This is a genomic window from Winogradskyella ouciana (genome assembly GCF_965284585.1).
Taxonomy (GTDB): Bacteria; Bacteroidota; Bacteroidia; order Flavobacteriales; family Flavobacteriaceae; genus Winogradskyella; species Winogradskyella ouciana.
The window spans coordinates 2,306,858-2,364,528 of record NZ_OZ260095.1 but is presented as its reverse complement, the minus strand read 5'-3'; the positions used below and the strand labels follow the sequence as shown (position 1 = coordinate 2,364,528).

Annotated in this window: 49 protein-coding genes (2 of these 49 running past the window's edge); 14 read left to right on the top strand and 35 right to left on the bottom strand. The window is 35.7% G+C overall.

The genetic code is table 11. The features are described from left to right. The 9 genes from ACQ65V_RS10480 to ACQ65V_RS10440 all read right to left on the bottom strand — a co-directional run. Positions 1-155, bottom strand: partial view of a TlpA family protein disulfide reductase gene (locus ACQ65V_RS10480; protein ID WP_430467856.1) — the beginning only. It extends 415 nt beyond the left edge of the window; only the first 155 of its 570 coding nucleotides appear in the window; its start codon is at positions 153-155; the stop codon falls past the left edge of the window. Between the two features lie 77 nt (positions 156-232). Continuing rightward, the gene (locus ACQ65V_RS10475; protein WP_430467855.1) at positions 233-1,099 is read right to left on the bottom strand and encodes an anti-sigma factor; all 867 of its coding nucleotides are present in this window, start codon (positions 1,097-1,099) and stop codon (positions 233-235) included. A gap of 72 nt (positions 1,100-1,171) precedes the next feature. Next, a complete protein-coding gene (locus tag ACQ65V_RS10470) occupies positions 1,172-1,843 on the bottom strand; it encodes a Crp/Fnr family transcriptional regulator (RefSeq protein ID WP_155089808.1) in 672 nt (223 codons plus the stop codon). Positions 1,844-1,959: 116 nt separating this feature from the next. Continuing rightward, a complete protein-coding gene (locus ACQ65V_RS10465; RefSeq protein ID WP_430467854.1) occupies positions 1,960-4,227 on the bottom strand; it encodes an aconitate hydratase in 2,268 nt (755 codons plus the stop codon). Positions 4,228-4,438: 211 nt separating this feature from the next. Then, positions 4,439-4,639 (bottom strand): GldL-related protein, encoded by a 201-nt coding sequence (locus ACQ65V_RS10460; protein WP_430467853.1) that lies wholly within the window; start codon positions 4,637-4,639, stop codon positions 4,439-4,441. 5 nt (positions 4,640-4,644) lie between these two features. Next, complete coding sequence (locus ACQ65V_RS10455; protein ID WP_430467852.1) at positions 4,645-5,598, bottom strand: AAA family ATPase; 954 nt, start codon at positions 5,596-5,598, stop codon at positions 4,645-4,647. Between the two features lie 3 nt (positions 5,599-5,601). Continuing rightward, positions 5,602-7,062: a peptidylprolyl isomerase gene (locus tag ACQ65V_RS10450; RefSeq protein ID WP_430467851.1), complete on the bottom strand. Its 1,461-nt coding sequence runs from the start codon at positions 7,060-7,062 to the stop codon at positions 5,602-5,604. Then, positions 7,010-7,861 carry a peptidyl-prolyl cis-trans isomerase gene (locus tag ACQ65V_RS10445; RefSeq protein WP_273291231.1) on the bottom strand — a complete coding sequence of 284 codons (852 nt, stop codon included), beginning with the start codon at positions 7,859-7,861 and terminating at the stop codon, positions 7,010-7,012. The genes ACQ65V_RS10450 and ACQ65V_RS10445 overlap by 53 nt, the downstream gene beginning before the upstream one ends. Positions 7,862-7,866: 5 nt before the next feature. Further along, on the bottom strand, positions 7,867-9,813 hold the full coding sequence (locus ACQ65V_RS10440; RefSeq protein ID WP_430467850.1) for a peptidylprolyl isomerase: 1,947 nt from the start codon (positions 9,811-9,813) through the stop codon (positions 7,867-7,869). 228 nt (positions 9,814-10,041) lie between these two features. Here ACQ65V_RS10440 and ACQ65V_RS10435 point away from each other — a divergent pair, with 228 nt between their 5' ends. Further along, complete coding sequence (locus ACQ65V_RS10435) at positions 10,042-10,497, top strand: SRPBCC family protein (RefSeq protein WP_155089801.1); 456 nt, start codon at positions 10,042-10,044, stop codon at positions 10,495-10,497. After that, positions 10,490-10,729 (top strand): hypothetical protein, encoded by a 240-nt coding sequence (locus ACQ65V_RS10430; RefSeq protein WP_430467849.1) that lies wholly within the window; start codon positions 10,490-10,492, stop codon positions 10,727-10,729. Before ACQ65V_RS10435 ends, ACQ65V_RS10430 begins: the two co-directional genes overlap by 8 nt. Before the next feature lie 5 nt (positions 10,730-10,734). Here the strand turns inward: ACQ65V_RS10430 and ACQ65V_RS10425 are convergent, their stop codons facing one another. Next, positions 10,735-11,865, bottom strand: a complete 1,131-nt coding sequence (locus tag ACQ65V_RS10425) for a lycopene cyclase family protein (protein ID WP_430467848.1) — start codon at positions 11,863-11,865, stop codon at positions 10,735-10,737. A gap of 158 nt (positions 11,866-12,023) precedes the next feature. Between ACQ65V_RS10425 and ACQ65V_RS10420 the strand changes: the two genes are divergently transcribed. Further along, the gene (locus ACQ65V_RS10420; RefSeq protein ID WP_430467847.1) at positions 12,024-12,479 is read left to right on the top strand and encodes a protease complex subunit PrcB family protein; all 456 of its coding nucleotides are present in this window, start codon (positions 12,024-12,026) and stop codon (positions 12,477-12,479) included. A gap of 15 nt (positions 12,480-12,494) precedes the next feature. Here the strand turns inward: ACQ65V_RS10420 and guaB are convergent, their stop codons facing one another. The 11 genes from guaB to ACQ65V_RS10365 all read right to left on the bottom strand — a co-directional run bounded on the left by guaB (position 12,495) and on the right by ACQ65V_RS10365 (position 26,523). Next, entirely contained in the window at positions 12,495-13,964 is a 1,470-nt protein-coding gene (gene guaB / locus ACQ65V_RS10415; protein ID WP_430467846.1) for an IMP dehydrogenase, read from the bottom strand. A gap of 147 nt (positions 13,965-14,111) precedes the next feature. Beyond that, positions 14,112-16,535: a TonB-dependent receptor domain-containing protein gene (locus ACQ65V_RS10410; protein ID WP_430467845.1), complete on the bottom strand. Its 2,424-nt coding sequence runs from the start codon at positions 16,533-16,535 to the stop codon at positions 14,112-14,114. After that, positions 16,516-17,880, bottom strand: coding sequence for an HTTM domain-containing protein (locus ACQ65V_RS10405; RefSeq protein ID WP_430467844.1), 1,365 nt, complete (start codon positions 17,878-17,880; stop codon positions 16,516-16,518). Before ACQ65V_RS10405 ends, ACQ65V_RS10410 begins: the two co-directional genes overlap by 20 nt. Before the next feature lie 54 nt (positions 17,881-17,934). Next, complete coding sequence (locus tag ACQ65V_RS10400; RefSeq protein ID WP_430467843.1) at positions 17,935-19,059, bottom strand: imelysin family protein; 1,125 nt, start codon at positions 19,057-19,059, stop codon at positions 17,935-17,937. A 153-nt stretch (positions 19,060-19,212) separates the two neighbouring features. Beyond that, on the bottom strand, positions 19,213-20,400 hold the full coding sequence (locus ACQ65V_RS10395; RefSeq protein ID WP_430467842.1) for a DUF4856 domain-containing protein: 1,188 nt from the start codon (positions 20,398-20,400) through the stop codon (positions 19,213-19,215). A 344-nt stretch (positions 20,401-20,744) separates the two neighbouring features. After that, entirely contained in the window at positions 20,745-21,935 is a 1,191-nt protein-coding gene (locus tag ACQ65V_RS10390) for a DUF4856 domain-containing protein (RefSeq protein WP_430467841.1), read from the bottom strand. 281 nt (positions 21,936-22,216) lie between these two features. Beyond that, on the bottom strand, positions 22,217-23,368 hold the full coding sequence (locus ACQ65V_RS10385; RefSeq protein WP_430467840.1) for an ATP-grasp domain-containing protein: 1,152 nt from the start codon (positions 23,366-23,368) through the stop codon (positions 22,217-22,219). Next, entirely contained in the window at positions 23,358-24,212 is an 855-nt protein-coding gene (locus ACQ65V_RS10380; RefSeq protein ID WP_430467839.1) for an HTTM domain-containing protein, read from the bottom strand. The genes ACQ65V_RS10385 and ACQ65V_RS10380 overlap by 11 nt, the downstream gene beginning before the upstream one ends. 257 nt (positions 24,213-24,469) lie before the next feature. Beyond that, positions 24,470-24,811, bottom strand: a complete 342-nt coding sequence (locus ACQ65V_RS10375) for a hypothetical protein (RefSeq protein ID WP_430467838.1) — start codon at positions 24,809-24,811, stop codon at positions 24,470-24,472. Positions 24,812-25,004: 193 nt separating this feature from the next. Further along, the gene (locus tag ACQ65V_RS10370; RefSeq protein ID WP_412561223.1) at positions 25,005-25,868 is read right to left on the bottom strand and encodes a hydroxymethylglutaryl-CoA lyase; all 864 of its coding nucleotides are present in this window, start codon (positions 25,866-25,868) and stop codon (positions 25,005-25,007) included. A 37-nt stretch (positions 25,869-25,905) separates the two neighbouring features. Beyond that, a complete protein-coding gene (locus ACQ65V_RS10365) occupies positions 25,906-26,523 on the bottom strand; it encodes a LysE family translocator (protein WP_430467837.1) in 618 nt (205 codons plus the stop codon). Between the two features lie 253 nt (positions 26,524-26,776). Between ACQ65V_RS10365 and ACQ65V_RS10360 the strand changes: the two genes are divergently transcribed. Continuing rightward, positions 26,777-28,510, top strand: a complete 1,734-nt coding sequence (locus ACQ65V_RS10360) for a T9SS type A sorting domain-containing protein (RefSeq protein WP_430467836.1) — start codon at positions 26,777-26,779, stop codon at positions 28,508-28,510. Between the two features lie 35 nt (positions 28,511-28,545). On the opposite strand, the gene ACQ65V_RS10355 is transcribed toward ACQ65V_RS10360, so the two are convergent. Then, positions 28,546-29,568, bottom strand: a complete 1,023-nt coding sequence (locus ACQ65V_RS10355) for a quinone-dependent dihydroorotate dehydrogenase (RefSeq protein WP_430467835.1) — start codon at positions 29,566-29,568, stop codon at positions 28,546-28,548. A gap of 112 nt (positions 29,569-29,680) precedes the next feature. Between ACQ65V_RS10355 and pepT the strand changes: the two genes are divergently transcribed. Further along, entirely contained in the window at positions 29,681-30,922 is a 1,242-nt protein-coding gene (gene pepT, locus ACQ65V_RS10350) for a peptidase T (RefSeq protein ID WP_430467834.1), read from the top strand. An 89-nt stretch (positions 30,923-31,011) separates the two neighbouring features. Here pepT and ACQ65V_RS10345 read toward each other — a convergent pair whose 3' ends face one another. Genes ACQ65V_RS10345 through ACQ65V_RS10330 form a run of 4 tightly spaced genes read right to left on the bottom strand, consistent with a single transcriptional unit; the run spans position 31,012 to position 39,520 of the window. Then, positions 31,012-31,431 (bottom strand): hypothetical protein, encoded by a 420-nt coding sequence (locus tag ACQ65V_RS10345; RefSeq protein ID WP_155089783.1) that lies wholly within the window; start codon positions 31,429-31,431, stop codon positions 31,012-31,014. Next, positions 31,409-32,005 (bottom strand): archaeosortase/exosortase family protein, encoded by a 597-nt coding sequence (locus tag ACQ65V_RS10340; RefSeq protein ID WP_155089782.1) that lies wholly within the window; start codon positions 32,003-32,005, stop codon positions 31,409-31,411. Before ACQ65V_RS10340 ends, ACQ65V_RS10345 begins: the two co-directional genes overlap by 23 nt. Beyond that, complete coding sequence (locus ACQ65V_RS10335; protein ID WP_155089781.1) at positions 32,002-32,211, bottom strand: PID-CTERM protein-sorting domain-containing protein; 210 nt, start codon at positions 32,209-32,211, stop codon at positions 32,002-32,004. The genes ACQ65V_RS10340 and ACQ65V_RS10335 overlap by 4 nt, the downstream gene beginning before the upstream one ends. A gap of 13 nt (positions 32,212-32,224) precedes the next feature. Beyond that, entirely contained in the window at positions 32,225-39,520 is a 7,296-nt protein-coding gene (locus tag ACQ65V_RS10330) for a T9SS type A sorting domain-containing protein (RefSeq protein WP_430467833.1), read from the bottom strand. A 499-nt stretch (positions 39,521-40,019) separates the two neighbouring features. Here ACQ65V_RS10330 and ACQ65V_RS10325 point away from each other — a divergent pair, with 499 nt between their 5' ends. Together ACQ65V_RS10325 and ACQ65V_RS10320 are read left to right on the top strand one after the other, a co-directional pair. Continuing rightward, positions 40,020-40,946, top strand: coding sequence for a hypothetical protein (locus ACQ65V_RS10325; protein WP_430467832.1), 927 nt, complete (start codon positions 40,020-40,022; stop codon positions 40,944-40,946). A gap of 94 nt (positions 40,947-41,040) precedes the next feature. Next, on the top strand, positions 41,041-41,640 hold the full coding sequence (locus tag ACQ65V_RS10320) for a YdeI/OmpD-associated family protein (RefSeq protein ID WP_430467831.1): 600 nt from the start codon (positions 41,041-41,043) through the stop codon (positions 41,638-41,640). A gap of 84 nt (positions 41,641-41,724) precedes the next feature. On the opposite strand, the gene ACQ65V_RS10315 is transcribed toward ACQ65V_RS10320, so the two are convergent. The 5 genes from ACQ65V_RS10315 to ACQ65V_RS10295 all read right to left on the bottom strand — a co-directional run bounded on the left by ACQ65V_RS10315 (position 41,725) and on the right by ACQ65V_RS10295 (position 45,454). After that, complete coding sequence (locus ACQ65V_RS10315; RefSeq protein WP_430467830.1) at positions 41,725-42,198, bottom strand: hypothetical protein; 474 nt, start codon at positions 42,196-42,198, stop codon at positions 41,725-41,727. 142 nt (positions 42,199-42,340) lie between these two features. Beyond that, a complete protein-coding gene (gene yajC, locus ACQ65V_RS10310; RefSeq protein ID WP_155089778.1) occupies positions 42,341-42,631 on the bottom strand; it encodes a preprotein translocase subunit YajC in 291 nt (96 codons plus the stop codon). 10 nt (positions 42,632-42,641) lie between these two features. Then, on the bottom strand, positions 42,642-43,190 hold the full coding sequence (locus tag ACQ65V_RS10305) for a DUF1573 domain-containing protein (RefSeq protein ID WP_155089777.1): 549 nt from the start codon (positions 43,188-43,190) through the stop codon (positions 42,642-42,644). 123 nt (positions 43,191-43,313) lie between these two features. After that, positions 43,314-44,258: a transcription antitermination factor NusB gene (nusB, locus tag ACQ65V_RS10300; RefSeq protein WP_430467829.1), complete on the bottom strand. Its 945-nt coding sequence runs from the start codon at positions 44,256-44,258 to the stop codon at positions 43,314-43,316. Positions 44,259-44,350: 92 nt separating this feature from the next. After that, positions 44,351-45,454, bottom strand: coding sequence for a Glu/Leu/Phe/Val family dehydrogenase (locus ACQ65V_RS10295; protein ID WP_430467828.1), 1,104 nt, complete (start codon positions 45,452-45,454; stop codon positions 44,351-44,353). Between the two features lie 132 nt (positions 45,455-45,586). Here ACQ65V_RS10295 and ACQ65V_RS10290 point away from each other — a divergent pair, with 132 nt between their 5' ends. From ACQ65V_RS10290 to ACQ65V_RS10280, 3 genes are all read left to right on the top strand, one after another. Further along, a complete protein-coding gene (locus ACQ65V_RS10290; RefSeq protein WP_430467827.1) occupies positions 45,587-47,344 on the top strand; it encodes an ABC transporter ATP-binding protein in 1,758 nt (585 codons plus the stop codon). A gap of 64 nt (positions 47,345-47,408) precedes the next feature. Beyond that, a complete protein-coding gene (locus ACQ65V_RS10285) occupies positions 47,409-47,798 on the top strand; it encodes a PUR family DNA/RNA-binding protein (RefSeq protein WP_273292829.1) in 390 nt (129 codons plus the stop codon). Between the two features lie 86 nt (positions 47,799-47,884). After that, positions 47,885-50,395 carry a M14 family zinc carboxypeptidase gene (locus ACQ65V_RS10280; RefSeq protein ID WP_430467826.1) on the top strand — a complete coding sequence of 837 codons (2,511 nt, stop codon included), beginning with the start codon at positions 47,885-47,887 and terminating at the stop codon, positions 50,393-50,395. A gap of 103 nt (positions 50,396-50,498) precedes the next feature. Here ACQ65V_RS10280 and ACQ65V_RS10275 read toward each other — a convergent pair whose 3' ends face one another. After that, the gene (locus ACQ65V_RS10275; RefSeq protein ID WP_430467825.1) at positions 50,499-50,834 is read right to left on the bottom strand and encodes a tRNA-binding protein; all 336 of its coding nucleotides are present in this window, start codon (positions 50,832-50,834) and stop codon (positions 50,499-50,501) included. Between the two features lie 100 nt (positions 50,835-50,934). Here ACQ65V_RS10275 and ACQ65V_RS10270 point away from each other — a divergent pair, with 100 nt between their 5' ends. Genes ACQ65V_RS10270 through ACQ65V_RS10260 form a run of 3 tightly spaced genes read left to right on the top strand, consistent with a single transcriptional unit; the run spans position 50,935 to position 52,960 of the window. Further along, positions 50,935-51,489: a thioredoxin family protein gene (locus ACQ65V_RS10270; RefSeq protein ID WP_430467824.1), complete on the top strand. Its 555-nt coding sequence runs from the start codon at positions 50,935-50,937 to the stop codon at positions 51,487-51,489. Positions 51,490-51,495: 6 nt separating this feature from the next. Next, a complete protein-coding gene (locus ACQ65V_RS10265) occupies positions 51,496-52,413 on the top strand; it encodes a PhzF family phenazine biosynthesis protein (protein ID WP_430467823.1) in 918 nt (305 codons plus the stop codon). Positions 52,414-52,432: 19 nt separating this feature from the next. After that, positions 52,433-52,960 carry a GNAT family N-acetyltransferase gene (locus ACQ65V_RS10260; protein WP_430467822.1) on the top strand — a complete coding sequence of 176 codons (528 nt, stop codon included), beginning with the start codon at positions 52,433-52,435 and terminating at the stop codon, positions 52,958-52,960. 54 nt (positions 52,961-53,014) lie between these two features. Here ACQ65V_RS10260 and ACQ65V_RS10255 read toward each other — a convergent pair whose 3' ends face one another. Together ACQ65V_RS10255 and ACQ65V_RS10250 are read right to left on the bottom strand one after the other, a co-directional pair. Beyond that, positions 53,015-53,740 (bottom strand): energy transducer TonB, encoded by a 726-nt coding sequence (locus ACQ65V_RS10255; RefSeq protein ID WP_430467821.1) that lies wholly within the window; start codon positions 53,738-53,740, stop codon positions 53,015-53,017. 92 nt (positions 53,741-53,832) lie between these two features. Then, positions 53,833-55,983, bottom strand: coding sequence for a TonB-dependent receptor (locus tag ACQ65V_RS10250; RefSeq protein WP_430467820.1), 2,151 nt, complete (start codon positions 55,981-55,983; stop codon positions 53,833-53,835). A gap of 156 nt (positions 55,984-56,139) precedes the next feature. Between ACQ65V_RS10250 and ACQ65V_RS10245 the strand changes: the two genes are divergently transcribed. Beyond that, complete coding sequence (locus ACQ65V_RS10245; RefSeq protein ID WP_430467819.1) at positions 56,140-56,844, top strand: lysoplasmalogenase; 705 nt, start codon at positions 56,140-56,142, stop codon at positions 56,842-56,844. A gap of 3 nt (positions 56,845-56,847) precedes the next feature. Here the strand turns inward: ACQ65V_RS10245 and ACQ65V_RS10240 are convergent, their stop codons facing one another. Beyond that, on the bottom strand, positions 56,848-57,671 hold the 3' portion of the coding sequence (locus ACQ65V_RS10240; protein WP_273290698.1) for an NAD(P)/FAD-dependent oxidoreductase. The gene runs 448 nt beyond the window's last position; 824 of the gene's 1,272 nt are visible here — the last part of the coding sequence; its start codon lies off the right edge, out of view — the gene reads right to left on this strand; its stop codon occupies positions 56,848-56,850.

The window sequence follows — 57,671 nt, the reverse complement described above, 5'->3', positions numbered from 1 at the left end:
CTATCACCTTCTTCAATGAGTGATGATTGATTGATATAGCTCAATCCTTTATGCAAAACCACTTGAATGTGGGTACGTGTTGCAGGAATTATCAGAAGAACAATTGCTACTACAAATATGATACTTGAAATATTTACCCGTTTGTGTTTAACCATAAAAATTAATATCAATGAAGCGTACTATTCAATAAAGAATACATACGCTTCAAATCTAACAAAATAAATGTAGTTTTTTAATTTCTGGTCACTAATCCCGTTGGAAAAGAAGTTAAATTTAAACCAAAAGCATGGGTTGCTGGTGCGGTATCATTTCCAGCAGTTCCAACTAAAGGTTTTATAGCAAAAGGAGCAGGCGAATCGTCTGGTACAGGCTCTACCGAAATCACTACTGTTCTTCCTCTAATATCCAATGGAAACGTTTCGCCTATTGGTGCATTCATAAAGAAATCTTCTCCAGGCACTGGTGGTCCCGCTTGTGCAGTGCCACTAAAAGGTGCGGCACTATCTACAGTATTGAATTGTGTAAAAGTCCCTGTCGATAAAGGCCCTGAGTCACCCACAACCCATCCTTCATAAGCCCATCCAACTGGCAAAGACGGTAAATTAAAGTTTGGAGATGGTGGCATACCTGGTGTACCGAACCAAACACCATATTGATCATTCATATTATTACCAGAAGTCTCATCCGTTGGAGTTCTTAAAAAGAAGGCTCCCGAAGCATTACTGAAATCTCCTATGAGATCCGTATTAACTGAAGCTGTACTGCCTGAAAACTCGCCACGCAATATCTTAGTGGCTGCTGGTGCTGGGTCATTATCAACAGCTGGCTCAATTGAAAGCACAAAAGCCGAGGCCTCATTTAGTTGCATAGTATTTACCGAAAAACTCTGTGGAAAAACTACGCTACTAAATGTACCGGTAGAAACCGGATTTCCATCTACAATAATCCAACCTTCATAAACATAATTTGTTCCTAAAGCTTCTAAACCACTCAGGTTTAAAGTCAACTCAGAATTTGTTGGACTGTTGTCGTCATCACTACTGCAAGACGTGGCAAAAAAACCAAATGCCAAGGCTGCAAAAAACATTTTTTTAATCATCACTTTTTTATTTTAAAATTTGTATTCCAAAATTAAAGTGTGAAGTTGTGATAAAATGTTAGCTAGCTAACACTAAGCTATATTTTTGAGTAATTTTATTTCTTTTCTATTGAAATCTATATGGTTATGGTTCTTCAACTCGTTCATTAAGATGTTGAGAGTTGGTCGTGAAGTACCGATTAAAGAGGCTATATCTTTTTGTGTATAAGGATGCTTTATGATCTTATTTCCTGTTTTTTCACAATCGTAACCGTAATCTGCACAAAGCTCATTAATGAATTCCACTAGACGGGTTTTAGTATCTTTAAACATTAATAATTGAAGTCTACGCTCTAATTTTTTAAACTTAAAACCAATAAACTTATAGACTTTAAAACTAAAGGTTTGGTTGTCTCTCATCAATTGGTGCATTGTATTTACTCCTACTGGACAAATTGACGTTTTATTGTCTATAGATTGGGCAAATTCATCTCTTTTTTGCTCTCCGAGTATGGCTTTTTCACCAAAAAGCTCTCCTTTACCTAGAATGGCCTTAATAACCTCAGAGCCATCTTCTTTGTAATAGCCTATTTTAACTTTTCCTTTTTCTATGAGGTAAATCTTATTGGCATTGTCTTCTTCAAAATAAATATAATCACTCTTTCTATAAGAATTAAAGTCGTGGCAATCCTTATATTTTTTGAACTTGTGTGGACAGAGCACCTTAAAAAGGTTAACATCGTCAAAGAACCATATTGACTGCATTTTTAGGGAAGGTTTTGTTAGATTAAGGCTTATGTCGTAAGATTTTACAAATCCTTACAATAAAAAAAGCCCTTAAATTTTAAGGGCCTTTCACAATCTATATATAAAGTACTTTATTATCTATTCTGCTCTTTAATTAAATTTAATGCAGAACCTTTATTGTACCATGCAATTTGCGCCGTATTATAAGTATGGTTTAATGCTATGGTATCTTTAGAACCATCTGCATGAACCACCTCAACATGTAGTGGCTTATCTGGTGCAAATTCATTTAAATCCAAAAAGTTGAACGTATCATCTTCTTGTATTAAATCGTAATCAGACTCATTAACAAACGTAAGTCCTAACATACCTTGTTTCTTAAGGTTAGTCTCATGAATACGCGCGAATGATTTTACAATTACAGCAGCTACTCCCAAATGTCTTGGTTGCATAGCGGCATGCTCTCTAGATGATCCTTCACCATAATTATGGTCACCGACAACTACTGACCAGATTCCATTCTTTTTATATTGACGCTGCACATCTGGTACGCCTCCATATTCTCCAGTTAATTGATTTTTAACAAAATTAGTCTTTTGGTTAAATGCATTTACAGCACCAATCAACGTATTATTAGCAATGTTATCTAAATGTCCTCTAAAGCGTAACCAAGGACCTGCCATAGAAATATGGTCAGTTGTACATTTACCAAACGCTTTAATCAATAGTCTTGCCCCTGTGATAGAGTTTCCAATAGGCTCAAAAGGCGTCAATAACTGTAAACGCTCAGATGTAGGATTTACATCAATATTTACCTTACTGCCATCTGCAACAGGCTCTAAATAACCATTTTCTTTAACGTCGAAACCTTTTGGAGGTAATTCCCATCCTGTTGGCTCGTCTAACATCACTTCTTCGCCATTTTCGTTGATTAACGTGTCCTTCATTGGATTAAAGTCCAATCTACCAGCAATAGCAATCGCAGCTGTAATTTCCGGTGAAGCGACAAAGGCGTGCGTATTTGGGTTACCATCTGCACGCTTAGCAAAGTTTCTGTTAAATGAATGTACAATACTGTTTTTAGGGGCGTTTTTAGGGTCATTATATCTTGCCCATTGCCCTATGCAAGGTCCACAAGCGTTAGTGAAAATCTTAGCATCTAATTTTTCAAACACCTGAAGGATTCCGTCCCGCTCTGCTGTGTAGCGTACCTGCTCAGACCCTGGATTAATACCAAATTCCGCTTTGGTTTTAAGTCCTTTGTCTAAGGCCTGTTGTGCGATTGATGATGCTCTCGACAAATCTTCGTAAGACGAATTGGTACAAGAACCTATCAATCCCCATTCTACCTGCATTGGCCAATCATTAGCCTGTGCTTTTTCAGTCATGTCCTTACCTACTTCTGTAGATAAATCTGGTGTAAAAGGTCCGTTTAATAAAGGGCCTAATTCTGAAAGGTTGATATCTATAACCTGATCGAAATACTGCTCAGGGTTTGCATAAACCTCGTCATCCGCAGTAAGATATTCTCTTATTTTGTTTGCTTCTGCTGCAACATCTTCTCTGTCTGTTGCTTTAAGGTAACGCTCCATAGAATCGTCATATCCAAATGTAGATGTTGTCGCGCCAATTTCAGCTCCCATATTACAGATAGTTCCTTTTCCTGTACAAGACATTGAAAGTGCTCCAGGTCCAAAGTATTCCACAATAGCACCTGTTCCACCTTTTACAGTCAGAATTTCTGCTACTTTAAGGATGACATCTTTTGGTGCTGTCCAGCCAGACAATTTACCTGTTAATCTAACACCAATTAATTTTGGAAATTTCAGCTCCCAAGCCATACCTGCCATGACATCCACAGCATCTGCACCACCTACTCCAATGGCTACCATACCTAAACCTCCTGCGTTTACAGTATGTGAATCTGTACCAATCATCATTCCTCCAGGAAAAGCGTAATTCTCTAACACTACCTGATGAATAATACCAGCTCCTGGTTTCCAAAATCCTATACCATATTTATTTGATACTGATTCTAAGAAATTAAATACCTCACTACTAGTACTATTTGCATGTTTTAAATCTGTAGCTGCACCATCCTTTGCCTGGATTAAGTGATCGCAATGTACCGTTGTTGGTACCGCAACTTTAGGTTTACCAGCTTGCATAAACTGTAAAAGTGCCATCTGTGCTGTTGCATCTTGGCACGCTACACGGTCTGGTGCAAAATCTACATAGTCTTTTCCTCTTTGAAAAGCTTTAGTAGGTTTGCCGTCCCACAGGTGAGAGTATAATATTTTTTCTGAAAGGGTTAATGGTTTTCCAACAATCTCTCTCGCAGCATCAACTCGCTCCGTCATGTTAGCGTAAACCTTTTTAATCATATCAATGTCAAATGCCATATAGTATTTTTATGAGGTTGATAATTCAATTTTTTAGCAGTACAAAATTACGAATTCCTTAGCGTTTTTAAAAATATGTAACGAAATCGCATTTTTATTGAAAATAAATCACAAACTGTTTGTATCTCTGATAATTATATGAATAATTAACAGTAAAACAGGGATTTATATATTAATTTAATAAATTCTATTATTTAGAATAATTATGAATTTAAGGCTTTGTCCTATAAATTCTCAATAATATGAGGATGGCTACAACAATTCCAGTGACCATAAATAGATTGCCAATTGTGAAAAGTTCACTTGCAAAAGTCCAATGCTGAATTTTAAAAAGTGTACCAATAATGGTAAAAGCAAGACCAATCAAAAAAATGATTATTGCAGGAATAAGTCTTCTTTTACTAGTTTTCATAAGATTTAAAATAGGTTTTCGATAATTTTTTCGTCACTTATACCTTCAGCATCTGCTTTGTAGTTTTTAATAATTCTATGTCTTAGAATTCCTGTTGCAACAGCTTGAATATTTTCTATATCTGGTGAAAACTTCCCATGTGTAGCAGCATGTGTTTTTGCCGCAAGAATTAAATTTTGAGATGCACGTGGTCCTGCTCCCCAATCTACAAACTCTCTTACAATATCTGCAGCAGAATCTGCTTTTGGTCTTGTTTTACTCACCAAAGAGACAGCATATTCAATAACATTATCTGCCACCGGAATGCGTCTAATCACATTCTGAAAATCAATGATCTCTTGTGCAGTAAACAAAGGGTTTACGGTTGCCTGAATATCTGTAGTTGTGGTTTTTACCACATCCACTTCTTCCTTAAAAGAAGGATACTCTAAATTAATCGCAAACATAAAACGGTCCAACTGTGCTTCAGGCAATGGATATGTTCCTTCTTGCTCAATTGGATTTTGGGTTGCCAATACAAAATAAGGTAAATTAAGTTTATAATTGTGACCAGCTACGGTTACAGCGCGCTCTTGCATTGCTTCCAACAACGCTGCCTGAGTTTTCGGTGGTGTTCTGTTAATCTCGTCTGCTAAAATGATATTAGCAAAAATTGGCCCTTTAATGAACTTAAAATGACGATTTTCATCAAGAATTTCGCTTCCTAAAATATCACTAGGCATTAAGTCTGGTGTAAATTGTATACGCTTAAAGTCTAAACCTAAAGCTTGGGCAATAGTATTTACCATCAAGGTTTTTGCTAAGCCTGGCACACCTATTAAAAGCGAGTGCCCACCAGAGAATATGGAGATTAAAATTTGATCTACTACATCATCTTGACCAATAATGACTTTAGCGATTTCTTGCTTTAGTGCCTTATATTTTTTTACAAAGTTTTCGATTGTGGTAACATCAGACATATTCTATTGTGTTTTTAGCCAGTTACTTTGGTAATCACAATCTCTGTATTCACCATTAATCTTTATGTAAGTCTCTGCAATGGTCTCTTTCTGCCATTTTTCTATGGCTTTTATTTGTTTATCCTGTAATGCCAATTCCTTAATCTTTAGATAGTCTCTAGAGTAATCAGCCTTATGGTCATTAATTCTGTCCGTAACCGTCATAATCTTAAACTTAATTCTATTGATTCTATCTTCATCCTGTATTACTGGGCTAACCTCACCATCTTTTAAATCTTGAATTTGAGTGTACATCTCAGTGTCCATTTTTGTAAGTTCAAAATTAAAGTCTTGTGTTGTAGGATTGGTTAATTGCCCTCCTTCATACTTGGTCTCTTTTTCATCACTAAACTCTCTAGCGGCTTCTGCAAAAGAAATACTCCCGTCGACTATTTTTTCCCTAACCATGTCTATTTCATCTTTTGCCTTCTGAATTGCTTCTGCCGTCAACTTTGGTCTCAATAAAATATGTCTTACGTCGTACTCTTGCCCTCTAATTTTTTCGAGATATATAATATGGTATCCAAAATCTGTTTCGAACGGTTCTGAAATTTCACCTTCCTGCATGTTGAAAGCCACATCTCTAAACTCTTTCACCATTCTTGGTTGCTTTCTATTCATAGTTGGCAATAAGCCTCCATTGTTTTTAGAGCCTGTATCTTCAGAATAAAATAACGCCTTAGTTGTAAAGCTGGCTCCATTTTCTTCCACATCCTTTTTATAACCTTTAAGCCTTTCAATAACTTCTTGTTTTGCTTCTTCGGTAACCTCTGGAATAACAACAATCTGAGCAACCTTTAATTCTGTACCAAACGTTGGTCTTTCATCTTCTGGAATGTCATTAAAAAACGTTCTTACTTCCTCAGGAGTTATTTCAACATCTTTAATGACCTTAGTTTGCATTTCTTGAGCCAGATAATTATTCTTATTTATCTCGTACATTTCTTCTCTAAGCGCTTCTTCAGAATCCTTCTTATAAAATTCTAACATTCCTTGCATGTCGCCATTTGTCTGCGCCATGATACCTTGTATTTGCTGCTCAACTAAAGACTGAATGTACAGTTCGTTAACTATTACACTATCTTGAACAGCTTGATGTGCATATAATTTTTTCTCCAAAAGGCTACCAAAAAGTTCGCAGCGTGTTATACCAGATAAATCCGCACCTTGGGCTTCTAACTGAGCAATTTCACGATCTAAATCAGACTCTAAAACAATGTAATCACCAACTACGGCTGCCACACCATCGGCTTTAATCCGTGTTTGGTTTACAATACTATCCTTAGCTTTTATTTTAGGTGTTTCTTCATCAGGAATAATTTCTTGTGAATGAACAAAACCAAAAAAGAACATACAGCAAAAAGCCGCTGTACTAGTTATATATCTGAAATTTATTGTTTTTAATTGCATCTTTTGTAATATCATTTTCTAGTTGCTTAATAAGCTCTAACTTCCGTTTATTTATAACAATTTGTTTTATTGAAGGCATGACGTAATCCAGAGGTGCATAATCATTCTGCAAACGTACGTCATTAACTTGCATCAAATATAGGTTTAATGAATCTTTGAGTTGTAAGAAATTAGTTTTTTTTAACAGTTGGTTTTTATTTTCTTGATTTACAACAGGAACTTTTTCTGCTACCTGATTATATTTTACCCATAGTGAATCGTTAAGTGAATAGCTCTTAAACTGCACAGACAAGGAATCTAAATAGCGTTTATCCTTTAGTTTGAAGCGCCTGAACCTATTCTTTATGGTATCTAAATTAATTGGGTTTAAGGGTAAACTTATATATCTAAACTGTAATAGATCATCATTGAGTTTAAAAGACTCTTTATTGGCCTCATAAAATACTTCAGCTTCATTTTTGTTAACAGCCGTATCTATATTTTTCTTCACCAGAGCTTCTAAATAAGCTTTTGTGTAGAGGTCGTTCTTATATTGATCAACCAGTTTAGAAAAATCTTCTTGCTTGTCTTCAGAAAGATTTAATAAAGCGCCATCCATAAGCAACAATTGTCTTGCCCAACGATTAATGTAGGCGTTGACCATAAGGAGACTGTCCTCTTTGCTTGCACCTTCGGGTACTACGTCCGCAACATCCTCTTTGTATAAATAAGAGTCGTTTACTCGTGCTATGGGTTCGCGATCATCAGTTGTTTTAAAGAAATCACAACCGTGAAGCAAAATACACGTGGTTAATATAAAGAGGGATTTTTTCAAAAAAATTATTGGTTTCTAATTTTAGATTTCACGTTCTGTAAAACGTCTTCATTGACCTCAACACTAAAACGTTTGTAAAGACCATCTATCCAGTTGGCCTCTAGTTGTTCTTGATAATCATTGATCACATTACCTTTTGCTTCTTCCAAGCTTTTGTTTCCTGCTGGTAAAACAGCTTTTACATCAAAGACATGGAATGCATCATTGTGATCATAAATTTTAGACACGCCTTCCTTTACTTCAAAGCTGGTTGGCAACTTACTATCATTTATATCGTAGGTGCCTTTGGTGAAAATGATGTTCTTTTTAGAGTCCGTATTCAACTCGGCATTAATGTCCTCCTGAGATTTACCCTTTTTCATCATTTTTAAAACCTTTTGGGCATTAGCTTCATTAGCAGAAGAAGCCATCACCACTTCTACTCTTTCATTCCATTGATATTTAGACTTATTTTTGTTGTAATATGCTTCTAATCCCACTGAGTCCTTTGAGGCTTTATTCCAGACTTCTTTTTCCATTAAATCAAACAACAATAATCCATCTCTATATTCCTTTAGGATATTAGCAAAATCTTGATTTTCTGACTCTAGGTTATCCTCTCTATATTGTAGAATCGATCTTTCAAAAAACTTATCTAATTCTTTATCTACAACCACAGAAAATGGCACGTTTTTATTTCCATAAGTACGCTGAGCAGACATGAGATGACGGCCAAATTCATTGTAGGTAAATGGTCTATCGTTGATTGTGAAAACCATCTTGTCCTTATCGAAGTCTTCTGGCAGTCTCCATGAGCGCGAGAAATAGTCGTTGGATAGTATAGACTCAAAATAGTCTTTAGCTTCAGGATTATATGAGATTTCGTAACGTTTTTTCAACTCATTTACCATCGCTGTATTTATCAACTTAGACCTAGAGTCTCTTTTAACCCTTGCTTCTAAAGTAGGTTTTAACTCTTCAAAAGTTTGAATGGGCTTAAGTTCTATTCGCTTAACAATATGCCAACCGTATTCTGTTTTAAAAGGTTGGCTTATATCTCCATCATTCTTTAATGCAAAAGCCTGGTCTTCAAACTCGGTAGAGCTCAGTTGACCACTTTTGAAAGGCGTTAATTTTCCACCGTTTTTAGCAGAGCTTTTATCATCAGAGAATTGCTTTGCCAAAGACTCAAAATTTTCGCCTTGTTGTATTTTTTTATAGATATCATTGATGCGTTGTTCAGGGTTTAAGAGTGAGTCCTTTTGCTCTAAAGCAATCATGATATGCGCAGCTGTAATCGTACCTCTTGATGGTCGCTTGTCATTAACTTTTACAACATGATAACCAAACTGGGTTCTAAACGGCATGGAAATTTCACCCTTTGGTGTGTTGAAGGCTGCCGTTTCAAAATTATATACCATCTTAAATGCAGAAAAATAACCTAAGTCTTCTAAAAAAATAGTTTGCCCATTGTGCATGTCTTTCTTTACGGCATCAAATCCTTCATTTAAAACACGCTCCCTTAACTGTAAAACTTCATTATATGCATTTAATGTGTCCTTAGCATTTTCGTCCAACCTTACCAATACATGTGACGCATTAATGTCCATATTACTTCGGTCATAAGCCTCCTTAACCAAAGCTTCAGTAACTTTGTTTTCTGAGAGGTAATTCTTGGTCAGTTGATTTTTATATCTTAGAAATTCGCGCTGGTAATTTGCATCCTCATGCAATTTTAATCGTTTGGCTTCTTTTAATTTTAACTGATATTCTGTAAACAATTTTAAGTAGCCATCGACATCCTTTTGACTTTCGTCTTTTACTAAATCTAAATTTTTGTTGTAAACCCTTAAAAATTCTGAAGTCATTATAGGTTCGCCATCTACTTTCAACAGTACTTCATCTTTCTCTTGAGAAAAAGAAACGTTCAGTGCAAGCAACGCTAAAAGCATTAATTTAAATTTCACTTTCATATCTGTTCTTCTTTAAATCTTAACAATATTTAACCTAACGCTCTTAATTGAGAGGTTCAGCAAAAATAACATAAATCACCTATTCTACAAGTTGAAGAGCACGCATAATTTAATTGATATGTGAAGATCAACAATATAGTTATTACAACTTCTAAAATGGTAGAAACGTCGATAAATTAAAGTTAGTATTAGTGCTTTTGTTTATCTTTAAATCTTTATCGTTATAACATGAAATATACGACTGAAATTATAATAAAAAAACCACTGAAAGAGGTCATAAATAAAATGAACTCTACCGAAAACATGAAGCATTGGCAAGAGGGTTTGGTTGGTGCGGAACACATTTCTGGTACACCTGGTGAATTTGGAGCCAAAATGAAGCTAAACTACGATTTCGGCAAACGCAAAATGGAACTGATCGAAACCATTACTAAACAAAATTTCCCAAATGAATTTCATGCTACATACAACACAAAAGGTGTTAGAAACATACAACAGAACTACTTTGAAAGTACTCCACAAGGTCACACCAAATGGATTTGCAAAAATGAATTTGAACCTACAAACTTTGTAATGAATACCATGTTGTTTTTAATGCCGAGGGCCTTTAAAAAACAAACCAAAAAATACATGACCAATTTTAAAAATTTTGTCGAAAACGGCAACTCAGTTGCCAATGCGTAGGCTAAAATTAATATGGGACTTTAGAGGTCCTGTCAGTCAGAAAACAGCAGAGCACCATTTGGTTCATCTAAAAGAATATATTGCTTTAAACGATTTGAATATTACTATAACAGGTGTTGAAACCTTAAGTGAAATGCACAGTATTGCTTTCTTAGTTGTTGATGAGTCTGAAATGATACCCATTAGAGATGCGTTAAAACCTCATCGAGGACAAGTTTACACCGAGGCTTAAAACAATCACTTTAGGAAAGCCTGTATAAATCGTTTTGGTGGTACCGAAAGAATGATCTTTAAATCCTCAAGTAAATTCGATTCTTCATCTAAAAATTTGAATATGGTTTTAACATCCGCCTTTTTAAACATGGAAGAAAATAATGCCGCTCCCTCATTATTATGATTCGCCAATACATCTAAGAAGATAGCATCGTAAAAGTGAAATTTTGATTTTCTATGAAATTTAGACAAGTCACTTTCCTGTTTTAAGAACCCAATTAAAGCCTTTGTTTTTTTTGTTGTATTGCTAAAGGTATAGCCTGTACTGGCTTTTGTCCATCCGCCTGCTGTGCCTATGTTTAAAATATGTTTAGAGTTCAATTCTGAAAACTTAAAAGCCGTCATTGGTATAGAGCCTTTTTCTTTCTCTATAACTTCATAATCCCCAATTCCTCGTTCTTCCAAATAATCTTTAATGGCATCCTCGTATTCTGGTTGTTCTAGTAGATCTTTTGAAAACAAGGTGTATTCAAACAGAGCTGTATTTTTATCCATTGGCAAGACATACACAAAGCGTGTATTACCGTTCTGTGGCACTGTAAAATCCATGAAGGTTGCCATTGAATCATCAAAAGTTTCCTCTTTAGTTTTTACGAACCAACCAACAAAGTGCTGTTGCAGTACAGGATACTTTTTTTGAGACTCATACACTGAAGGGTTATGCCAACTATTAAATAGTTTTGAGCCAACATAACTTCCTTTTTTGGTAATAACCTGTACTCCATCTTTAAGTTCAGTAAAGGTATCTACAGTATCATTTATAAAGGTGATGTTTGGTTTTTTAAGTATAGTTTCCAATAGTGATTTATAAAAATCTTCACTACGAATCATTTTATAATGGTATGGAGAAATATCAATCTGTTCTGAATAGGTTTTGCTTCCGAAGAAAACATTAGGCCAAGTTTTAGTGAGTAAATCGTCCCACTCACCTTCACCCTCTTCCCAAAAGCACCAGGTTCTGTCGTTACCTTTAGCCTTTGCTTTATCAATGATTAAAATAGATTTATCATCAAAATAAGTATCTTGTGCCATACGATATGCCAGCATTAATCCTGAGGCTCCTGCACCTAAAATGATATAATCGTTTTTGGTCATCCTGACTTTAAAATTGAAGTACGAAGATACGGTTTATTGTAACTTGGGATTCTAATTTTTTTGAGCTAACTTAGAGGAAATACTGCTTAAAAAGTTGCTATAGATTTGACGCAACTCATTAATAGGTAAGGCAAATTATAAATCAAATAACATAAGTCATGAAAAAAAGTCTACTGATTATACTACTCTCAACCCTTTCATTTAGTTGTGACGAAAGCGAAAATAAGACCGAATCTTCTGAGGTTGAAGCGACACTTATTGCCAAAGGAAATCTTCATGGAGCCGGAGAAGAAAATATAGATCAACAGATCCTCGTTATTACAGACCAGAATTCCTGGGATTCGTTATTAAATCAAATGAACACTGTAAATAATGTATCAGACGGTTTTACAGAGACGGATATAGACTTCTCTGAATTCACAGTTATAGCAATAATTGATGATATTAAATCAACTGGAGGACACAGTTTAGATTTAAATATTTCTATTGATTCTGAACATATTGTAGTGAACATCTCTGAATTAAGTCCTGAAGGAGTCGCAACAACCGTAATCACCCAACCTTACATTATCGTGAAAATACCTAATTCTGATTTACCTATAGTATTTCAGTAAACTACTATTAACCTATTATCTCGAATAATTTGGCGCTTCCTTAGTAATAGTCACATCATGCGGATGACTTTCATGGATTCCGCTAGAAGTAATCTTTACAAATCGACCAGTATCTTTTAAAGTGGCTATATCTTTTGCACCACAATAGCCCATACCAGCTCTAAGTCCGCCTACAAATTGATGAATACTTTCATACAGTTCTCCTTTGTATGGTACACGACCAACAATACCTTCTGGTACTAATTTTTTAATGTCGTCTTCTACATCTTGGAAATAACGGTCTTTACTACCTTGTTTCATGGCTTCCACAGAACCCATGCCTCGGTAAGACTTAAACTTTCTTCCTTCGTAAATAATGGTTTCACCAGGACTTTCCTTGGTTCCCGCTAAAAGTGAACCCAACATAACCGTATCTGCACCAGCGGCAATCGCTTTTGGAATATCTCCTGTATAGCGAATTCCACCATCAGCAATCACAGGAACTCCAGAGCCTTTAATCGCTGCAGCAACTTCTAACACAGCTGAAAATTGTGGAAACCCAACACCAGCCACAACGCGTGTGGTACAAATTGAACCAGGACCAATACCAACTTTTACTGCATCTGCACCTGCTTCCACCAAATATTTAGCGGCTTCACCTGTTGCTATGTTACCAACAATGACTTCAAGACTTGGAAATTTATTCTTTATTTCCTTAAGTATCGTTACTACACCTTTGGTATGACCATGAGCTGTATCTATAACCACAGCATCTACTCCTGCATTAACCAATGCTTCTGCCCTCTCTACGGCATCACCTGTTACGCCTATAGCAGCTGCTACGCGTAATCTTCCGTAAGTATCTTTATTTGCTATAGGTTTTTGAGTCACCTTAGTGATATCTCTAAAGGTGATTAAACCTGCAAGCTTATCACCTTCAACTATAAGTAGTTTTTCAATCTTGTTGGCTTGTAAAATTGCCTCAGCATCTTTCAATGAGGTTCCAACTGGTGCTGTCACCAGATTCTCAGAAGTCATAACGTCAGCGATGGGTTTGTCATTGGCATGCTCAAAACGTAAATCACGATTGGTAACAATACCTTTTAGAGCACCTTTATCATCCACGATGGGAATTCCTCCAATACTATGCTCTCGCATGGCATTTTTTGCGTCAGCAACAATAGCGTCCATAGGCAACGTTACTGGATCGATAATCATACCGCTTTCCGCACGTTTTACTTTACGGACTTTACTGGCTTGCTGTTCTATGGTCATATTTTTATGAAGCACACCAATACCACCTTCTTGGGCCATGGCAATGGCCATTTTACTTTCTGTAACCGTATCCATAGCTGCTGAAACCACAGGAATGTTAATCGTAATGTTTCTAGTAAATTTTGTTTGAATATTGACCTCGCGAGGCAATACTTCAGAAAATGCTGGAACTAAAAGGACGTCATCGTAGGTAAGACCTTCACCTAGGATTTTGTTTTCGTGTGCTGTCATGGCAATTAAGATTTAATTGCGTGCAAATTTACGCTTTTTATTTCACTTAACTCGCCTGAAAAAAGTTTAAGTGTAAATTCAGGAAGACCTTATTAGTCAATAAGCTTTACCTGAATAAGGACTCAACTAATATTTGCTATAATATTACTAAAATGTTACCTCTAACGTCGTAAACCAATTACGCGGAGCAGAAGGAATAATTCCTGGGCCTGGATAACCGGTTGCTCTTCTTGTGAAATAGGCATTATCAAAAACGTTATTAACACCAGTTTCTAGCTTAAACATTTTGTAAGTGTAGGATAACGAAATATCTAAAATATCGTATTCTGGGATTTCGCCTATGACTCCACTTAAGTTTGACTCCAAAGAATTGGTGGCGTCTGTAAACTGTCTCCCCAAATATGTGTATTGCGCATTAGCCATAAGGTTTTTATAGCCAAATCTTAAACCGGTTTTTAAATTAAGGTCTGGCACAAACTCTACCTCATTGCCTTCAATACCTGATTGTTCTGAACTTGTATATTCTGATTTAATTATTGAGGTATTGATAAAGTAGTTGAAACTGTAATCGTTATTCATTCTAAGGATTTTCTTCAAGTTAAAATCGAATAAGGATTCTACTCCGTACATTACAGCATTACCAATATTTCCACGTTCGCTTACCACACGACCATCATCCAAACCTTTTTGAACAAAGCCAATCCTGTCGTTGTAGACCAATGCAAAAGCACCTAAATCGTAAGAGACAAAACGTTTGTAGTTACCTCTAAACCCTAAATCTACTGTAAAACCATCCTCATCTGTGATTTCTGGGTTTATAGTAAATGCCGGATTATTTATATTAATATCCGAGAAGGTTACCGAACGGTAATTTTGGGAAATATTTCCATAGACCTCTACGTTTGAATTTGGTTTGTAACTCAAACCTAAGCCAAGTAAAATGAAATTACGCTCAAAATCGCGATTGTCTTCAACGGTTTCTTCAAAAATAACATTACCAGCAGCATCTGTATTAATCCGTTGATAAAAACCTTCGCTTTCTGTTTTTATATACTCAAATCTAAAGCCTGGTGTTATTGAAAACTTATCATTTAAATACAAAATGTTTTCACCAAAAACGGCTATATTCAGATTTGGGAAATCAAAATCGGACTGATCTGGGTAATTTGGATAGTCTTCTGTCTGTAAATTGAAATTTGGCTCAATACCAGCCGAACCTGGTCCTTGTTGCTGGCTGTTATTAGCGTTATAAAATTTTGAACCAATTAAAAACGTAGCGTCTTTATTGAAAAGTTTGTATTCACTCAATAACCGTGCTTCAAAACCATAATTATTGAAATCTCCTTTTATTAAATCACGTTCTTGACCTGGATCTACCTGATCTACACGATTGGTTCTAAATCCCAACGCATTTCTGGTAGCATTCAAACCAAAAAAGTTGAATGTAAAGTTTGTTTTTTCTGAAAACTGATGTGCTAATTTAAAGTTGTACAACAACCAATCTACTTCAAACCAGTTACGCGCTCTATTACTCTGATAGGGATCTTCATTGAACATATTGTCCGTTAAACCTCCCGCTTGCTGTGCTAAATAATCGAGATAGGTTAACTCTGCTGAAAGCTTGGTACGTTCGGAAAGCTGATAGCCAATGTGTGCAAAGATGTTTTTAGATTCAAATTCTGAATTTGGTCTAAATCCATCTCCCTTTTTATAATTAAAAAAGGTATAGTAACTCCACTTGTCCTTTGTGCCACTTACACTAGTGAAATTGGTATATAATCCAAAACTTCCCAAGGTGTTTCTTGTAACTAACTCAAAAGGCTTGTTAGGATTTGGTTCTTTCATTACAAAATTGATAAGTCCTCCAAACTGTGTTCCGTACTGCAAGGATGCAGCACCTCTAATCACCTGAATTTCCTTTAAACCTTCAGCTGCTGGCGAATAGTAACTTTCTGGATAACCCAACACATCTGCGCTGATGTCATAACCGTTTTGTCTGGTATTAAAGTTTGCCGTTCTATTTGGGTCGAGGCCTCGTCCACCAATATTCAATTGTAAACCTGCATCATCATTTTGGTAAATGTTTAATCCAGCGACTTGACTGTAAATTTGCCTTGCATTATTCGTTGCTAAATTTGCCATGGACTGCTCCACTAAAACCACTTCGGTTTTTTTACCAGCATAGATTGCAGTCTCTTCGACATCCCTTAGTCTGCTCAACTCAAAGACTTTAGTTTTTCTGGCTGTAATTTCAACAGCAGTCAATTCCTCACCCAATGGTTCTAGAGTTTGGTTTAGAACCACATCTCCATTAATGGTAATCTGCACTTCCTTAATTTGAAACTCATAGGAAAAGAACACCAAGGTTAAATCCGTTTTCTCAGTCGAGAACTCGTAATACCCTTGTGTATTGGTTGTTGCCAATCGACCTGAAACTTTATCATAAACCTCAACCTTATTGATAGGTTGACCAGCAGTGTTAGTAATTGTACCAGATACTTTTTGTTGAGCAAATGCCATGTAACCAACAATTACAAATATGAACAGTAAGCTATAATCCTTTAATTTCATCCTTTAATGGTAAAATCCAGTTTTTGGGTTTAAATGATTCTTTTTGTTTTAGCAAATCAACATCTGGATCAATAAAACGCTGACTTCGTCTTCCGTTTAAAGCCACATAGCTATCCACATAGATTTCTAAATTTTCGTGTCCTTGCGATTCAAAATGTTGTCCTAAATAATGTGCATACTCTAAAATGAAATCGGGTTGGGTACTCATTTCTTTTTGCTGCAACGGTGTTAGGAAGTCTGAATTATTCACCAAGAACGATGTTTTGGTCTTTCCGTTAACTACTTTAAATTCGGCATAGCCTGTTTTTTCTATTAACATTACGCGCCATGAAAACCGATAACCTTCTTCTTTCCAAAACAGCTCACCTGGATACAGTACATAACGAAACGGCAAGAGTAACTGAATGGTAAAGAAAACAGTTAAGACCGGAAGTATTAAGTTTTGTCTTTTGTAATGGTAGGTTTGGGGTTTGAGTTTGGTTTTACTAGCCTTAATATTTTTGAATAATGTTCTGAATACACTAATAATTCGCTCGTGAATATTAGCATCGAAAAATATCAATGCAGATACAATCATAATGTACGGAAACATCCCTATTGGGAATAACACTCTAGTAAATACATGAAAGAACACGACTAAAGCAAATGCCACCCAACGCGTTTTTCGGTACAACAATAAAAATGGAATACATAAATCATACAGCATACCAGACCAACTCATAGCGACATGAAACCAGTGTTGTTGCATAAGGGTTTCGCCAATAAAGGGTAAATCATATTTAGATGGTAACCATATTTTTAATGGCTGTGCTTTAAACAACCAGTCGCTATTAATTTTGGCCAAGCCAGCATAGACATAGACAATTCCTAACAATAATTTTATACTATCAATTGTCCATTTAGGGATTTGGTTGTATTGTTTTTTCTTGATTAAATTATCTAATGAATAGTAAGCATTGGCAGGCAAAAAACACATTAAAAAACTTAAAAGGCTTATAAAATAGTAGTGGTTGAGATACGTGGTCTTATCCATTAACTCAATGTAAGTAAAGCTTAGAAAGAAGGTAATTATAGCAATACGGTATTTTAAGCCCAATGCAACGCATAGCGCTGATAAACCGCAAACCACAAAAATAATATAGGTATAGTTACCCAAGGGTTTTACCCAATCTAACCCATAATAACTGAAGTGAAATTTTGGGTTTATATATAATGTCTCAATCCAGCCATAAGACCAAAACCTAACGATACTTAACAGCATCATAAGACCAAAACCAATCCTAAAAACAGCTAAAGGCGCTGCATTGGTTTTTGTGTTTAAATATGTGCTTATGGTCTTTGGCATAAATAAAAAAAGGATTCCCAATTAAGAGAACCCTTAGTTTCATATTATTTTGAATTAATCTCCGTCACTATCCGTAAAATCGATACTTACGTTAAACGCAGAAGCCATATCAACCTTTAGCAATACGACCGCACCTTGAAGCAAATCATACGCTTGGGTCATTTGGGTATTATCTTCCATAACCTGTTGACTAAAGCTATTGTTTAAAGATTGTATTTGTTGTCTTGCAGCTAAAAATTGGGCATTGATATCGTCCTTTAACTGTGAATTATCTAAATAATCCAAGTAAGATGCAAAACTTTGGGAAGATGCTCCTGAGCCAACTATTGCTTGCCCATTAAATACTTTCTCAATTGTTTCCAACCCAAATAATGCCAATTCTTTAGATACATCGTTTTTGTAATATGCTTCTACTTTTTCTGGCAATGGATCTACAGAAAAATTACCTGCAGGAATTCCTATTTTGTTAGCTCTCAATCCTTTTTCATAATAGTAAATAAAATCATTGACCATTTTATTGAAAGATCCTGTAGCGCTAGAAGATGTATTGTTTATAAAACTGTCTCTGTATGACCCTTGCCAATCACTTAACACAGTATTAATGATTGTTCTCATTTGAGCGATCACATCTGTGATATAATTTGCGTAACCTTCAAAATTAGGGTTGGTTGTAAACTTATCTAAAGGGGTTGTGTCTGAATCTGCTACGCCATGAATTAAAAAATCCAATGCCGGAAACCCTTGTGCATCATAATAGGAAATAGCATTTAAATCGTAATTACCCGATGCTGCACCTGCTTCAATATCTGAGACAGTAACAGGATACCTATTGAAGAATACAACAAATCCACTATTCTCATCTGCAGAAAGTGTTTCTGCAATACCAATATTAAATATCTCCACATGCTGCCATGCTTTGTAGGCCTCTAGCCAAGCATCACTCAATATATTCAAATTGGTTTGGTTAATGTCATTGATAAAGTCGCTTTTCGCGGTGTCCATATCTGCCATTTTAGACTGAAAATTAACCAATGCGGGAACGATAATATTATCCGCATAATTAGTTAACAAAGCTGTTCTATCAAAGTTATCATTACTGCCTCCATTGCTGTCATCAGAAGATGAACAGGCAACGATTACACTAACAATACTTAGAATGAAAACTATTTTCTTTATCATAGTTATATTTTTTTCATTTTTTGGTTTGCAAAAATACATTGTTTTCAACAAACCATAATCATCATTTTGAGACCAGTCGAGGAACAAATGAACTTGTTATGATATTGCTTTTCGACTGAGCTCAATATGACATTAATTATTCTTTTTTTTTAACTAATTGCTTGCTTGCTCTAACGTAAAGTTGAAACGTGCAGCTATTTCACTGGCCATGTTATCCAAGGTTGCTGATGTTACATCCCAAAATCCGTTGCTTTCCATTAATTCCGCTATATAGGCATCAACTTCTGCTTTTGTAAAGTATGGTGCATCAGTTCCTGGTTGTCTTGTAAATTGTAAGCTATAAACAAAACCAAACCCTTCAGATAAATCATGGAAAGCACTTGCGTAATCCGTTCCTAAAGTAGCTTTGCTAGACTGTAAATAGTAAACTGCTCTTATGCCAATAATTTCAGAAATTTTTTCTCTTATAATTTCGGCTTGCTCATCTCTTACTTCATAATTCTTAGCAACGATTGCTGCTCTACCCAATTTAAAGGCATCGTAAATATCTTCAGCTATACCAGTAAAATCTTCATCACTATCAACACGAGATAGATACTTATTTAAGAAATTATCCGCTCCAAGTTGTGGAGCTAAAGGATCATCTGTACCATATAAGTAACCAAACGCTTCATCCCATTTATGCTCCATATTGGTGTAGTTTTTCCCTTCTGCTAAAATTTCGGCATCGTTATCAGCTCTATTAGTACCAGCATCTAAAACCGAAGTGCTTAGGTAGTTGTTTAGTATTTGATCTACCATAAGCCCACCAATCAAAGCTTTGTTAATGGCTTGGTTATACTCAAGACCTTTTCCGTTTACATAGCGTATAGCACCACCAGCTTCCTGTATCTGACCTGCATTACCAGCAGTAGCTGTATTATCCCAATTTGGAAAAACTTCTGATACCTGACTTGCTATCCAGCTATCAAAATCTGCTTTTATGACATTAGCTTCAGTTGTATTTGCAGAAAAATAATCCATTGAAGCAGCGGTTTTACTTCTTATATTTTTGGTAGATTCGTTTAATGCTGTAGTTGAAAAATAATTTCCGGTATTGGTAAACATACCATCTAATTCAGTTTCAGTCTTGGTATTGTCATTTAAGGCAGATACAAACTCACCACCCATTTCAATACGTGTAGTTTGTCCGTTATAATCTACTGTTGTACTCCCGTTTCTTTCAAATTGAAAAGTTGCAGGTGCGACGACTTGGTTACCAGCTGAACCATTATCATCATCACTAGAGCATGATGTAAACAAAGCTCCTACTACAAATAAACTCAAGGCAATTTTCTTCATTTTTTAATCGTTTATTATTCTTATTAAGACTTATTATAAATAATTTATTGCTTTCCGAGTGCAAAAATAATACTCAAAGGGAATTCTACAAAGTTTATTTAGATTAATTTTAAATAAAATTATAAAAATTTGATTTACAAATATTTAGCTTCATAAACACGCTAACCAACTGATTATTAAGGCTTAATGATTTAACGAAGAATTCAGAAAAAATCTTTCTAATTTGCCCCTATACCTGGAAACTACTTTACATAATAAGTTTAAATTCAGAAGAAAATAGCACATACAAAAAAAAGGCTTTCACCAAAAGTGAAAGCCTTAACTTTTATACTTTTAATCTGTTTTTAATTTTCTGCCTGTTCTACGGTAAAGTTAAAACGAGCAGCTATTGCAAAAGCTATTTGGTTCAACGTATCTTCAGAAACATCCCAAAAACCATTGCCTTCCAAAAGTTGAGCTAGATACACATCTACTTCAGATTTAGTAAAGTATGGCGCTGATGATCCTGGTTTACGGGTAAATTGCAATGCATAAATAAATCCATATCCTTCAGATAAGTCATGGAATGCGTTTGCCTTGTCAGAGTCTAAGTTAGATCTGCCTTGGCGTAAATAATAAATACATCTAACACCCATAATCTCAGAAAATTTTTCTCTAAGAATATCTATTTGTTGGTCTCTAAGTTCATAGTCCTTAGCTACAATTGCAGCTCTACCCAATTTAAACGCATCATATATATCATCTGCTATTCCATTAAAATCTGGGTCTACATCTACTCTAGATATATATTTATTCATAAATAGATCTTGATTAAACTGTGGGTTTTGGGCATTATCAGATCCAAAAGCCAATCCAAATGCTGCATCCCAACTATGCTCCATAGCGGTGTAATTACTTCCACTTACTAATACCTCATTATCATTGTCAATTCTATTAGTAGAGGCATCTAATACCGAAATACTTAAATAATTGTTTAACATCTGATCTACCATTAAACCGCCAAGTAACATTTTACCTAAGGCCTGATTGTATTGCATACCTTTAGCATTAACCCGTCTGGTAGTAATGCCATCTGCTTCAACGAGCATGCCTGCAACACCTATTGATGCCGCTGAATTCCAATTAGGATACACCTCATTTGCCTGACCAGAAATCCATGCATCAAAATCTGCTTTTATGGTATTTGCCACAGTCTGATTGTTTGCATAATAATCGAAAGATGCCGCTGTATTACTTCTTAATTTAAAAGGGCTTTGATTTAATGTAGTCGTTGAAAAATAATTACCAGTATTGGTAAACATTCCATTTAATTCCGCTTCATTTGAACCATTATCACTTAGCGCAGAAATAAACTCATCTGCCATGGCAATGCCATTTGCTTGTTGGCTATAGCTTACCGTACTACTGCCATTTCTACTAAATTGGTACGTGGATGGAACTGGGAATTGATTGTTGTCAGAATTGCCGTCATCACTGCTAGAACATGATGTAAATAGTACCACTATTAACACCATCATTGGGGCTAAACATTTCATTTTTATAGGGATTAAAATTACTTACTATAGGGTGATGTCTAAGACTGAAAAGTTAGGTTTTCAACTTGGGACACTTGCGACAAATATACAATATGAAAATTAAATATTTAACTCTTTTAAATATTTCATTAACACAGATAAAAGCTTAAATAATACAAAATTGTATTAATAACTAGTTATCAGATAGTTAATCTAACAACAGTAAATTGTAGTATAAACTATCTCTTTTGAAATGAGCAATTTAACATTAGTATTTCATTACACGAAGGTAAATAAATAGATTAAAATAATTTTCTAAAGCGAGAGATAAGTATATTTTTGGTTCTCCAGATAAACTTATATGCAGTAGGTATAGGATCCGTAAAAATAAATTTCAGTGCTGTGTTGTTTCTCATAAATTTTATATTGAAAACAAATAATTTTTCTTCCTTGATTTTCTTTATTAACCCCTTTAGACTTAGATATTTCACACACTCATATTCTGGTTTATTGAACTCTTGTCCTAAACTTGATAGACAATATAAATAAGGGAAGTTGACACCTGCAAGCAACGATGCTTCAACTGACACCCAAAATCGTGTATTGACCTCTATTGCTTTAAATTGATTGGTATGATTATCATATCGCATATCTATATGGGCTACACCACTCCAATTAAGTGATTTCATTAATTTTTTAATGACCTTATAAAGTTCTTCCTCGTATAGAAACTCTAAACCAAACTGTGGAGAAAACTGGTTGGCGCCCATCATATTTCCTTTTTGGACTGTATATGCCAAAACCTCACCATTTCTGCACAACACACTACAATCTATATCGTAACCTTCAATATACTCCTGTATTATATTTTCATATTTAAATTCTGCCTTATTAAAATGTTTTTTTAAGTCTCTTACAGTATCCAATTTAAAAATACCTTGACCTCCACCAAAACCTTCAATTGGTTTTATTATTACAGGAAAATCTAGATTTTCTATTTTCTCCAAATCTTGAAACGCTGTAACAGTAACACTTTTTGCAAAAGGTAATTTATTGCCTTCTAAATGTTTAGTCAGTTGGTTTTTGTTAAACGCAGTCTTGTAATCAGTCAGGGAAGGCAAGAGCCCTATTTTATCTTGCTCTTTAATTTTTGATTGTAGTTGAATAAGTGTTTTTATTCGCGTTTCAAAAATTGGCATAATCACATCAATATTATGCTTTTCTACTTCAGTATTTATGTGCTCTATCCAATCTAAATCAGAATGGGTTTGCACATAATAAGAAAATCCCTTTATGTAACGAGAATATCGCATTGGGTTATGTTTATTGCTAGACATCACATAGATATCGATATCCTTTTCTTGAGACAAACAGTTAACAACGTAGAGTAAGAGATGACTTTCACCATCTGGAATTAAAACCGATATGTTTTTTTTCTTTGAGCTAACTCGCATCTAAAACTATTTTTTTAGTGCTTTTACGACCAAAGTTTATGGGTAGAAAGATTAGAATACAAAACCACATCAAAGAAATTTGGATACCATGCATTATTGTGCCGTTGAATACAAATCTTATCAATTGATCAAAAAGAAACAGTGACAGATAAAAGTTTGGTGTGAATTTTAGCAAGAAAATCAACGCACTCCTATCAAATAAAACTCTGTTGCCAGATTTCACTTTTAGCCAATAAGAGTCAGTATTTACTTGATTATGCTCATATTCAATATCGCTATTCAAAAAATATAATCTTATTATAAGTCTGAAGAATGGGCGTACATTTCTGTTGATATAAACCTCAGATTTAAATTTAGGCCAGATTAGGAATATGAGGAGTATGATGACAATATCCTCAAAAAAATGACCGAACCTAAAAAGTGTCATCGTGTACAATACTGCATGGAACAAAATGATCATCCAAACCGCTAACAAATGTTTTTTCCTAAACAATAAAAGAATCGCGATGCTAAACTCTATGAGCATGGAACTCCACGACAAAATCTTGGCAAACAACATCTCTGGCATTAATGCTGATACTGATAAGTAAAACTGATTTTCTTGGGAGTTTACCAACCAATTATGCATAAACTGTCCACTCCACCAGTCAGGTTCAAAAATCTTATTTGTTGCGGCTCCGAAATACACTAAACTTAATTGTAAATATAATAGCCATGGCAATTCTTTCTTTTGGGTTAGACCTGCCAATAAAAATGCACAACCACATATAAACAGATGATTTCTAAACATTGGTTTAGAAGCCATTAGCATAACAATTAATGTACTGCCTAAGATAATTGACATTGTTCGTGGCTGTAGGTTAAAAAGTAGCAACAAACCCGAAATTAGAAAAAGGCTTTTTATTGAAATCTTGAAAATATCCGGATAATTTAACACAGTATCCAAAGGCCTCAAAAAAGGCAAAAAAGGATCGCTTATATAGCCTAAAAATCCATGAACAACAAGCAACAGAAACAATAGCTTGCACATTAGCAATATATTGGGCTGCATATTTTCTACATTAAAATTTAGTGGAAAATATGGGCTACGGATTATATGTTTCATTGATTGAAATACCATATTCGTTCCTCGTTGCCATTGGTTGCGTATTTAACTTTTACAGAGGCATTATCCTCTTTTCCATATGTAGATTCGTATTGCCTAATTATGCTAAAGACATTGTTGATGCTTCTAGGTTCCCAGCCTTTGGATTTATAGCGATACCTTTTTGCTATTTCCTTTTTGGTCAGTAATTCACCGTTTACCTCTACATCAATATCTAAATAGGTGTGTTCATCAAAAGGTGCCCAACAGAAAAACCGCTCTGGGACAAACTTGGCGTATATAATCAACACAATTTGCGAAATGATAAAAAGAACCCCTATTGTTTTTCTCAGTTTCATTGATTGGTTTTAGATATAAAATTCTGCCGTAATTCTTTTGTTTACTCAATTCCATCCAAGAGTTACAAAATAAAAACAGCATGAATTTACATATCAATCTTAGCGCAAACCATTGACATAGAAAAACATAATCGTTTAAGGTGATTGTTTGCGTGTTGAAACAACTCTAGATTGCAGTAAAATAGGTTAAAAATCAGTGGTACTGAGTGAAAATCTTAGTAGCCTCGTTGTAAGCACTTTCAAAACTCATGGCATTTAAATCATGAGCCTTTTTTTGGGTAAAGTAAGACAACATTTTCTCAGTTGGCATGTTACCAGTTAGGTCGTCTTTTGCCATAGGGCAACCACCAAATCCTTGTATGGCACCATCAAAACGTCTGCAACCTGCTTTGTAGGCTGCATCAATTTTTTCGAACCAGGTGGTTGGTGTGGTATGGAGATGGGCACCAAATTCAATTTTTGGATATTTAGGAATTAAATTAGAAAAGAGATAATCAATAATCTCTGGATCAGAACTACCTATAGTATCACTCAATGATAGAATGTTCACACCCATTTTTGCCAAACGCTCAGTCCACTCACCTACTATATCAACATTCCAAGGATCTCCATAAGGATTACCAAAACCCATAGAGATATACACCACAACTTGCTTATCAGCTTTGTCTGCAATCTCTAAAATCTCGGAAAGTGTAACTACGGATTGGGCAATAGTTTTATGCGTATTACGCATTTGAAAGTTCTCTGAAATAGAAAACGGAAACCCTAAATAGTCAATTTCAGAATGTTGAGACGCGTCGTTAGCACCTCTAACATTAGCAATGATGGCAAGTAACTTACTTTTAGTAGTGCTTAAATCTAACTGAGATAACACCTCAGCGGTATCGACCATTTGCGGAATGGCTTTAGGTGAAACAAAACTACCAAAGTCTATGGTGTCAAAGCCCACACGAAGCAACGATTGAATGTACTGTATTTTCTTTTCCGTTGGAATAAATTCCTTAATGCCTTGCATGGCATCTCGAGGACATTCTATGAGTTTTACCGCTTTATTCATTGGTTCAAATATAAGGGATAAAATACGTTTTTAAATCCTACAATAAAATGAAAATTGCAATCCCAATGAACACAACAATCTGAAGCCATTTTAAAATCAAACCTGAGTTTCTATGTTTTGTTATATACTTTTTTATCTGTCCTGCAAGTAAAGCAATTGAGGAAAAAATAATAAAAGACACCAACATAAAAATACCGCCCAAAATATAGAACTGAACCACAGTACTCATACTTTCAGAGAATAGAAATCCTGGGAAAAACGCTAGAAAAAAAATAGTGACTTTTGGGTTAAGTACATTCATAAAAAAACCCTGAACAAATAAGCCTTTTAGGCTTTTCTTAGGCACGGCATTGGCATCCAAATTCAATTGTGGGCTAGACTTATATACTTTATAGGCTAAGTAGAGAAGATATATAGCTCCCAATACCTTAATTGCGAAAAATAAATCTTCATTTGCTTTAATAATCGCCGAAACACCAAAAGCCAAAAGTGTAGTATGCACTATACAACCTGTAATTAGACCACTTACAGTAGCAAGTCCATAAGACTTTCCGTTAGTAATACTTTGCACCAAGACATAAATATTGTCTGGTCCTGGCGAGATTGCTAATGCCGAGGTCGCCAAAGCAAAGGAAAAAAGTATGTTGTAGTCCAAGGGTTAAAATTTGCACTAAAATAAGTAAAATTGATACATGCCGTAAAGCTTAAAATTCAAAATGACTAAGTTATTAGACTCATAAAGAATGGTATTTATAGGGTAAAGTTTGTTAGTACCTCTAGATATTACCGAAAGTAAAAAGCTGATTCTCAATTACAAGTTCTATTCCCTATTCATCGATTAAATCATACAAAAGTTGACTAAAATTTATATTTTAGTGCACTTTTTACCTATTAACCTAATAAACGCTATGATTAAATTTACACAACTGCTACTCGCATTTACTCTTGTTTTTTGTTTTACCACAACTGCCTCAGCACAGTCAGATGAATGTGGATTCCAATTTTCCCAAGAAGTTGAAAATTATTATAATTCCATTAAGGAACAAGTTAAAGTGCTAGAGGAGCAATTTATACAAGAACAGCTTAACTCCAGATCATCTACAGTTATGACCTCTGTTCCTGTTAAAGCCCATATCATCAGAACTACTGCAGGATTTGGTGGCTTAACACCTACTGAATTAGATGATGCTATGGCTATAATGAATACATTCTATGCTAATGCTGGTTTAGAATTTTTTCTATGTGAAGGGATTAATTATATAAACAACGATACCTATTACGACTTTGAAACATTTGAAGAAGATGCTTTAACTAGTGGTAACAATGTTAACGGTGTTATAAATATTTATTTTGCAAACTCTATTGTAAGTAGTAGTTCTGGTAGTGGTCTATGTGGTTATGCTTATTACCCAGGAGGGCCAGAGACTATCTTAATGGCAAATAGCTGTACCACTAATGGCAGCACATTATCACATGAAATGGGACACTTCTTCGGACTGGCACACACCCATGGTAATAGCAATGTATATAATTCTACAGAAGAATTAGTTGATGGTTCTAACTGTGAGACCACAGGAGATTTCATTTGTGACACACCTGCAGATCCTAAACTAGGCAACAATAATGTGAATGCGGCTTGCGAATTTTTCGATTTCGCGCAAGATGGCAATGGAGAATATTACCAAGCTGATCCATTGAATGTAATGTCTTACTCTCGTAAGGTTTGTAGAACTCAATTTTCAGCGCAACAATATGCTAGAATAAATGCTATATACCAAATCTCTAGAAATAACCTTGCCTGCCCTAGCTTTAGTGCAGATTTTATAGCAGACGAAACTGAAAGCTGTTTAGGCAATTTTACGGTTAATTTCACAGATAGCAGTGTTGGTGCAACCTCTTGGTCTTGGGATGTTGATGGAGATAACATCATTGATTATACAACTCAAAACGTAACTCACACCTACACCAATTTTGGAGATTATGATGTAGCGTTAACGGTCTCAAATGGTACAAACATCCTTAATAAAGTAAAACCTCAATATATTGAAGTTGGCGCACCTTCAATCAGTACATCTACAATTACTATGAATCTTACATTAGATGATTGGCCTGCTGAGACCTCTTGGCAATTTTTAGATAGTAGCGATAATGTATTATATTCTGGTGGTCCTTACGAAGAAGGTGTTGACGATTTCACAACCAAGTCTGAAGTGTTTTCTATTAATACCAATGAGTGCTACAGTTTTATTATAAGTGATAGTTACGGAGATGGTATTTGCTGTTTCTCTGGCAATGGATTTTATGAGCTTTTAGACGAAAATAATGTCGTATTAGCAACTGGTGGTGACTTTAGCTTTGGTAAAGCGGATAATTTTTTCAACGGAACACTAAGCGTTGATGAGTTTAGTACTGAAAGTATTTCTATTTTTCCAAATCCTTCATCAAGCAGTATAACAATTAAAACCAATACTTTACCCGATGCTTACAGTATCTATAATACTTTAGGACAAGTTATAAAGCAATCATTTATTGCATCCGAAAGAGACCTTAATATTAACGTTGAGAGTCTAACTAACGGAATGTATTTTATAAAATTGAAAAAAGATAACTCTAGCCAAACATTATCGTTTATAAAAAACTAATGTTGAAGAATCTAAATATTTAAAAGGCGCAGTTTTTACTGTGCCTTTTTTAGTATTGCCTTATTAATTTCTTTTACAAGTCGAGGGCCTTCATAGATAAAGCCTGTGTATAATTGAACTAAATCGGCACCAGCTTCAAGTTTTTCTAAAGCGTCTTCTGCTGAGTGAATACCTCCTACTCCAATGATTGGGAATGCCTTATTACTTTTTTCAGCTAAAAACCTAATGACTTCAGTAGAACGTTGAGTTAATGGCTTACCACTTAATCCACCAACCTCAGTTTTATTATCACTTAGTAAACCCTTCCTAGAGATTGTTGTATTCGTAGAAATGACTCCATCAATCTTAGTAGTTTTTACAATGTCTATGATATCTAAAAGTTGATCGTCAGTTAAATCTGGAGCAATTTTTAATAGGATAGGTTTTGAATTAGGCTTCTTAAAGTTTAGAACCTGTAAAGCTTTTAAAAGTTGAGTTAAAGGCTCTTTATCTTGCAACTCTCTTAAATTTGGTGTATTTGGTGAGCTTACATTTACGACAAAGTAATCTACATAATCAAAAAGAGCATTAAAACAAATCTCATAATCATCAACTGCATTTTCGTTTGGTGTTACTTTGTTTTTCCCAATATTACCACCAATCAACACGCCTTTGTTTTTCTTTAAACGTTCAACCGCTTCTTGTACTCCACCATTATTAAATCCCATTCTATTGATAATCGCCGAATCTTCCTTTAACCTAAATAATCGCTTTTTGGGATTACCACTTTGTGGTTTTGGTGTTAAGGTTCCTATTTCAATAAATCCGAATCCAAAATTGGCGAGTTCATTATAAAGTTTAGCATCCTTATCAAAACCAGCAGCTAAACCCACTGGGTTTTTAAATTGTAATCCAAATAACTCACGCTCTAAGGCTTTATCGTTAAGTAAATACATCTTTTTAAAAAGACCCTTTACACCAGGAATTTTTGAGATATTTCGTATTAAGGAAAATGTGAAATGGTGAACTTTTTCTGGGTCGAAACAGAAGAGAATTGGTCGGATTATTGCTTTATACATGAAAGAAAATTTGCTGTGCAAAAATAAGGCAATTCCCATCAAATTAAAAGAAACATATCCCAGACTTGTGCCTTAACCTACCGTTGATTATTTTTGAAAACAATCCAACATTATGATAGAGAAACAGCATATTATAGATCGTTTTATTAGCTATGTTACCATAGATACTGAATCCGACCCAAATTCAAAGACTACTCCAAGTACCGAAAAACAATGGGATTTAGCTCATAAACTGACTAAAGAACTGATTGCCATAGGCATGAAAGATGTTTCCATAGACAATAACGCTTACATCATGGCTACTTTACCTAGTAATGTAGATTATGATGTACCAACTATTGGTTTTATATCTCATTTTGACACCTCTCCTGATTTTACAGGAAAAAATGTAAAACCTAGAGTTATTGAAAATTACGATGGCAATGATATTGCACTTAATGCTGAAAAAAACATCATTCTATCGCCTAGTTATTTTGAGGACTTATTACTCTATGTTGGGCAAACATTAATCGTTACAGATGGTACCACGCTCTTAGGTGCGGATGATAAAGCCGGAATCGCAGAAATCGTTTCAGCGATGGAATATCTCATTAACAATCCTGACATTAAACACGGTGACATAAAAGTGGGTTTTACACCAGATGAAGAAATTGGAAGAGGCGCACATAAGTTTGATGTCGAAAAATTTGGAGCCGATTGGGCTTATACCATGGATGGCAGCCAAGTTGGCGAGTTGGAATATGAAAACTTTAATGCCGCTGAGGCCAACATAAAAGTAAAGGGCAAAATTGTACATCCTGGTTATGCCAAGGATAAGATGGTGAATTCAATGTACTATGCTACCGAATTTATCAATACACTCCCAAGACTAGAAACACCAGAACATACCGAAGGCTATGAAGGCTTTTTCCACTTATATAGTATAGAAGGCAAAGTTGAAGAAACTCATCTAAAGTACATTATAAGAGATCACGATAAAGATAAATTTGAAGCTCGTAAAGCGCTGATGGATAAAATTGTTTTAGACCTTAATACAAAGTTTGAAGCTGAAATCTTTGAGATAGAAATTAAAGATCAATATTACAATATGAAAGAAAAGGTTGAACCTGTAAAACATATCGTAGATATTGCCGAAGAAGCCATGAAATCCTTAGGTATTACACCACTTATTAAACCTATACGTGGAGGAACAGATGGTTCGCAGTTGTCTTATATGGGTTTACCTTGTCCTAATATTTTTGCTGGTGGCCATAATTTTCATGGACGTTATGAGTATGTACCAGTAGAAAGTATGCAAAAGGCCGTAGAGGTAATTTGTAAGATTGCTGAGTTAACGGCTTTAAAAAATCAATAATACTAATTGTTTTAGTCTTTCAACAAAAAGATTTTCTTTATCCGATTTTTAATTTTATCGCATGGTAATTAGCTAGACTACATTCCACATCAAGACGCAACAGTGGAAGTGTTTTTTAGGGTTTTATTGAGTAAGCCCATAGCAACATATAATATTGGTGATAGCAATAGTTCTTGAATTGTTCTGGCGAACCTGCTTAATGCTACAATCGGTTCTCCTGTTAAGAATAACCAATCAAACACACCAATTGCTGTGATAATGCATAAGCCGGCAATATGTACCATATGCCATAGGGTAGACATCCATTTAACCTTCAACTTACCGAGATGATACGTACCTACAAAATAAACAGCTACAGTAAACAACAGTGCAATAACATGTCTAAGTTTTCTTGGAATTGATGCCGTAAATGTGTTTTCTGCAAAAAAGATGTGGTACACAGAATACAGCACAAAAATAATTAACAGCCCTATTATAAAACGCGCCTTATTCGACTTGTACAGATTCATTATTTAAATTTATTTTTCTAGCATATAACATCCATAATAAAAAGGTGAATGCGTAAATCGTTATTTTAAATAAATATTTATGCGCAAAATCAAAATAATATTCAAAATATTCGCGTAAATAAATTAAGCCTATACATCTACCAATATTGACAACATCTAGCAGTATGGCTCCCAATACAATATAAAGCAATTTTCTAAAAAAGCTAGATGGCATGCACACTATAAATCCTATATAAAGAACAATGAGTTCTAAACCGTTACAGACATCTGCAATATATAATACAGGTTTATTGTTGTGATAGATCATTGAGGTTTCTTCAGTAATGCGCTCACCTTCATAAATACTTGTCTTTACCTCTCTGACCGATTCAAAACCAGACATTGAACTAAATCGATTCAGTAGTTCTGCAGATGCTTCTCCAACATGTGTAGTTAGTGGGTAATCTAAAATCTTAGAGTCTAATAAAAACCCAACATACAAAATCTTCCATACAACAAAAAGCAATAAGGCCTTTCCGAGAAAAAGCCTTATTGGTTTTGGTATGTCTTGTAATAAATTTTTAATATTTATCACTTTTTATTATCGCGCAATTTTTTAACACCAAATGCTGCTGCGCCAATAACTAGGGCGATTAAGCCACCATCTAATGGGATTGCATCTACTGTGTCAGTAGCACCTCCTGGAGGGCCTTGAGCGTTTAGATCTGTTGTACTTACCATTGCAAAAACAATAGCTACGGTACTAATTACCTTAATAAAGGTGCTTTTTGAATTCTTCATTGTATTTGTTTTATTAATTAATAATTAACTTCTTGGTTACTGTTTTACCTTGAGAATTTAAGTGTACAAAATACGTACCCATGCTAAATTCTGCTCCAAGGCCTATAGTGATTTCCATACCACTGTTAAATCCGGTATTGTTATACAACTCTACACCTAACACATCGTAGATAGTAACTTCTAGATCATCCATTCCTAATGGAACATTTAAGTAGAACTTACCAAGATTAGTTGGGTTAGGATACATCAGTACATTAGCGATATTTAAATCATCAATTGATAAAACAGAATTTGAAAATACTATTTTAAATCGATTATTTGCAACAGTACCTGGTAAACTCGAATCAACTGTGTAATCGTAGTTTACTATACCTGTTGCCGGTATCTCCGTATGTACATTTAAGTACGCATCGTATAAGAACGCCGTAGCTCCCTGTATAGCTGTACCTTGTGCTACTATAGTGTAGTTGGTACTTCTATAGGTATTGATTTCTAACGGAATCTCATCCTCATCTACTGGTGTTGCTCTATTCTCAATACTCAATAAGACACCATCATTATTGGTTGCAAAATTCTCATCGAGATTTGTAATGTTAACGGCATCATAAGCATCAACGCCATTATTGCCATCACTATCAAATAACACTAATACAGCATCCGTAGCGGTCTCACCGTTGGCCAATGCACCGCTCTCGTATAGTGATAAGCGTAACTGACCTTGATCTGCTGTACTTCCATTTCTGAAAATATCAGTTTCAACCTGAGAGTTATCTTTAGCAGATTGATCAATTTCCACTTCAGAAAGACCAGCACCAGAGGTATATACCCAAGCGGCTTGTCCTGCCTGTAAAAATTGATTCGCATCCGTATCTGGTGATGACGCACCACTACCGTCTGTAAATACTGCGGTATAGGCTCCTCTAGTTCCTAATGTAGGATCCCATACCCAATAGAATACATTGTCAATATTAGTAGACAAGCTGACTACATCACTCATATCTACCTGTGACTGGAATGGATTACCAAAGGCCACAAAGCGTTGCTCTGGTACATTTACCGATACGGTGTAACCTCCGACGTTTTCAGTATCTAATGCTCCTGTTGCACGCAACGTGGTCACTGAAGGCGGTGCATCATTATTTGTTAAATCAGTATTTCTGTCACCTCTTATTAAAATATGATACATGGTACCTGGCATAAGACCTGTAGCATTGGTATTTGCCAATTCTTCATATAAATAAGAATCATTATTGAATATATACGCTGATGGGTTACCTGTCTGCGTCACATCAAAGCCATCCGTATTACCTGCAGGACCTGTAATATGCGTATCCTGTTGCCAGTTTTCTGAAATTGGCTCAGATGTAAACACTGGCGATGCCAATTGACGGTATGCTCTTTTCGCTGGTATATAACGCTCGACGGTATAATCACCGTTGAAGGTACCTATTCCCATACCTATGTAGGCAGAACCTGTTTCATCAGATTCAAATACAACAGCTCCGTTATTAAAATTATCAACAATACCATCGTTAGTCAGTTCAACGTTTGGTTTTACAGTTATTGAAGTACCTGGGTCACAAATCACATTTGAACATTCAGCTACATAGAGATTTTGAGTTAAAACAGGATAGTTTGGTGCACCTCCTATAATATACACGTTTCCGTATACTGATAAGCCTGGCGCAATACCACCAGCCCAGTTTCCTGGTTCTGTCCAATCGGTACTGACAGCTCCGGTCCAGAAATAATCTTCAAGTGGTAAATCACATGGATCTGGTGTCTCACAAGTAACACTTAACTCAAAGTTACCAACATCTCCAACATTCCATCCGCCTATAGCGATATAATATGTCGTAGATCCATCGGATTCAAACGAAGTTTCAGCAAAGAAATCTGGTGAACCACACTCATCGTATCCTTCAGCTACGCTAGTTAAAGCACCTGAAGTACCAGTGTATACAAAAATCTCTGTATCAAAATCAGAACCAGCATTACACGTAGAAAGTGTTACTATTTCTCCAGCTGTAGTTCCTGTAAATGAGTACCATACCCATGGACTATCTGGATCTGCAAATGTGTCAGCACCATCTGGAGCATCAGCTTCATCTAAAGTAGCTCCTATTGTTGTACCTAATACTGTATCACCACAAGAAACTGCAATTGCGTCTGCGAATAAATCATTGTCTGGTGCAGGTTCTGGTTCCTCACAGCTTATCGCTAAATTGTAAGCACCAGAAGCCGAAGCAAACCCTTCAACTCTTATTAAATACGTTGTTACACCATCTGATGTAAACGTCACCTCAGACTGAAGTCCACAAGAATCATCATTGAAAAATAATAGTGTTCCATCACAAGCATCCAGGATACCAATATAAGTATCGAAAGACGAGCCGCAAAGACTAACCGTTACTTCTGTACCTGCTTCAGTACCTGCAAGTTCGTAGTAAACGTCTGGTGAACCATTACCTCCTGAATTGGTAGCATTTTCTGTAGACCCAGATACTGCATCTCCACAGTCTATTGGTTCTGCATCTTCGCAGTTATCATTATCTGGTCCTGCTACAGGACATGTAAATGTAAAATCCCCTAAAGAAGCATCACATGCATCGTCTGTTGTATCTATGTTTATGGTAACATTTTGTCCACTATCATAAGGACCTAGAACATTTGTACCAAGAGTTGCAGCTGTCTGTGTTGTACCATCGTCGAACATTGGCGCTGAGTTTCCGAGATCGGATACCTCAATAACAACGTCGAAGGTTCCAGAACCATCTGAGTTACATGTTTCATCTACATCAGCACTAGTAATTGTTGGCCCTACACAAGCAGGTGGTGCCTCACAAGTAATACTTAACTCAAAGTTACCAACGTCTCCAGCATTCCATCCGCCTATAGCGATGTAATATGTCGTAGATCCATCGGATTCAAACGAAGTTTCAGCAAAGAAATCTGGTGAACCACACTCATCGTATCCTTCATCTACGCTTGTTAAAGCACCTGAAGTACCAGTGTATACAAAAATCTCCGTATCAAAATCAGAACCAGCATTACACGTAGATAGTGTTACTGTTTCTCCGGCTGTAGTTCCTGTAAATGAGTACCATACCCATGGACTATCCGGATCAGCAAATGTGTCAGGACTATCTGGAGCATCAGCTTCATCTAAAGTAGCTCCTATTGTTGTACCAAATACTGTATCATCACAAGCAACTGCTATAGCATCTGCGAATAAATCATTATCTGGTGTTGGTGTTTCATCAACATCGGTTACCAATACTGTTATATTCTGAAAATCTTCTAAACCTCCGGAATCTGTTACTATAACTCTAAGGTTATAACCGTTATTACCTCCAAAATCCATAGGGTTTTCAAAATCTGGTGGATTTATAAAGGAAACCTCTCCTGTTGTAGCGTCTATGTTGAACAAAGCTCCATCTACACCATCTGTTGTTGATATAGAATATGTTAAATCTATACCAGCCAAATCATCTTCTGCATCTACAGCATCAACATCAGTGACATCAGTTGTATTTTCTTCTACAGAAACTGTTATAGTTTGATCACCTAAAATTGTAGGTGGTGTATTAACTGGTGCCTCACAAGTAATACTTAACTCAAAGTTACCAACATCTCCAACATTCCATCCACCTATAGCGATATAATATGTCGTGGATCCATCGGATTCAAACGACGTTTCAGCAAAGAAATCTGGTGAACCACACTCATCGTAACCTTCATCTACGCTAGTTAAAGCACCTGAAGTACCAGTGTATACAAAAATCTCCGTATCAAAATCAGAACCAGCATTACACGTAGAAAGTGTTACTGTTTCTCCAGCTGTAGTTCCTGTAAATGAGTACCATACCCATGGACTATCTGGATCAGCAAATGTGTCAGCACCATCTGGAGCATCAGCTTCATCTAAAGTAGCATTAATAGTTGTACCCAATACCGTATCATCACAAGCAACTGCTATAGCGTCTGCGAAAAGATCGTTAGCTGGTGCTGGTTGAGGACATGTGAATGTGAATTCGCCTAAGCTAGAATCGCAATCGTCGTCTGCTGCGTCTATATTAATGGTAACACTTGTACCACTGTCATAAGGTCCTAAAACATTAGTTCCTAGTGCTACTGCGGTTTGTAAAGTGCCATCATCGAACATTGGTGATGAATTTCCAAGATCTGAAACCTCAACAATTACGTTGAACGATCCGCTACCGTCATCTGGGTCGCAAAAGTCTTCTGAGACAACTGCACTATCTATAGTTGGTCCAACACAGGCTGGTGGTGCCACACATGTTAAATCTAACGTAAAGTCACCGGTACCGAAGTAATCGAAAATTCTTACCGTATAAGTTCCCGCTGCTGGCGTATCTAAAGTCACTTCCTCCGGGCTACCACTGTCACTACAGCCTATACTTGTAAGGTCGTCGCATGGACCAGAGTAAACAAATAGTACTCCATCAAAAGATGAACCTCCATCTACATCGTCTAGACCAACCGTATAACTGCTCAGCCCATCTGCTTCAAATGTGTAGAACAAATCCAATGCACTTGAGGACGCGAATCCGTTACACTCAGCATCGAGACCCGAAGCTGTCGCATTTTCATTGTTACCGGTTATAGTTACACCACATTCTAATGTTAGGGCTCCTGCACAACCATCGTTATCTGGTACTGGTGGAGGACAGGTATATGTGAATTCGCCTAAGCTAGAATCGCAAGCATCATCAGCTGTATCAATATTTATTGTAACGTTTGTGCCACTGTCATAAGGACCTAAGACATTAGTTCCTAGTGCAACTGCGGTTTGTAAAGTACCATCATCGAACATTGGTGATGAATCACCAAGATCTGAAACCTCAACAATGACGTTAAACGTTCCACTACCGTCATCTGGGTCACAAAAGTCTTCTGAGACGACTGCACTGTCTATGGTTGGTGGTACACACGCTGGTGGTGCCTCACAAGTTACACTTAACTCAAAGTTACCAACATCTCCCACATTCCATCCGCCTATAGCGATATAATATGTCGTAGATCCATCGGATTCAAACGAAGTCTCAGCAAAGAAATCTGGTGAACCACACTCATCGTATCCTTCATCTACGCTTGTTAAAGCACCTGAAGTACCAGTGTATACAAAAATCTCTGTATCAAAATCAGAACCAGCATTACACGTAGATAGTGTTACTGTTTCTCCAGCTGTAGTTCCTGTAAATGAGTACCATACCCATGGACTATCTGGATCAGCAGGTGTGTCAGCACCATCTGGTGCATCAGCTTCATCTAAAGTGGCATTAATAGTTGTACCCAATACCGTGTCATTACAAGCAACTGCTATAGCATCTGCGAAAAGATCGTTAGCTGGTGCTGGTTGAGGACATGTGAATGTGAATTCGCCTAGGCTGGAATCGCAAGCGTCATCAGCTGTATCAATATTTATTGTAACACTTGTACCACTGTCATAAGGACCTAAGACATTAGTTCCTAGTGCTACTGCGGTTTGTAAAGTACCATCATCGAACATTGGTGACGAATTGCCTAGATCTGAAACCTCAACAATAACGTTGAACGATCCGCTACCGTCATCTGGGTCACAAAAGTCTTCTGAGACTACTGCACTATCTATAGTTGGGCCAACACAGGCTGGTGGTGCCACACATGTTACACTTAACTCAAAGTTACCAACATCTCCAACATTCCATCCGCCTATAGCGATGTAATATGTCGTAGATCCATCGGATTCAAACGAAGTTTCAGCAAAGAAATCTGGTGAACCACACTCATCGTATCCTTCATCTACGCTTGTTAAAGCTCCTGAAGTACCAGTGTATACAAATATCTCTGTATCAAAATCAGAACCGGCATTACACGTAGAAAGCGTTACTGTTTCTCCAGCTGTAGTTCCTGTAAATGAGTACCATACCCATGGACTATCTGGATCAGCAGGTGTGTCTGCACCATCTGGAGCATCAGCTTCATCTAAAGTAGCATTAATGGTTGTACCCAATACTGTATCATCACAAGCAACTGCTATAGCGTCTGCGAAAAGATCGTTAGCTGGTGCTGGTTGAGGACATGTGAATGTGAATTCGCCTAGACTGGAATCACAATCGTCGTCTGCTGCGTCTATATTAATGGTAACACTTGTACCACTGTCATAAGGTCCTAAAACATTAGTTCCTAGTGTTACTGCGGTTTGTAAAGTACCATCATCGAACATTGGTGACGAATTGCCTAGATCGGATACCTCAACAATAACGTTGAACGATCCGCTACCATCATCTGGGTCACAAAAGTCTTCTGAGACGACTGCACTATCTATGGTTGGTGGTGTACAAGCTGGTGGTGCCTCACAAGCAACACTTAACTCAAAGTTACCAACATCTCCAGCATTCCATCCGCCTATAGCGATGTAATATGTCGTAGATCCATCGGATTCAAACGAAGTTTCAGCAAAGAAATCTGGTGAACCACACTCATCGTATCCTTCATCTACGCTTGTTAAAGCTCCTGAAGTACCAGTGTATACAAATATCTCTGTATCAAAATCAGAACCAGCATTACACGTAGAAAGAGTTACTATTTCTCCAGGTGTAGTTCCTGTAAATGAGTACCATACCCATGGACTATCTGGATCAGCAGGTGTGTCAGCACCATCTGGAGCATCAGCTTCATCTAAAGTAGCATCAATAGTTGTACCCAATACCGTATCATTACAAGCAACTGCTATAGCGTTTGCGAAAAGATCGTTAGCTGGAGCGTTACCTGCGGGAGTAAATAAAATCTCCCAATCAAAAGGAAATCCAGCAATGCCATAAAAATCTATCCATTCGATGTAATAATCTGTACCTGCAGTGACAGGGAAAATTACTTCTGAAGCAAAATCAGCGCCAGTTCCGGTAGGACATGAATCGTCATTGAAATCTAGAAGTACCAGTGATCCACAAGTACCTGTTCCAATAGCTAATGCCGTATCCTCTCCACCAAAACACGAATTGACATTTAAGGTACCATCTGCAGTGGCTGAATAAACAAACCATGCCGAATCACTTCCGCCTCCGTCTAATTCGGAACCGCCAGAGGTTTCACTTATAATTGTACCTGTGATTGAACCTTCTGTTACAGGCTCAGCAGCATCACAAACATCACCACCATTTTGGGCAAAACCAAAGCTAAAGGAAAGCAAAAATACAAGTACCATCATCTTTATTCCTTTGGGAATTGGATGGTCATCAAACTTTTTGAAAATTGAAAAATAATTCTTTTTGGGTGGGGCCTCGAAGGTAATTTTTTCAGTCATTGAATAAAATGTTATTGGTTATAGCTAACCACAACATCATAGGACTAGAATTAAATAAATAATAAATTGCAGTATACCAGTGGTAACTGCTTTTATAGTAAAGTTGGCGCTTAATTGTTTTGCTATTAATCAATCGCCTGATTATAAAGACCTTTAAAATTAATCAAAAAATTATGTTAAAGTTTTTTCTGTAAGGTTTTTCGATGAACTACAAAAAAAATGGTATAAGTAACTTATTTTTAAAACACACGGTGTCAACGCGTATAATCAAATTAATTAACCATTGTTATATTTTTATCCCAGAAATTACTCCTTTTTATAAAAACGGTTATAAATACGTAGTCCTAACATTTAGTGTTTCCTTAACCCAGAAGCTTAAAGAAACTTCTGCATTCTTTTTGTAGGACAAAAAAAAGGGAAGTACCAGTTCCTAATTATAACCACAAAATCTGACCATAATTATTCTATACATTTGAGAGTATAACCAAATATTTTTCAAATGAATACAAAGAAACCAATACTCGTTTTGTCATATAACATTTGCTTTCAGGCTATGTGCCATGAAGCTACGGGATCTGCTTATGATCTAGGTAACTCTTGTACTTGGATTATAAAAGACCAGTTAACAATTTGTGCCCAAAACATGGCTGATTTTATGGATGGTGCACCTGCAACAGTTGGGCATTCTAATTTTGACTTTGTAGGCTTGCAAGAAGCCAATAAAGCATACTATCTACAGGCAGCTGCAAAGAATAGTTTATCAAAACTTAAAATGGTACATAGCAAAACTCACGCCACTAACGGTGGGCACAACATGCAAATGGCCAGTTTTTATGATGACACAAAATATAGTCTCATCGAAAAGGTCTGCAGTCGTTTTAACAGTTTTGAAACTGATAGACCATTTCATATTTTGATTTTAGAAGATATGAGCACAAAAGAGAAGATCTTATTTATTAATGTACATGCGCCACATGGAAGTAGTGAAAATACAAAATACCCTAACCATTACTATTCGCATCTTGATACGGTAAGTTACGACTTGAGTGAAGCAGTAAAAACCATGACACACTTTGACCCTACGGAAAAATATAAGATTATAATGACTGGTGATTTTAATGAAGCTGGCTGGGATTGGCAAAAAAACACCCTAAGATCAATGACTTGGCAACCTCTGGGACATACAGATTTAAAAACGGACGTAAATATATCTAACGTTATCTTTAGTTGTAGCCAATCTAATGGTTGTTGGACAGGTGAAACCGGACAAAGAGGTGGTGATTATATCTTTTCTTCGGGTAATGCTGCCAGAATAGTTATACCGAGTAATTATGTTTTTGCACCGAAAGGTGCTTGTAGTGATGATTCAATAATGAAAAGTATTTGGCAGTCCGATCATTTACCAGTAATGTCAGAGTTAACTTAACATCTTTTTTTGAGATAATTTTACATGAAATTTGGCGTAAGTACTCTTTAGTATTATATTGAGATACACTATATCTCAATTATACTATTGTGAAATGAAAAAAGTCCACTCCGTTGAAGAATATGTAGAGCTCAATCCTACTTGGGCAGAAGCCTTAACACTATTGCGAAATATTATACTCAAAACAGAATTAACCGAAACGGTTAAATGGAGTATGCCAACCTATTGCCTTAATGGTAAAAACGTGTTAGGCCTAGGTGCATTTAAAAATCATTTCTGCCTGTGGTTTCATAATGGAGTATTTCTAAATGATGAGCATAACTTACTTATCAATGCACAAGAAAACAAAACTAAAGCCTTAAGACAAATGCGTTTTATGTCAATAGATGATATTAATGACGCTGTGGTTTTGGCTTATGTTAAAGAGTCTATAGCAAATCAACGTGCAGGTAAGGAAATAAAACCCAAAAAAGCTACTAAGACTGTTGTAATTCCTGATGAGTTGAATACTGTGTTTAGGTCCAATTCAGAATTGGATACCGCTTTTAATGCTTTAACTCCTGGTAAACAAAGAGAGTATTGCGAGTATATTTCTGAAGCCAAAAGAGATGCAACTAAAATAAAACGTATCGAAAAAATCACGCCGATGATAATAGAAGGTGTTGGCTTGAATGATAAGTACAAAAACTGCTAGTGCTTCGACTTCGCTCAGCAACCAATAAATAAACAAGCCGCTCAAAAATTTGAACGGCTTGGGCCTCAATTAATCAACCTTAAACTAAAAACCTATCCTAACACTTGGGGTTTTTACTCTAATTCTTGTCTGCCTATAGCGAGGTTGCCTTTCATAATAATAATGATTATGGTACCCATGATAATAATACGACGCATGGTTATAGTAATACTCACTATGATGGCAATGATGGTCGCAATGGAGATAATGCTCCTTGTAAGCATCTTGTTTCCCTCTTTTATATGCTTTGTAAGCTTTTTTATCTCTCTTTTTTAAATCCTTTTCGTAGGCTTTTTGTTCTTTCCAAAATTCCTTTTCTTTCTTATCGCTTTCAGCATTAAACTGCTGTTCAAACTTTGCATCTTCTTCTCCTCTTTTTGTGTAATAAGATTTTTTATCAGTTTTTGTTTCCTCCTCTTCTTTTTCTACATCATTACTTTTTTCATCTGAGTTTTGAGGCCAACCTATAAGTGGCATAAGGCAAATAAATACAAATACTATTTTCTTTATCAATTTCATAATTCAAGGTTTTAGATTTAATCGTAACCGTAATTGGCTTATATACTTAAGACACCTCAAACTCAGTTTACCCTATGTCTTTTTTAAGGCACAAAAAAAGCCACTCTTTCAAGTGGCTTCTTATATTTTATATGCTATCAGCTTACTTTACAGTAGCTGGTGCGTTTAGTTTTTTACTCATTTCCATTGAGATTGCAGAACGGTCAAACTTTATTTTACCTGCCATGGTTTCTATAACACAGCTGCTATCTTTATCGTTTAACTCTACAACCTTACCGTGCATTCCGCTTTTGGTAATCACACGATCACCTCGCTTTAATTCACTAGCAAATTTCTTTTCTTGCTTGGCGCGCTTCATTTGTGGTGCAATCATAAAGAAATACATCACGGCGAAGATGGCTATAAATGGTAAAAAAGATCCTAATCCTTCCATTAACTAGTTATTAATTGTGGTTATGACCTTCGTGACCTGGTTGTGTAGACGTCTTTTGAGGAGTTGTAGACAATGGGTTAACTGCTGTTTTACTAGGAGTTTTCTGTGGAGCATTTGGATCTTGCTCTACCATCGCTGTAATCTTAACAACTTCTGTACCTTTTTCGGTATTTGTAGTCATTGTCAAAGATTTAGAAACCTTTCCGTTACCTTTACCATTAAACTTTACAGTAAACTGACCCGTCTCACCTGGTGCAACTTCTTTAGTGTAATTAGATGGTACTGTACAACCACAAGTACTCTTAATGTTACTTACTACTAACATTGAGTTACCTGTGTTGGTGTATTTAAAAATAGTTTCAACAGGAGTTCCGTTCATGATCGTTCCAAAATCATGCTCCATTTTGTCCATTTTCAATACTGGAAAATCACCAGCATTTGCATCTCTTTCTGCAGCAACAGCTACATTTTCAGATTTAATTTTACTAGCAGCATCATCTTTACAAGAAGTAAAAGCTACCATACATAATGCACTAAGTCCTAAGATTACCTTTTTCATTATTTATATTTTAATTAATTATATTCTAATTTACAGCTGGCAAAGGTAGTAATTATTTCAACGAATTAAAATTTTTAGGCTGACCTTAACATCTGGCTGAAAAAATTTATTACGCAATATAAGCTACATTAACCCTCTACCTGCTTTAGGGTGAAGCTTGTCTGCCTGATATTCTTTTACAATTTTATCCAAAATGCCATTGATGAATAAACTACTTTTTGGTGTAGAATATTCTTTGGCAATCTCAAGATACTCATTGATAGTCACTTTGTACGGAATGGAAGGAAATTTTTGAAATTCGCAAAGCGCCATTTTAAGCAGTACACCATCTACACTTGCCAAACGCTCACTATCCCAATTGGTGGTTTTAGCTGCAATTTCTTCTGCAAATTTTGAATCGTTTAAGATCGTTTTTTTGAGTAAGTCTTTTGCAAATTCCTTATCATCGTCATCCTTATAGAGGTTGGGCATTAATATGGTTTCTGGCGATGTCAGTTTTACTTTTCTCAATATTTTTAAGATGACTGTGTTTACTACAGGAAGATCATCTACCCAAGTCAGTTTTTTATCTTCAAAGTAATCATAGAGCTTATCGTTTGGTGCAATGACTTCAGAATAAACATCCAAAATAAATTGTTTATCGTTTTTAAAGGATTCCTCTGTATCGTTGATATAATGTTTATAAAGATCACTCTTAATAATCTCTTTGAACAAAATATCTACATATTCAAAATCCAAGTCCCAATAATTAAGTTTTCTCTTTTTTAAAACATCTTGCAGCATAGCATTACTGCTTATAAATTGCAATAACTGATTGTCTTGTAATTTGGTGTTTGGATTTCTATCAGAGTCTGAACCTAAAAGTTTCTTTTGAAGTTTTTCGTTATAATCCTTACTTTTTTTATTCAGCTCTGTAAGCAAGGCTAAAATAGAAAGGTACAAATCATACATACTATCTAAACTATGCAGTAAAAATTTTTCGTCTTTTGCAAGATCATCACTTTCAGTGCCTTTAAAAGCGTACAAGGATTGCATTACTTTTATTCTGATGTGTCTTCTGTTTAGCATATGTAAAGAACTACTTTTTGTTGGATTATTAAAAAAGGTGAACCTATTGAGATTCACCTTGCAAAAATACTATTATTTAACTCTGAAAAAAATTATTTAGAGTTTTCTCTTTTACGGGTTTCAATACGCTCTCGTGCGATATTTAAAGCTGCCGTATGTGTAGTTATATTATTCACTTTGGCATTATCTAAAATCTCTAAGGTTGTATTAAAAATATTTTCAGTCTTACGCATTATCTCCTGCTTGTCATAATCTTCTAATTCTGCATAAACATTGATTATTCCGCCAGCATTAATTAAAAAATCTGGTGCGTATACGATACCGCGTTCTTGCAATATTTTACCGTGCTTATTTTCTTCTGCAAGCTGATTATTTGCTGCTCCTGCAATTATCTTAGCTTGTATTTTATTAATGGTCTCGTCATTTATGGTTGCTCCTAGAGCACACGGTGCATAAATATCCATAGGTTCGCTATAAATATCACTCCCTCCATAAATCGTAGCACCATATTTAGATCGTACCTCTTCCAATCGTTCTTGATTAATATCTGCAATGGTAACATTGGCACCTTCATTAACCAAATGCTCCACTAAAGCCTCACCCACATGGCCTATACCTTGTACATAAACGTTCTTATCTTCAAGCACATCTGAGCCATATTGAAATTTAGCCGCGGCTTTCATTCCCATAAACACACCATACGCTGTTATTGGCGATGGATTACCTGCTCCGCCTTTACTTTCAGAAATACCTGTAACGTAAGGTGTCACATCTCTTACTGTATCCATATCATCTGTAGTCATACCTACATCTTCAGCTGTGATATATTTACCGCTCAATGAGTGCACGAATTCACCAAAACGTCTCATTAATTCTGGTGTCTTTTGGGTTTTGGCATCACCTATAATTACCGCTTTACCGCCACCCAGGTTTAAACCTGTAATTGCAGATTTAAACGTCATACCACGTGATAATCGCAGAACATCATTTAAGGCTTCCCACTCATTAGCATAATTCCACATTCTTGTACCTCCCAGAGCAGGTCCCAATACTGTATTATGGATACCAATAATTGCTTTTAAACCAGTATCTTTGTCGTTGCAAAAAACGATTTGCTCGTGATCGTCAAAAGAGTTTTGACCAAAAACAGGATCTAACTTTGAAAGCTCCTTAGGACTTATTATATCTGAAGTCATTTAAATTAAGATTTAAGGCTATTTGAAGATTGTCTAAAAACAGCGTGCAAAAATAAAGATATATTGGAGGATTAGCAAAATATTAACGTCAAAATAAGATTATCGTAATACTTTTGACTGACCAAATACAACATGAAAGCATTAAAGCATCTTAATAAGTACTTTTTTAAGTATCGATACCGATTAATAGTTGGCATTATCATTACCATTGTGGCAAAAGTTTTTGCGCTTTTTACTCCAAGGCTAGTTGGCGCTTCCATCAATGTGGTTTCTGACCGTTTGGAAGGAAAAATAACAGAAGAAGTTTTTAGAGCAGAACTCATGACCAATATTTTATACTTAATTGGCGCTGCTGTCATTGCTGGTATTTTTACGTTTTTGATGCGACAAACTATTATAAACGTCTCTCGCCATATTGAATATGACCTTAAGAATGAAATTTATCAACATTATCAAATTCTATCACTAAACTTTTACAAGTCTAATAGAACAGGTGATTTAATGAATCGTATTAGTGAAGACGTAGGTAAAGTCCGTATGTATGTCGGCCCAGCCATAATGTACACCATGAACACCATTACATTATTTACCGTTGCGATTATATATATGGTAAATACGGCGCCCAAATTAACAATGTATACCTTACTGCCGCTTCCAATTCTTTCTGTTGCTATATATAAATTAAGTAAATTGATTAATAAGCGCAGTACGATTGTACAGCAATCATTATCAACGCTATCAACATACACTCAAGAAACATTTAGTGGTATATCAGTTATTAAATCCTACGGTATTGAGCCACAAACCAATACAGAATTCGATGACCTTTCTGCACAAAATCGTCAGAAACAAATCAATTTAACCAAGGTACAAGCTTTGTTTTTTCCTATGATGATTCTTCTCATAGGAATTAGTAACCTCATCGTAGTTTATATTGGAGGTACACAATACATGAATGGCGAAATTGAGAATATTGGTACCATAGCAGCATTTTTAATCTATGTTAATATGCTAACCTGGCCAGTTGCCATTGTCGGTTGGGTGACCTCATTGGTACAACAGGCCGAAGCTTCGCAAGAGCGAATCAATGAGTTTTTAAATACCGAACCTGAAATTAGAAATAAAGCAAACGAACTTACTCCTATTAAAGGGGATATAGAATTTAAAAATGTATCATTTGTATATCCTGATACGAATATTGAAGCTTTGAAAAATGTAAGCTTTAAATTAAATTCTGGAGAAACCTTAGCGATTTTAGGGAAGACTGGTTCTGGTAAATCAACAATTCTAGATTTAATTGGTCGTCTTTATGATATTGACCAAGGGCAAGTTTTAGTTGATGATAAAATTATTTCAGAACTTAACCTCCACAGTTTAAGGGAAAGTATTGGTTATGTACCACAAGATGCATTTTTATTTTCAGATACTATTAAGAACAATATAAAGTTTGGAAAGGAAGACGCTACTGATGAAGAAGTTATAGAAGCTGCCCAAAACGCAAGGGTACACAAAAATATTATTGGGTTTAATAAAGGCTATGAGACTATTTTAGGCGAACGTGGCATTACATTGTCCGGTGGTCAAAAACAACGTGTTTCTATTGCGCGAGCCATTATTAAAAAGCCAGATATCCTTTTATTTGATGATTGTTTATCTGCCGTTGATACAGAAACTGAAGAGAAAATACTCAAAAATTTAGTGAAACTGACTAAAGATAAAACAACAATCATTGTTAGTCATCGTGTCTCATCAGCAAAAAATGCGGATAAGATTATCGTATTAGAGGATGGTAAGGTTATACAGACCGGAACCCACGAAACACTTATCAGTACAGATGGTTACTACAAAGAGCTTTACACTAAGCAACTCTCTGAAAAAGAAATGCAATAATTTGTTTGTTAGTTAGGTTTTTTTTTAGATTTTTGATTTTGAATTTAAAAATTAAAGATTAGCTATGAGCGATTATGGAATGATGGACAAGGAAGAGATATATTCTAAAGTATTGCGCGCAGGGAGACGAACGTATTTCTTTGATGTTAGAGCAACTAAAGCAGGAGATTACTACTTAACTATCACGGAAAGTAAAAAGTTTACAAATGATGATGGATCTTATCATTATAAAAAACACAAAATCTACCTATATAAAGAGGACTTCTCTGAATTTAGAGAGATTTTGGCAGAAATGACCGATTACATTATCAACGAAAAAGGTGAAGAAGTTATAAGCGAGCGTCATCAAAAAGACTTTAAACGCGAAGATGACTTTGTAGCTCAAGAAGCAAAAACACCAGAAGATACTCAAAGCACAGATAGCTTTACAGATATTAGCTTTGATGATATTTAAACTACTTTGTTAAATTATAGAAAAACCCTGATATTATCCTCAGGGTTTTTTTATTTTTAGGCTTTAACCAACAATTAAAATACTATATGCGACATATTGTACTATTGCTTTTTATAGCAACCACTACCCTATTTTCTCAATCCCAAACGGATTTATCATATTATTTACCTCAGGATGTTAGCTACAATTCTAATATTCCAACTCCAAAAAGTATCATTGGTCATGAGGTAGGCGAATGGCACATCACTCACGACAAGTTAGTACAATACATGTATGCTTTAGCAAATACTTCTGATAGAATTACAATTGAAGACCGAGGTAAAACTTTTGAGGATAGACCGCTTTTGTTATTAACGATTACATCTCCAGAAAATCATCAAAATCTCAAAGCTATTCAATCTGCACATGTGGCAGCTACCGAAAACAACAACGCTAACGTAGAAAACAGACCAATTGTGGTTTACCAAGGGTTTTCCATTCACGGTAATGAACCGAGCGGTTCTAATGCGGCATTGGTTGCCGCTTATTATTTAGCCGCTGCACAAGGTCCGAAGATTGATGACTTACTCAATAACACCGTAATTTTATTCGATCCATCTTTTAATCCAGATGGACTGCAACGTTTTGCCTATTGGGCAAATACCAATCGTAGCATGAATTTAAATCCAGATCCCAACGACAGAGAATACAGCGAAGTTTGGCCTGGTGGACGTACCAATCACTATTGGTTCGATATGAACAGGGATTGGTTACCCGTACAATTACCAGAGTCTAGAGCAAGAATAGAAACCTTTCACAATTGGATGCCAAACATACTTACAGATCATCATGAAATGGGCACCAATTCCAGTTTCTTTTTTCAGCCTGGTATTCCGTCTCGAACACATCCTTTAACACCAAAAATGAACCAAGAATTAACCAAAGGCATTGCAGAATACCATGCCAAAGCCTTTGATAAAATCGGTTCGTTGTATTATTCTGAAGAAAGCTTTGATGATTTTTATTATGGTAAGGGATCAACCTTTCCAGATATTAATGGTAGTATTGGAATCTTATTTGAACAAGCGAGTTCTAGAGGTCATATTCAGGAAAGTGAGAATGGCTTATTAACGTTTCCTTTTACTATAAGAAATCAATTTACCGCAGCCTTATCAACGCTTGAAGCTGCGAATAATATGCGTGAAGAAATTTTAGAGTACCAGCATAACTTTTTCAAAAATGCACGGAACGAAGCTTCAAAAGAAGGCAATAAAGCCATCGTATTTGGTGATGAAAAGGATGCAGCAAAAACGTATCATCTTGCAGAAATATTGAAGCGTCACAACATAAAATTCCACGACGTTAAATCTGATTTTTCAGCAGATGGAAAATCATACAAAAAAGGTTACAGTTACGTGGTTCCAAAAAATCAAAAGAACACAAGGCTTATCAATGCCATGTTTGAAAAGCGTACAACATTTCAAGACAGTTTGTTTTATGATGTTTCTGCTTGGACGTTTCCATTGGCTTTTAATTTAGACTATACAGAAACTACTACTGCAAATGCAGGAGCTGAAGTTAATAATTTAACTCATAAAAATGGTGGAGTAAATTCTAAAAGCGACTACACTTATTTGTTTGAGTGGCACGAATACTATGCTCCAAAACTTTTGAACGAAATCCTTAAAAAGGGTCTAAGAGCAAAGGTGAGCCTTAAAACGTTTAAGGCTAATGGCAAATCGTATGACTATGGTACCATAATGATTCCTGTTAAAAATCAGGATTTATCAAGCTCAGAAATTTATACATTCTTGGATGATGCAGCAAAGGAAAGTCATATCAATATTGACGCGGTTTCAACAGGTTTAAACGACGGCATAGACCTTGGAAGTCGTAATTTTAGAAATTTAGAATTGCCTAAAGTTGCACTATTGGTCGGTGATGGAATGACATCTTACGATGCTGGTGAAATTTGGCATCTATTAGATACACGCTACGACATCGTCGCTACTAAACTAGACACTAAAAGTTTTGGACGTGCTGATCTAAGTCGATATAACACCATCATTATGGTAAATTCTCGCTCAGGTCTAAATGACAACAATACCAAAAAATTAAAAAGCTGGATTCAAGATGGTGGTACTTTAGTAGCTTATAGAAGTGCGTTGCGTTGGTTAAATTCTAAAGAATTAATGAAAATTGATTTTAAGAAAAACAACAATGTTACAGCAAAGAATATAAGCTATGAACAACGTGGTGATTTTAGAGGAGCACAGGTTATTGGTGGTGCCATTTTTGAAACCAAGTTAGATCGCTCTCACCCTATTAACTTTGGTTATAAGAATGATAAATTAGCCATGTTTAGAAACACAACGCTATTTATCAATCCAGACAAAAACAGCTACAACAATCCGATTCAGTACACTAAAAATCCATTATTAAGTGGCTACATTTCTGAAGAAAACCTAGACAGCCTTAGCTTGTCGGTACCTTTAAAAATAGGTGGTATTGGTAGAGGAAATATCATAGCATTTACGGATAATACTAACTTTAGAGCTTTCTGGTATGGTACCAACAAGTTGTTGATGAATGCTATCTTTTTTAGGGATGAATTTTAACGTCATTGCGAGGAATGAGGAACGATTGACGTGGCAATCTTTTCAATTTTAGTTATTTACAATGAGATTGCCACAGCCTAAAGGCTTCGCAATGACGGTTCAATTAAGACACTTGCGAACCATTTTTAACCCTAGTTTCAGGATGCAATAGAAACACATCATCCACTTTTACAGCTCCCATCACTAAGCATTCACTCATAAAATTGGCAATCTGCTTTTTAGGAAAGTTGATCACAGCTACTATTTGTCTGTTTACTAAATCCTCTTTTTGGTATTGGGTTGTAATTTGGGCTGATGATTTTTTTATTCCTAAATCACCAAAGTCTATAGTCAACTGATATGCAGGCTTTCTGGCATTTGGAAAATCATTGACTTCAATTATAGTGCCTATACGTAAGTCTACCTTTGTAAAGTCATCGAATGTTATTATATTATCCATATTAAATTGAAATATGAGGCTGAGCCTGTCGAAGGCAAGTTTCAGCAACTTTTCCGAAAAACGGAAATTTTTTATTAAGCACTAAAATACTAAAAATATAATGGCACGGACAGAATCAAATATGTTACCACTAGGCACAAAAGCACCAGACTTTAGTTTAGTTGATACTAAAGACGACCAAGTAAAATCATTAGATAAACTCAAAGGAACCACAGGTACATTGGTAATGTTTATTTGCAATCACTGCCCTTTTGTGGTTCATGTGAGCTCTGAGCTTTCACAATTGGCAAAAGACTACATCTCAAAAGGTATAAAGTGTATTGCTATCAGCAGTAACGATGTGGAAAATTACCCACAAGATGCACCGCACTTAATGAAGCAAAATGCCATAGAAAATGAATATATCTTTCCATATCTGTATGACCAGACTCAAGAGGTCGCTAAAGCTTACGATGCAGCATGTACACCAGATTTCTTTCTATTCGATGATAAATTAGAATTGGTCTATGCAGGTCAACTAGATGGCTCAAGACCAGGAAACGGTATACCAGTTACAGGAGAAGACATACGAGCAGCAATGGATGCGCTGGTGGACAACAAACCTGTAAGCAAGGACCAAAAACCAAGTATGGGTTGTAATATTAAGTGGAAGTAAAAATTAATGTCTACTATAGATTATCATCTCGTTGACGTATTTACCAAAACTAAATATGGTGGTAACCAACTTGCCGTATTTCTAGATTTTGATGATTTGGCCAATACGAACACCATGCAGAGTATTGCCAAAGAGTTGAATTTTTCAGAGGTTAGTTTTATAAAGAAGCAACTTACAGAAAACACTTTTGATGTTAGGATTTTTACACCAGAATACGAAGTACCATTTGCTGGTCATCCTACTTTGGGCACTGCTTTTGTTATTTCAAAACACATCACTAAACAACCAACACCTAAACTCAATATTCAACTAAAACATGATACTATTAGTGTCGATATTGAAACCATTAGTCCTATTGACGATGCAATTTTAACCATGACCCAAGCACAGCCAAAATTCATGGAAACTTTTGATATTAGTGCGGTTGCTAAGGGGCTAAATTTAAATTCCAACGTTATAGATGCCTCAAAACCCATCTTAGAAATAAGCACTGGTTTACCTTATATTATAATTCCTGTGATTAATTTAGAGGAGATGAACCAATTAAATATCAAAGGTGGTTATTTCGAAGGATTTTTAAAAACCCACCAAAAACACAAAACCAACAGCCCTAGCAAATTGTCAACCTCTTTATTTTTTGTCACCAGCGAAACTTTTGATAAATCCCATAATTTTAATGCACGAATGTTTTGTCTTGAAGGAGGAAAAGTAATAGAAGATGCTGCAACTGGCAGTGCTAATGGATGCTTTTTAGCCTACTTACTAAAACATGAATCACCTAAGATTTCAGCTATAGTTGAACAAGGCTTTCAAATGAACAGAAAATCATTCCTATATTTAAACGGCACAAAGTCTGATAGTGAATATCAAATAAAAGTCGGTGGTCATGTAGTAGACGTAGGCTCAGGAAAATGGAATATATAATTAAACTAAATACTATAAATTGAATATTAAACTCGAAACCAAACGCCTTATCCTAAGACCCATCAATGAAAATGATGCTCAAAATTTCTATGAGATGGATTCTAATCCTAAAGTTCATATCTATCTTGGCAATAATCCTGTGACTTCCATAGAGCAGTCCAAATCTAAAATTGAAGGGATTTTACAACAGTATAAGGATTATGGAGTTGGTCGGTTGGCCATGGAAAGGAAAGACACAGGTGAGTTTATAGGTTGGTCTGGATTAAAATCTGAACGCGAATTACGTAAAGAGTTTGATTATTATGACTTAGGATATAGATTAAAAGAAGAATTTTGGGGAAACGGCTACGCTACAGAAGCTGCCATAGCATCACTAGACTTTGGTTTCAATGATTTAAAACTAAAAGAAATTTGCGCCGCAGCAGATGTAAATCATATCGCATCTAATACTATTCTTAAAAAAATAGGTATGCAACCTTCTGGCACCTTTGAGTTTGAAGGTGATCTATGTAATTGGTACATTCTAGAAAATACCCAAATACGATAAAAGCTCTTTGAAAGAGGTTTTATCAATATTTAATATTAAGTACAACAGTATTTTTTATTGCTGTCGTAATGTAAAATTTATAGGTATGCTATATGGAACTCCTACTGGAACATTTCGTTGCTTTCCTGGTTCCATTTGAGGAAGTAGGCCGATAATACGTTCTGCTTCTTTCTCTAAAAGTTTATCTGGACCTCTAGACTGAATATTGGTAACGTAGCCATCTTTATTGATTAAGAAAAATACAAATACCTTTCCGTGAATATTCATTTCTGAAGCTGCTTGAGGATATTTAAAATGCTTTTGCAAATGCTCTTTCATTTTAATTTGGAAACAAGCTTTTAACTCCGCATTATTACCTGTACAACCTGGAAAAGTAGGCACCTTCTCTATTACAGCAAATGGAACTTCTATATCCTCTTCTATTTCTTCTACTTCAACCTCTTCAACACTTATCACGCGCTCCTCTATGATATCATCCTGACCTATTTCTGTACTTTCAACAAAAGTTTCTTCTATTTCTTCAACATCCTCTACTATAGTAATGGCTTCAGCAACTATTTGTTTAGGTGGCGGTGGCGGTGGAATATTAATTGTAGTAATAGGTATATCTTCCTCTAATTGTTCTGTCAACATTAAGGTATCATAACTAACGGCTTCTTTGACATAAGTCTTATGTTCTAATCCTATATAGGTTAGGAGTAACATTACGTTTAAACCAACAGCAAAATACAAACTGCTGTTTCGACCTACATTGGCTTTTGGATTCTTCTTGACTTGCATAACTTGAAAATTTTATACCTTAAAGTTACCCAAACAAAAGCGCAAAAAATATGATATTCATCATGTTTAATTGATAATCAACGAATTATATTTTATAAATTATCCAACTGGTTATCCGTACCATCTTCACTTATCGTCCAAAAGAAGCCCACAAAAAAGAATTGATCTGCAGCAGGTTTTAAGGCTCTTCTACTAAATTGTCCATTCATATCTGGTGAATTCGCATACTGATAACCGTTTACATTCTTAAAGCCCAACACATTATTAACTGAGAAGTATAGAATTTTCTGTTGATCTAAAAGATATGCCCAATTAAAACTTAAGCTATTAAATGCCTTAGTACGTTCGCTGAGAAATTCATTGGTATTCGGATTAGTATAAGGTCTTCCTGATGAATAGCTATAGGCCAAACCAATCTGGCTTTTCCAGCTATCTATCCAATACTTTCCAACAACGGATACATTGTGGTTGGTTGCAAAATTAGGCTGGGCAGATGTTTCAAAATTTCTATAGTTACGTTCTGTATCCAAATAAGAATAGCTTACCCAATAATCTAAATTCTTAACACTTGTATTGTCTCGCCAAAAAATATCGACACCTTGAGCAAAGCCATCACCATTTGTGGTGTAATTACTTTCAAAAGTTGTAAACTCTGTATCATACTTTATTAAATTATCGTAATCTTTTCTGTAAGCTTCTGCCCTAAATATTTTACCGTCATTAACGTGCTGATAGTTAAGAATGTAATGTGTGGTTTTTTCCGAATTTAAATCGTTTTCAAACTTTAAAATAGAACTATTTGGGTTTTGAAAAAAGTTACCATAGGCCAATGAAATCTGTCCATTTTTAGATGTCTTATATGCTAAAGCTGTTCTCGGAGCAAAATCTGTAGTATTAAATATTGAACTGTGATCTGCTCTCACACCGACTTTAAGAGCCAAATCCCTTGAAAATATTAAATCTGCCTCAGCAAAACCTGCTGTGATGTTATTTTTAAAACCATAAGTTCCATCTATGGATCCGTCCTTAAAGTTTTCATTAAAATCAGTCACAAACTGCTCAGCGCCAATACTCAATTTAAACCTACTATTAAACCGTTTCTTTAATTTTAGCTTAATATGTGCTGAGTTTTCTCTATTCTCTATATCACTTGTCATTACTCCTATTTCATTTTTGGCGTAGGTATAGCTCAAGCCTGTACTTAAGGTCCACCCATTTCCAAGAACACCTTTATAAGAAGTATTGAGATAAAAATTGTTATTATTTAATTTAAAATCCAATCCATTTTCAAGATTGATATCTTCTTGGGTCAATTCAAATTTTGAAGTATCAAAAGCCGCATAAAACTTTAGCATTCCGTTTTCTAAACGTTGTCTAAATACGGTTTCTCCTTGCGCTCCTTGGTATGGTGTTTCCCAGTCATTTCTGTCTTTAAAAACGGCTAAATAAGGTGCTAAATTAATATATGTTGCATTGAAACTTAAGGATGATTTTTCCCATTTCTGGGTATTACCCAAAGCTGCACCAACGGTCATAATCCCAATATCCGTTTTTTCCTGATCGGGCTCGTCAATGGTATTTAAAAGCAAAACGCTGGATAACGCCTGACCAAATTCGGAAGAATAACCACCAGTAGAAAATGTAATACCATCAAACAAAAACGGTGAATAACGACCACGCGTAGGAATATTGTTGGTCGTTGGTGAATATGGCGTAAACACCCTTATACCATCAATAAATATTTGGGTTTCATCTGCATTGCCTCCTCTCACAAACAGTCGACCATCTTCCGCTACATTCGTGGTTCCTGGCAGTGTTTGTAAGGCGCCTACAAAGTCACCCAAAGCGCTAGCCGTGGTCACCACATCTAAAGAGTTTAAGACTGACACCTTGCTGTTATCGTTGGCTTCAAACGTACCAGCACTTAAAACAACGGCATCCAAAGATTCTACATCTTCCCTTAGTGTTATTTGTAAATTGGATAGTTTTGAAACATCATCAATAATCGTTTTGGTTTCATAAGATAGAAAGGAAATAACCAAAGTTTGAGTTCCTTTTTCTTCTGTAGTAAAATCAAATTTACCTTCGTCGTTAGATGTGTCACCATCGTAAGTGCCATCTAAATAAATATTGGCACCAACTATCGGTTGGTTTTTATGATCCACTACCTTTCCTGAAATTGTAGTTTGTGAATAACTTAGGTTGATGAGACATAAGCAAATGATGGTGATTAATTTGTTCATTTTTTGATTGATTAAAAGTTCGTTTTTTGATACTGAAACTAATTCAGTATAAATTGATGAAGCAAACTTCAATCATTTTTACAAGGCTAAAAATTCCATTTTACCGAACTGTAAAATTTTAATGATGAATTGAATTTTTTATCCTAAATTCCACTCATGAAGCTAACCAACATAGAAAAACAATTCTCCATCCTATTTTTTATCATCGTTCTTTTTGAATTGATTACCGGAAATACAGAAAACTTGAAAACAGCTCATTATATAGCCAAACCAGCCATTGTTATAAGTTTGATATTCCTTTTTGTAAAAACTTCAGGACATCTTTCAAAAAACATAAAGAGTTTAACGCTCTTGGCACTAGTATTCTCATTGTTAGGAGATGTGTTGTTGATGTTGGTAGATCAATCACCTCATTTTTTTACTGTTGGCTTAATTGCATTTTTGTTAGCCCATATTATGTACATCCTAGTGTTTTTGAAGCACAGAAAACAAAAGCAATCTGCCGTAGGGTTTATTATTATGCTTTTAATATATGCGTCAGGATTGTTCTATTTGTTGAAGGATGGTTTGGGAGAGATGCTTTTGCCAGTTACCATTTACATGCTTATTATTCTAGGTATGGCAACATCTGCATTTTTGAGGCGAGGTAAGGTTAACACCTTGAGTTTTAAACTCGTTTTTATAGGTGCTATATTCTTTATGATTTCTGACAGTATTTTGGCTTTAAATAAGTTTTATCAGCCCATTCCACTTTCTAATATTAGTATAATGGTCACCTATTCCTTGGCACAGTATTTAATTGTCTTGGGAATATTAAAAACACCCCTAAAGTCCCCTCAAGAGGACAATCCAAGCAAGTAAAATCTATTTCTTAAAAGGTCTGATGATTAGTCGTGCTGCTTTATCAAAATTGATGTAGTTATACGACCAATTGAATAGTACAATAACGCGATTTCTAAACCCTACCAGAGACATCAAATGAATAAACATCCATATAAACCAAGCAAAAAATCCACCGAACTTATAATGCTTTAAATCCACCACGGCTTTATTTCTACCAATAGTGGCCATAGACCCTTTATCATTATAAACAAATGGCTTCATCTCTTTACCATTTATAAGATTAAACAGGTTTTTACCTAATAATGCCCCTTGTTGAATCGCAGGTTGTGCCACTTGAGGATGACCTTTAGGAAAAGCTTCAGTTTCCATTAGAGCAATATCTCCAATGGCAAAAATGTTGTCATAGCCTTCAACCAAATTAAAACGGTTAACATGGTAGCGATTGGTCTTTTCCATTAGAGCATCTGCCTTTAGACCTTTTACGGGCGCTCCAGTAACTCCAGCTGCCCAAATTAGAGTTTCGGACTGCATTTTTAAATCAGAATTTGTGGTAACGTTTACGCCATCATAGTCTTCAACGAAAGTTTTGCAATGTACTTTTACACCCAATGCGCTTAAGAATTCTTCCGCTTTCTTAGAAGCGTGTTCGCTCATGGCAATTAGTACACGCTCATTACCTTCCATGAGATGAATGCTCATATCGTCAGCGTTAAGATCGTGATAATCCCTAGGTAGAATATGATTTTTTAATTCTGCTATGGCACCTGATAACTCTACACCTGTTGGACCACCACCCACGATAACGAAATTAAGATAAGCTTGGCGTTCTTCCTTAGAATCTGCAA

Bases quoted from the DNA above. Each gene is read 5' to 3' on its own strand.
- ACQ65V_RS10275 (WP_430467825.1), bottom strand. From the start codon at position 50,834: ATGGATAATATAATAACATTCGATGACTTTACAAAGGTAGACTTACGT.
- ACQ65V_RS10395 (WP_430467842.1), bottom strand. From the start codon at position 20,400: ATGAAGAAAATTGCCTTGAGTTTATTTGTAGTAGGAGCTTTGTTTACA.
- ACQ65V_RS10390 (WP_430467841.1), bottom strand. From the start codon at position 21,935: ATGAAATGTTTAGCCCCAATGATGGTGTTAATAGTGGTACTATTTACA.
- ACQ65V_RS10465 (WP_430467854.1), bottom strand. From the start codon at position 4,227: ATGGCATTTGACATTGATATGATTAAAAAGGTTTACGCTAACATGACG.
- ACQ65V_RS10460 (WP_430467853.1), bottom strand. From the start codon at position 4,639: ATGAAAACTAGTAAAAGAAGACTTATTCCTGCAATAATCATTTTTTTG.
- pepT (WP_430467834.1), top strand. From the start codon at position 29,681: ATGATAGAGAAACAGCATATTATAGATCGTTTTATTAGCTATGTTACC.
- ACQ65V_RS10265 (WP_430467823.1), top strand. From the start codon at position 51,496: ATGTCTACTATAGATTATCATCTCGTTGACGTATTTACCAAAACTAAA.
- ACQ65V_RS10410 (WP_430467845.1), bottom strand. From the start codon at position 16,535: ATGAAATTAAAGGATTATAGCTTACTGTTCATATTTGTAATTGTTGGT.
- ACQ65V_RS10355 (WP_430467835.1), bottom strand. From the start codon at position 29,568: ATGTATAAAGCAATAATCCGACCAATTCTCTTCTGTTTCGACCCAGAA.
- ACQ65V_RS10330 (WP_430467833.1), bottom strand. From the start codon at position 39,520: ATGACTGAAAAAATTACCTTCGAGGCCCCACCCAAAAAGAATTATTTT.
- ACQ65V_RS10450 (WP_430467851.1), bottom strand. From the start codon at position 7,062: ATGATATTACAAAAGATGCAATTAAAAACAATAAATTTCAGATATATA.
- ACQ65V_RS10320 (WP_430467831.1), top strand. From the start codon at position 41,041: ATGAAAAAAGTCCACTCCGTTGAAGAATATGTAGAGCTCAATCCTACT.
- ACQ65V_RS10440 (WP_430467850.1), bottom strand. From the start codon at position 9,813: ATGAAAGTGAAATTTAAATTAATGCTTTTAGCGTTGCTTGCACTGAAC.
- ACQ65V_RS10250 (WP_430467820.1), bottom strand. From the start codon at position 55,983: ATGAACAAATTAATCACCATCATTTGCTTATGTCTCATCAACCTAAGT.
- ACQ65V_RS10400 (WP_430467843.1), bottom strand. From the start codon at position 19,059: ATGATAAAGAAAATAGTTTTCATTCTAAGTATTGTTAGTGTAATCGTT.
- ACQ65V_RS10335 (WP_155089781.1), bottom strand. From the start codon at position 32,211: ATGAAGAATTCAAAAAGCACCTTTATTAAGGTAATTAGTACCGTAGCT.
- ACQ65V_RS10430 (WP_430467849.1), top strand. From the start codon at position 10,490: ATGCGTAGGCTAAAATTAATATGGGACTTTAGAGGTCCTGTCAGTCAG.
- ACQ65V_RS10405 (WP_430467844.1), bottom strand. From the start codon at position 17,880: ATGCCAAAGACCATAAGCACATATTTAAACACAAAAACCAATGCAGCG.
- ACQ65V_RS10315 (WP_430467830.1), bottom strand. From the start codon at position 42,198: ATGAAATTGATAAAGAAAATAGTATTTGTATTTATTTGCCTTATGCCA.
- nusB (WP_430467829.1), bottom strand. From the start codon at position 44,258: ATGCTAAACAGAAGACACATCAGAATAAAAGTAATGCAATCCTTGTAC.
- ACQ65V_RS10385 (WP_430467840.1), bottom strand. From the start codon at position 23,368: ATGCGAGTTAGCTCAAAGAAAAAAAACATATCGGTTTTAATTCCAGAT.
- ACQ65V_RS10375 (WP_430467838.1), bottom strand. From the start codon at position 24,811: ATGAAACTGAGAAAAACAATAGGGGTTCTTTTTATCATTTCGCAAATT.
- ACQ65V_RS10285 (WP_273292829.1), top strand. From the start codon at position 47,409: ATGAGCGATTATGGAATGATGGACAAGGAAGAGATATATTCTAAAGTA.
- ACQ65V_RS10475 (WP_430467855.1), bottom strand. From the start codon at position 1,099: ATGATTAAAAAAATGTTTTTTGCAGCCTTGGCATTTGGTTTTTTTGCC.
- ACQ65V_RS10280 (WP_430467826.1), top strand. From the start codon at position 47,885: ATGCGACATATTGTACTATTGCTTTTTATAGCAACCACTACCCTATTT.
- ACQ65V_RS10370 (WP_412561223.1), bottom strand. From the start codon at position 25,868: ATGAATAAAGCGGTAAAACTCATAGAATGTCCTCGAGATGCCATGCAA.
- ACQ65V_RS10255 (WP_430467821.1), bottom strand. From the start codon at position 53,740: ATGCAAGTCAAGAAGAATCCAAAAGCCAATGTAGGTCGAAACAGCAGT.
- ACQ65V_RS10425 (WP_430467848.1), bottom strand. From the start codon at position 11,865: ATGACCAAAAACGATTATATCATTTTAGGTGCAGGAGCCTCAGGATTA.
- ACQ65V_RS10380 (WP_430467839.1), bottom strand. From the start codon at position 24,212: ATGTCAATTATCTTAGGCAGTACATTAATTGTTATGCTAATGGCTTCT.
- ACQ65V_RS10325 (WP_430467832.1), top strand. From the start codon at position 40,020: ATGAATACAAAGAAACCAATACTCGTTTTGTCATATAACATTTGCTTT.
- ACQ65V_RS10295 (WP_430467828.1), bottom strand. From the start codon at position 45,454: ATGACTTCAGATATAATAAGTCCTAAGGAGCTTTCAAAGTTAGATCCT.
- ACQ65V_RS10420 (WP_430467847.1), top strand. From the start codon at position 12,024: ATGAAAAAAAGTCTACTGATTATACTACTCTCAACCCTTTCATTTAGT.
- ACQ65V_RS10305 (WP_155089777.1), bottom strand. From the start codon at position 43,190: ATGAAAAAGGTAATCTTAGGACTTAGTGCATTATGTATGGTAGCTTTT.
- ACQ65V_RS10290 (WP_430467827.1), top strand. From the start codon at position 45,587: ATGAAAGCATTAAAGCATCTTAATAAGTACTTTTTTAAGTATCGATAC.
- ACQ65V_RS10455 (WP_430467852.1), bottom strand. From the start codon at position 5,598: ATGTCTGATGTTACCACAATCGAAAACTTTGTAAAAAAATATAAGGCA.
- ACQ65V_RS10360 (WP_430467836.1), top strand. From the start codon at position 26,777: ATGATTAAATTTACACAACTGCTACTCGCATTTACTCTTGTTTTTTGT.
- guaB (WP_430467846.1), bottom strand. From the start codon at position 13,964: ATGACAGCACACGAAAACAAAATCCTAGGTGAAGGTCTTACCTACGAT.
- ACQ65V_RS10435 (WP_155089801.1), top strand. From the start codon at position 10,042: ATGAAATATACGACTGAAATTATAATAAAAAAACCACTGAAAGAGGTC.
- ACQ65V_RS10345 (WP_155089783.1), bottom strand. From the start codon at position 31,431: ATGAATCTGTACAAGTCGAATAAGGCGCGTTTTATAATAGGGCTGTTA.
- ACQ65V_RS10270 (WP_430467824.1), top strand. From the start codon at position 50,935: ATGGCACGGACAGAATCAAATATGTTACCACTAGGCACAAAAGCACCA.
- ACQ65V_RS10245 (WP_430467819.1), top strand. From the start codon at position 56,140: ATGAAGCTAACCAACATAGAAAAACAATTCTCCATCCTATTTTTTATC.
- ACQ65V_RS10470 (WP_155089808.1), bottom strand. From the start codon at position 1,843: ATGCAGTCAATATGGTTCTTTGACGATGTTAACCTTTTTAAGGTGCTC.
- yajC (WP_155089778.1), bottom strand. From the start codon at position 42,631: ATGGAAGGATTAGGATCTTTTTTACCATTTATAGCCATCTTCGCCGTG.